This is a genomic window from Massilia agrisoli, from assembly GCF_020831365.1.
Classification (GTDB): Bacteria; Pseudomonadota; Gammaproteobacteria; order Burkholderiales; family Burkholderiaceae_D; genus Telluria_A; species Telluria_A agrisoli.
On the sequence record NZ_JAJHPV010000020.1, the window covers coordinates 339,939 to 396,710 of the forward strand.

General features: G+C 65.2%; 50 protein-coding genes (2 of these 50 running past the window's edge). 19 read left to right on the forward strand and 31 right to left on the reverse strand.

Annotated elements, in window-relative coordinates; genetic code table 11:
• The 3 genes in view from otnI to LMJ30_RS18200 are tightly spaced (at most 25 nt apart) and all read right to left on the reverse strand, a layout consistent with a single transcriptional unit that may run on beyond the window.
• Positions 1-367, reverse strand: partial view of a 2-oxo-tetronate isomerase gene (otnI, locus tag LMJ30_RS18190; RefSeq protein ID WP_229433834.1) — the 5' end (the start) only. It extends 428 nt beyond the left edge of the window; only the first 367 of its 795 coding nucleotides appear in the window; it begins with the start codon at positions 365-367; the stop codon falls past the left edge of the window.
• Positions 368-392: 25 nt separating this feature from the next.
• Positions 393-1,661, reverse strand: a complete 1,269-nt coding sequence (locus tag LMJ30_RS18195) for an MFS transporter (protein WP_229433835.1) — start codon at positions 1,659-1,661, stop codon at positions 393-395.
• An 11-nt stretch (positions 1,662-1,672) separates the two neighbouring features.
• Complete coding sequence (locus tag LMJ30_RS18200) at positions 1,673-2,128, reverse strand: MarR family winged helix-turn-helix transcriptional regulator (protein ID WP_229433836.1); 456 nt, start codon at positions 2,126-2,128, stop codon at positions 1,673-1,675.
• 216 nt (positions 2,129-2,344) lie between these two features.
• Between LMJ30_RS18200 and LMJ30_RS18205 the strand changes: the two genes are divergently transcribed.
• Positions 2,345-2,773, forward strand: a complete 429-nt coding sequence (locus LMJ30_RS18205; RefSeq protein ID WP_229433837.1) for a hypothetical protein — start codon at positions 2,345-2,347, stop codon at positions 2,771-2,773.
• Positions 2,774-2,848: 75 nt separating this feature from the next.
• Here LMJ30_RS18205 and LMJ30_RS18210 read toward each other — a convergent pair whose 3' ends face one another.
• Positions 2,849-4,237: a DEAD/DEAH box helicase gene (locus tag LMJ30_RS18210; RefSeq protein ID WP_229433838.1), complete on the reverse strand. Its 1,389-nt coding sequence runs from the start codon at positions 4,235-4,237 to the stop codon at positions 2,849-2,851.
• Positions 4,238-4,481: 244 nt separating this feature from the next.
• Positions 4,482-5,261 carry an inositol monophosphatase family protein gene (locus LMJ30_RS18215; RefSeq protein WP_229434033.1) on the reverse strand — a complete coding sequence of 260 codons (780 nt, stop codon included), beginning with the start codon at positions 5,259-5,261 and terminating at the stop codon, positions 4,482-4,484.
• Between the two features lie 182 nt (positions 5,262-5,443).
• Here LMJ30_RS18215 and LMJ30_RS18220 point away from each other — a divergent pair, with 182 nt between their 5' ends.
• From LMJ30_RS18220 to LMJ30_RS18245, 6 genes are all read left to right on the forward strand, one after another.
• Positions 5,444-6,202: an RNA methyltransferase gene (locus LMJ30_RS18220; protein ID WP_229433839.1), complete on the forward strand. Its 759-nt coding sequence runs from the start codon at positions 5,444-5,446 to the stop codon at positions 6,200-6,202.
• Complete coding sequence (locus LMJ30_RS18225; protein WP_229433840.1) at positions 6,202-7,143, forward strand: alpha/beta fold hydrolase; 942 nt, start codon at positions 6,202-6,204, stop codon at positions 7,141-7,143. The genes LMJ30_RS18220 and LMJ30_RS18225 overlap by 1 nt, the downstream gene beginning before the upstream one ends.
• A gap of 194 nt (positions 7,144-7,337) precedes the next feature.
• The gene (locus tag LMJ30_RS18230; protein WP_229433841.1) at positions 7,338-10,973 is read left to right on the forward strand and encodes an EAL domain-containing protein; all 3,636 of its coding nucleotides are present in this window, start codon (positions 7,338-7,340) and stop codon (positions 10,971-10,973) included.
• A 73-nt stretch (positions 10,974-11,046) separates the two neighbouring features.
• The gene (locus LMJ30_RS18235) at positions 11,047-13,155 is read left to right on the forward strand and encodes an NHL repeat-containing protein (protein ID WP_229433842.1); all 2,109 of its coding nucleotides are present in this window, start codon (positions 11,047-11,049) and stop codon (positions 13,153-13,155) included.
• 80 nt (positions 13,156-13,235) lie between these two features.
• On the forward strand, positions 13,236-13,901 hold the full coding sequence (locus tag LMJ30_RS18240) for a TetR/AcrR family transcriptional regulator (RefSeq protein ID WP_229433843.1): 666 nt from the start codon (positions 13,236-13,238) through the stop codon (positions 13,899-13,901).
• A 13-nt stretch (positions 13,902-13,914) separates the two neighbouring features.
• Positions 13,915-14,454: an LOG family protein gene (locus LMJ30_RS18245; RefSeq protein ID WP_229433844.1), complete on the forward strand. Its 540-nt coding sequence runs from the start codon at positions 13,915-13,917 to the stop codon at positions 14,452-14,454.
• Between the two features lie 8 nt (positions 14,455-14,462).
• On the opposite strand, the gene LMJ30_RS18250 is transcribed toward LMJ30_RS18245, so the two are convergent.
• The 8 genes from LMJ30_RS18250 to LMJ30_RS18285 form a co-directional block, all read right to left on the reverse strand.
• Positions 14,463-15,566 (reverse strand): diguanylate cyclase, encoded by a 1,104-nt coding sequence (locus LMJ30_RS18250; protein ID WP_229433845.1) that lies wholly within the window; start codon positions 15,564-15,566, stop codon positions 14,463-14,465.
• On the reverse strand, positions 15,566-18,277 hold the full coding sequence (locus LMJ30_RS18255; protein WP_307729362.1) for a bifunctional diguanylate cyclase/phosphodiesterase: 2,712 nt from the start codon (positions 18,275-18,277) through the stop codon (positions 15,566-15,568). Before LMJ30_RS18255 ends, LMJ30_RS18250 begins: the two co-directional genes overlap by 1 nt.
• 6 nt (positions 18,278-18,283) lie before the next feature.
• Positions 18,284-18,718 (reverse strand): phosphate ABC transporter substrate-binding protein, encoded by a 435-nt coding sequence (locus LMJ30_RS18260; RefSeq protein WP_229433846.1) that lies wholly within the window; start codon positions 18,716-18,718, stop codon positions 18,284-18,286.
• Positions 18,719-18,728: 10 nt separating this feature from the next.
• Entirely contained in the window at positions 18,729-19,994 is a 1,266-nt protein-coding gene (locus LMJ30_RS18265; protein WP_229433847.1) for a porin, read from the reverse strand.
• 272 nt (positions 19,995-20,266) lie between these two features.
• Entirely contained in the window at positions 20,267-20,761 is a 495-nt protein-coding gene (locus tag LMJ30_RS18270; protein ID WP_229433848.1) for a YgjP-like metallopeptidase domain-containing protein, read from the reverse strand.
• Positions 20,762-20,950: 189 nt separating this feature from the next.
• Entirely contained in the window at positions 20,951-21,325 is a 375-nt protein-coding gene (locus tag LMJ30_RS18275; RefSeq protein WP_229433849.1) for a KGG domain-containing protein, read from the reverse strand.
• Positions 21,326-21,463: 138 nt separating this feature from the next.
• Entirely contained in the window at positions 21,464-22,015 is a 552-nt protein-coding gene (locus tag LMJ30_RS18280) for a hemerythrin domain-containing protein (protein WP_229433850.1), read from the reverse strand.
• Between the two features lie 35 nt (positions 22,016-22,050).
• Entirely contained in the window at positions 22,051-22,485 is a 435-nt protein-coding gene (locus tag LMJ30_RS18285; RefSeq protein ID WP_229433851.1) for a phasin family protein, read from the reverse strand.
• A gap of 204 nt (positions 22,486-22,689) precedes the next feature.
• Here LMJ30_RS18285 and purU point away from each other — a divergent pair, with 204 nt between their 5' ends.
• The 3 genes from purU (at position 22,690) to LMJ30_RS18300 (ending at position 24,644) form a co-directional block, all read left to right on the forward strand.
• Positions 22,690-23,553: a formyltetrahydrofolate deformylase gene (gene purU / locus LMJ30_RS18290; protein WP_229434036.1), complete on the forward strand. Its 864-nt coding sequence runs from the start codon at positions 22,690-22,692 to the stop codon at positions 23,551-23,553.
• 22 nt (positions 23,554-23,575) lie between these two features.
• Complete coding sequence (locus LMJ30_RS18295) at positions 23,576-24,118, forward strand: YaeQ family protein (RefSeq protein ID WP_229433852.1); 543 nt, start codon at positions 23,576-23,578, stop codon at positions 24,116-24,118.
• A 61-nt stretch (positions 24,119-24,179) separates the two neighbouring features.
• A complete protein-coding gene (locus tag LMJ30_RS18300) occupies positions 24,180-24,644 on the forward strand; it encodes a copper chaperone PCu(A)C (protein WP_229433853.1) in 465 nt (154 codons plus the stop codon).
• A 9-nt stretch (positions 24,645-24,653) separates the two neighbouring features.
• Here the strand turns inward: LMJ30_RS18300 and LMJ30_RS18305 are convergent, their stop codons facing one another.
• The gene (locus LMJ30_RS18305) at positions 24,654-25,433 is read right to left on the reverse strand and encodes a head GIN domain-containing protein (RefSeq protein ID WP_229433854.1); all 780 of its coding nucleotides are present in this window, start codon (positions 25,431-25,433) and stop codon (positions 24,654-24,656) included.
• A gap of 213 nt (positions 25,434-25,646) precedes the next feature.
• Between LMJ30_RS18305 and LMJ30_RS18310 the strand changes: the two genes are divergently transcribed.
• Complete coding sequence (locus LMJ30_RS18310; protein ID WP_229433855.1) at positions 25,647-26,285, forward strand: class I SAM-dependent rRNA methyltransferase; 639 nt, start codon at positions 25,647-25,649, stop codon at positions 26,283-26,285.
• On the opposite strand, the gene LMJ30_RS18315 is transcribed toward LMJ30_RS18310, so the two are convergent.
• On the reverse strand, positions 26,282-26,974 hold the full coding sequence (locus tag LMJ30_RS18315) for a hypothetical protein (protein ID WP_229433856.1): 693 nt from the start codon (positions 26,972-26,974) through the stop codon (positions 26,282-26,284). The genes LMJ30_RS18310 and LMJ30_RS18315 overlap by 4 nt on opposite strands.
• A 175-nt stretch (positions 26,975-27,149) precedes the next feature.
• Between LMJ30_RS18315 and LMJ30_RS18320 the strand changes: the two genes are divergently transcribed.
• Positions 27,150-28,304 (forward strand): type IV pilus twitching motility protein PilT, encoded by a 1,155-nt coding sequence (locus tag LMJ30_RS18320; protein WP_229433857.1) that lies wholly within the window; start codon positions 27,150-27,152, stop codon positions 28,302-28,304.
• 85 nt (positions 28,305-28,389) lie between these two features.
• Here the strand turns inward: LMJ30_RS18320 and LMJ30_RS18325 are convergent, their stop codons facing one another.
• From LMJ30_RS18325 to LMJ30_RS18340, 4 genes are read right to left on the reverse strand one after another with little or no spacing between them, the layout of a single operon-like run.
• Positions 28,390-29,661 carry a c-type cytochrome gene (locus LMJ30_RS18325; RefSeq protein WP_229433858.1) on the reverse strand — a complete coding sequence of 424 codons (1,272 nt, stop codon included), beginning with the start codon at positions 29,659-29,661 and terminating at the stop codon, positions 28,390-28,392.
• Complete coding sequence (locus LMJ30_RS18330; RefSeq protein WP_229433859.1) at positions 29,658-30,341, reverse strand: c-type cytochrome; 684 nt, start codon at positions 30,339-30,341, stop codon at positions 29,658-29,660. The genes LMJ30_RS18325 and LMJ30_RS18330 overlap by 4 nt, the downstream gene beginning before the upstream one ends.
• Before the next feature lie 3 nt (positions 30,342-30,344).
• Positions 30,345-30,920 carry a 3'-5' exonuclease gene (locus tag LMJ30_RS18335; protein WP_229433860.1) on the reverse strand — a complete coding sequence of 192 codons (576 nt, stop codon included), beginning with the start codon at positions 30,918-30,920 and terminating at the stop codon, positions 30,345-30,347.
• Positions 30,921-30,928: 8 nt separating this feature from the next.
• Positions 30,929-31,423 carry a ProQ/FINO family protein gene (locus LMJ30_RS18340; protein WP_229433861.1) on the reverse strand — a complete coding sequence of 165 codons (495 nt, stop codon included), beginning with the start codon at positions 31,421-31,423 and terminating at the stop codon, positions 30,929-30,931.
• Between the two features lie 562 nt (positions 31,424-31,985).
• On the opposite strand from LMJ30_RS18340, the gene rpoD reads away from it, so the two are divergent.
• Positions 31,986-34,487 carry an RNA polymerase sigma factor RpoD gene (gene rpoD, locus LMJ30_RS18345; RefSeq protein WP_229433862.1) on the forward strand — a complete coding sequence of 834 codons (2,502 nt, stop codon included), beginning with the start codon at positions 31,986-31,988 and terminating at the stop codon, positions 34,485-34,487.
• A gap of 110 nt (positions 34,488-34,597) precedes the next feature.
• Here the strand turns inward: rpoD and LMJ30_RS18350 are convergent, their stop codons facing one another.
• Positions 34,598-35,893: a PAS domain-containing sensor histidine kinase gene (locus LMJ30_RS18350; protein WP_229433863.1), complete on the reverse strand. Its 1,296-nt coding sequence runs from the start codon at positions 35,891-35,893 to the stop codon at positions 34,598-34,600.
• A 326-nt stretch (positions 35,894-36,219) separates the two neighbouring features.
• Between LMJ30_RS18350 and LMJ30_RS18355 the strand changes: the two genes are divergently transcribed.
• On the forward strand, positions 36,220-38,178 hold the full coding sequence (locus tag LMJ30_RS18355; protein WP_229434038.1) for a methyl-accepting chemotaxis protein: 1,959 nt from the start codon (positions 36,220-36,222) through the stop codon (positions 38,176-38,178).
• Positions 38,179-38,338: 160 nt separating this feature from the next.
• Here the strand turns inward: LMJ30_RS18355 and ppc are convergent, their stop codons facing one another.
• Complete coding sequence (gene ppc, locus LMJ30_RS18360) at positions 38,339-41,155, reverse strand: phosphoenolpyruvate carboxylase (RefSeq protein WP_229433864.1); 2,817 nt, start codon at positions 41,153-41,155, stop codon at positions 38,339-38,341.
• A 156-nt stretch (positions 41,156-41,311) separates the two neighbouring features.
• Between ppc and hemC the strand changes: the two genes are divergently transcribed.
• The 5 genes from hemC (at position 41,312) to ppa (ending at position 46,023) form a co-directional block, all read left to right on the forward strand.
• Positions 41,312-42,277 carry a hydroxymethylbilane synthase gene (hemC, locus tag LMJ30_RS18365; RefSeq protein WP_267869724.1) on the forward strand — a complete coding sequence of 322 codons (966 nt, stop codon included), beginning with the start codon at positions 41,312-41,314 and terminating at the stop codon, positions 42,275-42,277.
• A complete protein-coding gene (locus tag LMJ30_RS18370) occupies positions 42,270-43,040 on the forward strand; it encodes a uroporphyrinogen-III synthase (RefSeq protein WP_229433865.1) in 771 nt (256 codons plus the stop codon). Before hemC ends, LMJ30_RS18370 begins: the two co-directional genes overlap by 8 nt.
• On the forward strand, positions 43,037-44,185 hold the full coding sequence (locus LMJ30_RS18375; protein ID WP_229433866.1) for a uroporphyrinogen-III C-methyltransferase: 1,149 nt from the start codon (positions 43,037-43,039) through the stop codon (positions 44,183-44,185). The genes LMJ30_RS18370 and LMJ30_RS18375 overlap by 4 nt, the downstream gene beginning before the upstream one ends.
• 3 nt (positions 44,186-44,188) lie before the next feature.
• Positions 44,189-45,385 (forward strand): heme biosynthesis protein HemY, encoded by a 1,197-nt coding sequence (locus LMJ30_RS18380; protein ID WP_267869709.1) that lies wholly within the window; start codon positions 44,189-44,191, stop codon positions 45,383-45,385.
• Between the two features lie 98 nt (positions 45,386-45,483).
• Positions 45,484-46,023, forward strand: a complete 540-nt coding sequence (gene ppa, locus LMJ30_RS18385) for an inorganic diphosphatase (protein ID WP_229433867.1) — start codon at positions 45,484-45,486, stop codon at positions 46,021-46,023.
• A 224-nt stretch (positions 46,024-46,247) separates the two neighbouring features.
• On the opposite strand, the gene LMJ30_RS18390 is transcribed toward ppa, so the two are convergent.
• From LMJ30_RS18390 to LMJ30_RS18435, 10 genes are all read right to left on the reverse strand, one after another.
• The gene (locus tag LMJ30_RS18390) at positions 46,248-47,681 is read right to left on the reverse strand and encodes a PA domain-containing protein (RefSeq protein ID WP_229433868.1); all 1,434 of its coding nucleotides are present in this window, start codon (positions 47,679-47,681) and stop codon (positions 46,248-46,250) included.
• Positions 47,668-48,075, reverse strand: coding sequence for a post-PEP-CTERM-1 domain-containing protein (locus tag LMJ30_RS18395; protein ID WP_229433869.1), 408 nt, complete (start codon positions 48,073-48,075; stop codon positions 47,668-47,670). The genes LMJ30_RS18390 and LMJ30_RS18395 overlap by 14 nt, the downstream gene beginning before the upstream one ends.
• Before the next feature lie 22 nt (positions 48,076-48,097).
• Positions 48,098-48,754 carry a choice-of-anchor J family PEP-CTERM protein gene (locus LMJ30_RS18400; RefSeq protein ID WP_229433870.1) on the reverse strand — a complete coding sequence of 219 codons (657 nt, stop codon included), beginning with the start codon at positions 48,752-48,754 and terminating at the stop codon, positions 48,098-48,100.
• Between the two features lie 313 nt (positions 48,755-49,067).
• Positions 49,068-50,126: a branched-chain amino acid ABC transporter permease gene (locus tag LMJ30_RS18405; RefSeq protein WP_229433871.1), complete on the reverse strand. Its 1,059-nt coding sequence runs from the start codon at positions 50,124-50,126 to the stop codon at positions 49,068-49,070.
• A 9-nt stretch (positions 50,127-50,135) separates the two neighbouring features.
• Positions 50,136-51,122 (reverse strand): branched-chain amino acid ABC transporter permease, encoded by a 987-nt coding sequence (locus LMJ30_RS18410; protein WP_229434048.1) that lies wholly within the window; start codon positions 51,120-51,122, stop codon positions 50,136-50,138.
• Positions 51,123-51,169: 47 nt separating this feature from the next.
• On the reverse strand, positions 51,170-51,910 hold the full coding sequence (locus tag LMJ30_RS18415) for an ABC transporter ATP-binding protein (RefSeq protein ID WP_229433872.1): 741 nt from the start codon (positions 51,908-51,910) through the stop codon (positions 51,170-51,172).
• Positions 51,903-52,664, reverse strand: coding sequence for an ABC transporter ATP-binding protein (locus LMJ30_RS18420; RefSeq protein ID WP_229433873.1), 762 nt, complete (start codon positions 52,662-52,664; stop codon positions 51,903-51,905). Before LMJ30_RS18420 ends, LMJ30_RS18415 begins: the two co-directional genes overlap by 8 nt.
• Position 52,665: 1 nt before the next feature.
• Positions 52,666-53,859 (reverse strand): substrate-binding domain-containing protein, encoded by a 1,194-nt coding sequence (locus LMJ30_RS18425; protein WP_229433875.1) that lies wholly within the window; start codon positions 53,857-53,859, stop codon positions 52,666-52,668.
• 26 nt (positions 53,860-53,885) lie between these two features.
• Positions 53,886-54,758 carry an alpha/beta fold hydrolase gene (locus LMJ30_RS18430; RefSeq protein ID WP_229433877.1) on the reverse strand — a complete coding sequence of 291 codons (873 nt, stop codon included), beginning with the start codon at positions 54,756-54,758 and terminating at the stop codon, positions 53,886-53,888.
• A gap of 122 nt (positions 54,759-54,880) precedes the next feature.
• A protein-coding gene (locus LMJ30_RS18435) for a TonB-dependent receptor (protein ID WP_229433879.1) crosses the window boundary here: on the reverse strand, positions 54,881-56,772 show its 3' portion. Its footprint extends 409 nt past the window's final position; only the last 1,892 of its 2,301 coding nucleotides appear in the window; its start codon lies off the right edge, out of view — the gene reads right to left on this strand; the stop codon is at positions 54,881-54,883.

Below are 56,772 nucleotides of genomic sequence, written 5' to 3' on the forward strand. Positions count from 1 at the left end.
GGAAGGTTTCGCGCGCTTGCTCGCGGCTGACCCCGGGAGGCACGATGCCGGCCATGCAGTGCAGCTGGCGCACCCCCAGCGCCACCGCGTATTCCAGCGCGAGGTCGACGCTTTCCTGGAATTCGGCCACCCGGTCCGGGTCGCACGCCATGCCGCGGTCGCCCGCTTCCAGGTCGCCCGGCGGCATGTTGTGCATCACCAGGTGCAGGCGCGCGCGCTCGAGCCGCTCAGTGAGCTGGGCTGGAATGTAGGCGTATGGGAACTGGAATTCAACGGCATCGAAGCCGCTTTCCCGCGCCGCCGCAAAGCGGTCGAGGAAAGCGACTTCGTTGAACATGGTGCTGAGGTTGGCGGCGAATTTTGGCATGCATCGATGATACATCTGCTCAGGCTTATGCGGTGCTTGCCGGGTCGGCAATACGCGAAATATTTGTACAGGCAAATGCCAGCAGCGAGTACGCGACCAGGAACAGGCCTGCCCCCAGGAACAGCTGGCCCAGCGACAGGTACTGCAGCAGGAAGCCCGTCATGGCGGCCGACATCGGCGCCAGGCCCATGAAGATGAACATGAAGATGCTCATCGCGCGGCCCAGCATGGCGCGCGGCACGCGCTGCTGGATCCAGCTGAACACCGCCACCTGCATGCAGCCCCCGATCAGGCCCAGCAGCACCAGCACGGCTGCGGCCTGCCAGCTCGCGTCCACCAGGCCCATCGGCAACAGCAGCAGGCCGGAGACGCCGTCGGCCAGCAAGATGGTGGTGCCGAAGGTGCCGACCCTCACCTTGCCCAGCCAGCCGGTCAGCGCCATGCCGAGCAAGGTCCCCGCGCCATGCACCCCCATCAGCAGGCCGAGCGCGGAGGCGCCGTGCAAGCGCTCGTCCGCCATCACCGGCAGCGCGACCTGCATCAGGCCGCCCACGACGAAGGCGCAGATCGCCCAGTACAGCATGCAGCGGCGCAAGGTGGTATCGCGCCACACCATCGCGAGCCCGTCGCCGATGGCGCGCAATACCGGCGCGGCGATCGCGCGTGGCGGCGCGTGGTGCGCCTGTACCTTCGACAAGGTCCATGCGGTGAACAAGAAGGTAAACGCGTCGAATCCGAACGCGATCGCCATGCCCTTGCTGTTGTCTCCCGCACCGCTGCCGTCGCCGAAAAGCGCGAACACCAGCGCCGCCAGCAGCGGACCGGACAGCATCGTGACCTGGCGCACGCCCATCAGCATGCCGTTCGCCCGCGGCACCAGTCCGGGCGCAACCACGTGCGGCAGCAGCGAGGTGCCGGACGGGATGCTGAACGCGGACGCCAGCCCAAGCCCCAGCGCCAGCGCGCACACGGCCGGCAGCGACGGCTGGCCTGACAGCACCAGTGCGGTCAGCGCCGCCAGCAGCACGGCGTTGGCGTACTTGCTCAGCATGAGCACCGATTTGGGCGAGTAGCGGTCGACCAGCGCGCCGCCTACCAGCATGAACAGCGCACGCGGCACGCTCATCAGCGCGATGACAAGGCCGAGGGTGAGCGCGTCGCCGGTCATCGTCAGCACCAGCCAGGGCAGGGCGACCATGGTGAACTGGTCGCCCAGCGCCGAAATCAGCGAGCCGCCCATCATCCAGCGGAAATTCGGTTCGCGCAGCAGGGTCGAGCGGTCGGATTGGGTCATGGTTTCTTTCGTTAAACGGTGGAGGCCGGCGTGCCGGCGAGGCCGCCGAGCGATCGGGCCATCGCGGCGACCTGTTCAGGCGGCAGCGTGCGCAATACTTCCCGGCTGACCAGGTTGACGGTGACCCCTGCGTTAGCGACCAACTCTTGCCCGGTCGGCGTGATCACCGCAAACCCAACGCGGGCGTCGCGTGGATCGGCCTCGCGCGCTACCAGGCCGATTTTTTCCAGCGGCAGGAGGCTGCGGGTGACGCCCGATGGCGTCAGGCCCAGTTTTTCCGCCAGGTCGACACGGCGCAGGCGGGCGCCGGGCGCCATGCGCAGGTGATTGAGCAGCTGGTAGTCGTTGAAGCTGATGCCGTGATGGCTGCCGAGCGCCGAATCGAAGCGCCGCTGCAACAGAGCGTGCACGCGCGCGATGATCAGGCAAAGCTCGCTGGCGCTGCTGGGATCTTGTGGAACGATCATGAGGCTTCCTTTTATAGTAAACAGGTACTTGATCACTCAACTATATCCCAACGATTGGAAATCGCAAGCGCGATCTCGGCAAATTCTTCTGAATGTTGAAACCGCGTCGCCTAAATCCTACATTCTCATAGCGCGTACACCTACTGCCTGATCCTGCCCAGCGTCCTAGCATGGGATATCGGACCTCTGGTCCGCATTGGATTGAAGGAGAAAACGATGGCGAAATCCAAAACCGGGAATCAGGGCCAACAGCAACAGGGAAGCCGGCAACCGGACCAGGCCCGGCAGCAGGGTAGCCAGCAATCGGACCAGGCACAGCAGGGAAACCAGCAATCTGACCAGGCCCTTACAGGCAACCAGCAGCAGGGCCAGGGCGGCATGGGCGGTAACGACCGTGGCAGCAGGCAGGGCGGCGACGAACCGGCCTATGAGGACGTTGATCTCGGCTATGACCCGCAAGCTGGCAATTTGGGCTCGCAGGAAACGGCTGAAGTCCAGCAAAGCGCCCAGCGCGAAGGAATGGGAAGCCACCGCCACAGCAATCGCGGCAATGAGCAGGCGCTCGACGCCACGGCCGATGTCGACGATCTTGGCAACCACGTCAAGGGCGCGGCCAATTCACGCGCTGACAAAAAAGGCAGCTGACCGCTACCGGTAAAACGAAAAAGCCACCTGGGACCGAAGTCCGAGGTGGCTTTTGTGCGTGTCGTCCGCCCGCGATTAGCGGCCGCGACCGCCGCCGCCGCCCGAGCGGGCCGGGGCCGATGAACGTCCGCCGCCGCCGCTGCGTGCACCGCCACCGCCGCCTGCGCTGCGTGGCTTGGCCGAACCGCGTCCGCCACCGCCGACACGGATCACCTGGCCACCGCCGCCACCACCACCGCCTGGACGGCCACCGCGGCCGCCATGGCCGGGCGCACCGCTGCGCAGCTGGATCGGCTGGGCGCGCGCGGTCGGATCAGGCTCGAAGCCCGGGATCACCTGGCGCGGCAGGGTTTGCTTGATCAGCTTTTCGATGTCTTTGAGCATGTCATGCTCGTCCACGCAGACCAGCGATACCGCTTCGCCGGTGGCGCCGGCACGGCCGGTACGGCCGATCCGGTGGACGTAATCTTCCGGAATGTTCGGCAGGTCGTAGTTGACCACGTGCGGCAGCTGGTCGATGTCGATGCCGCGCGCGGCGATGTCGGTGGCCACCAGCACCTGCAGGGTGCCGTCCTTGAACTCGGACAGCGCGCGGGTGCGCGCGGTCTGGCTCTTGTTGCCGTGGATCGCCAGCGCGCCGATGCCGTCCGCGCCCAGCTGGTCGACCAGCTTGTTGGCGCCGTGCTTGGTGCGCGTGAAGACCAGTACCTGGCTCCACTTGTTCGACTTGATCAGGTGCGCCAGCATCGGGTGCTTCTTGTCGCGGTCGACCGGGTGGATCTTCTGGGCGATGACTTCGACGGTCGAATTGCGGCGCGCCACTTCGATCATGGCAGGCTTGTTCAGCAGGCCATCGGCCAGTGCCTTGATCTCTTCCGAGAAGGTGGCCGAGAACAGCAGGTTCTGGCGCTTCGGCGGCAATGCCGCCAGCACTTTCTTGATGTCGCGGATGAAGCCCATGTCCAGCATGCGGTCGGCTTCGTCCAGGATCAGGATCTCGATCTTCGACAGGTCGACGGTGCGCTGTTCCATGTGGTCGAGCAGGCGGCCAGGGGTGGCGACCAGGATGTCGACGCCTTGCTTGAGCTGCTTGATCTGCGGGTTGATGCCGACGCCGCCGAAGATCACGGCCGAGTTCAGGTTGGTGTACTTGCCGTAGATGCGCACGCTTTCCTCGACCTGGGCCGCCAGTTCGCGGGTCGGGGCCAGGATCAGCGCGCGTACCGAACGCTGGCTGCTCTTGTTGGTCAGCGCGGCGCCGATCTTGTCGGTCGACAGGCGGTGCACGATCGGCAGGGTGAAGCCGGCGGTCTTGCCGGTGCCGGTCTGGGCGCCGGCCAGCAGGTCGCCGCCGTTCATGACGGCAGGGATCGCCTGGGTCTGGATCGGGGTTGGCTGGGTATAGCCTGCTTCTGTGACTGCACGAACGATGGCGTCGGACAGCCCGAGAGTGGTAAATGACATTGTGAACTTTATTGGTAAGATCGGCCCGTCGCCATCGTGATGGCGCCAGTCGCAGGCAATCGATTGAAAAATCAGAGGCGGCAGGGAGACTGGAAGCGGTGCCGCTTAATGTTGCAGTATAAACACAGCTATTCCGATTGGAAAGAAAAAAGTTTCGCTGTGGAAATTACCGCTGGGAGTAGAAGGGACGGGACGTCCCTTCGTCAGGTCAGGCCGTATTTTACGCCAGTCAGCAAAAGCTTGCTTAAGCGAATGGAGAAAGCAGGGTGACCATCTGGCCGAACACTTTCGGGCTGGCCGCGATGATGTCGCCTTTATGCAGGTAGTCGGACTCGCCGTTGAATTCGCCGACGATGCCGCCCGCTTCGGTGACCAAAAGTGCGCCCGCCGCGATGTCCCAAGGCTTCAGGCCTTTTTCAAAGAAGCCATCGCTGCGGCCGGCCGCCACGTTGGCCAGCTCGAGGGCTGCGGCGCCGGCGCTGCGGATGCCGTGGCAACGCTCGGCCATGACGCCGTACATCTTCAGGTAGTCGGCCAGCGCGCGCGGACCGGCGCCGTGGCCAGCCGACAACAGGGCATTGCCGACGCGGTCGTGCTTGGTCACGCGGATGCGTTTTTCGTTCAGGAAGGCGCCGGCGCCCTTGGTGGCGGTAAACAGGTCGTTGCGCACAGGGTCGTAGACGACGGCCTGGGTGGTCACGCCGCGCTGTTGCAGCGCGATCGAGATGCAGTAGTTCGGGTAGCCGTGCATGAAGTTGATGGTGCCATCGAGCGGGTCGATGATCCACGAATATTCACTCTCGTCGTTCAGGTTGGCCGATGCACCCGATTCCTCGGCCAGGATGGCGTGGCCGGGGTAGGCCTTGAGCAGGGTCTCGATGATGGCCTGTTCCGCTGCCTGGTCAATATCGGTCACGAAATCGTTGTGTTGTTTTTCGGTGACAGTGACACGTTCGACGTCGAAGGACGCGCGGTTGATCACGGTGGCGGCGCGGCGGGCGGCCTTGATCGCCGTATTGAGCATTGGGTGCATGTTGGCTTTCTGTTTAATAGAACGCTAACGCGCACGGCGCCCCGTCAGGGCGCTGTGTGCGCTAGTGAAACAAGAATGAATTAAAGAGCGGTGCGGCGGCGAACTGGTTAAAATCGCGGGCTTGGAAGCCCTGGCTTTTTGACACTCGACGCTGCGCGATGGCGCTATTTTAAATGATCATGCCCGAAACAAGCACATCTCTTTTCAATCGCCTGCGCTTTGTGCTGGTCGAAACCAGCCGCGCCGGCAACATCGGCTCGGTGGCGAGGGCCATGAAAACCATGGGCTTTTCCGAATTGGTCCTGGTAAATCCGCGCTTCCCGGGCATGCTGGACGACCCCGAAGCGGTGGCGTTCGCCAGCGGCGCGCTCGATGTGCTGTCCGGCGCGCGCACCGTCGGCAGCATGGCCGAGGCGCTGGAAGGCTGCCAGTTCGCCGCCGCGGTGTCGGCCCGGTTGCGTGAATTCTCGCCGCCCGTGTGGACCCCGCGCGCCTTTGCCGGCCACGTGGCCGGGCAGCAGGGCCTGAACGCGGCCCTGGTCTTCGGCAACGAACGCTTCGGCCTGCCCAACCAGATCGTCGAGCAGTGCAATGTGCTGATCAATATCCCCGCCAACCCGGCCTATTCGTCGCTCAACCTGGCGCAGGCGGCGCAGGTGCTGGCCTACGAATGCCGGATGGCTACCGAAACCGGCGAAGCGCCGCCCACGCCGGTCGGTTTCCACGGCATTGCTGCCAGCGTGACCCAGATCGAGGGCATGTACGAGCACCTCGAGCAGGCGCTGGTGGCGGTCGGCTTCCTCGATGCGGACAATCCGAAAAAGCTGATGCCGCGCCTGAAGCGGCTGTTTTCGCGCACCCAGCTGGAGGCCGAGGAAGTCAACATCCTGCGCGGCATTGCGCGCCAGATCCTCAAGGACCGGGCCGGCTGATGAGCGCGCGCCTGCTGCTGCAACTGCTGTTGTTCGTGCAAGCTGCAGCGGCCGGCGCGATTGCGTATGCCCTGGCGCGCTATGCCGGCGCCGACCCCATGCTCGCGCTGGCGGGCGGGCTGGCCACCGTGGTGCTGGTGCGCGCCCTGATCTCGGTGAACAACTTTTTGATGAGCAGCCGCGCGGCCAGCCCGACCCCGGACGAATTCCGGCTCGGCCGCGCCGCCCGCCTGCGCCTGTTTGGCGAAGAATTCCGCGCCTCGATGCTGCAATCGTCCTGGCTGATGCCGCGGGCGCGGCCCTCGCAGCGCATCTTTCCCGGTTCGACGGTGCCGCCTGTGCTGTTATTGCACGGCTATGGCTGCAACAGCGGCTACTGGAAACACCTGTTGCCGCTGCTTGACGCCGCCCGCATCAGCCATGCCTGCCCCGACCTCGAACCGCTGGGCGGCGACATCGACGGCTATGTGCCTGCGGTCGCGCGCGCCGTCGATGCGCTGTGCGCGGCCAGCGGCGCGCCGCGCGTGACCATCCTCGGCCACAGCATGGGCGGGCTGGTCGCGCGCGCCTACGTCCGCAAGCACGGGGCCGCGCGGGTGGCGCGCATCATCACGCTGGGCACGCCCCATCACGGCACCAGCCTGGCCAACCTGGGGCTGGGCGCCAACGCGCGCCAGATGCGCCGCGCGCGCCGCGGCGACACGCCGGAAAGCGACTGGCTGCGCGCGCTGGCAGGGGGGGAGGACATGGCCACCCGCGCCCTGGTCACCTCTATCTATAGCCACCACGACAATATCGTTGCGCCCCAGACCTCCAGCCACCTGGCGGGAGCGCGCAACATCGCCTTCGGCGGCGTGGGCCACGTTGCACTCGGCTCCAATCCGCACATCCTTTCATGCATCATGCATGAACTTGCACGGGACACCGAATCTCACGAATAAGCGTGGCATGCGTGCTACATTCGTTACAGACCTTGTCGAGGAAACTGTGACAGAACGCAATTGCTTACTCTGCTGAAAATGTGTCACGATGTAACACATGGGAGGGAGCGTGTTCCTCCTGTCTGGCGGCCTGAAGCATGTCGACGCGGCAGCGCCAGAACCACCTGGCCGGGTTAACTATCGGGAGTGCATTAGTGCCAGCACGCATCCTCATTATCGAAGACAACCCCACCAACATGGAGTTGATGGTCTATCTGCTCAATGCATTTGGCTTTACTCCGTTAACGGCAAGCGACGGTATCGCCGGCATCGAGGCCGCGCGCGAGACCGATCCCGACCTCATCATTTGCGACGTGCACCTGCCCCGGCTCGACGGCTACGGCGTGGTGAAACAGCTCAAGCAAGACCCGAACCTGCGCCACATCCCCGTGCTCGCCGTCACCGCGCTGGCGATGGTCGGCGACCGCGAGCGCCTGCTCGAAGCAGGCTTCGACGGCTACATCGCCAAACCGATCGAACCGGACACCTTTGTCGTCCAGCTCGAAGAATTCCTCGACCCGCAGCGCGAACCGCCCGCCGCATCGGCCCCTGCCGGCCAGGCCACCATCCTGATCGTCGACGACCATGTGCTGAACCGCGAATTCCTGCGCACCTTGCTCGGCTATGGCGGCCACAAGCTGGTGGAGGCGGCCAGCGGTGCCGACGCGCTGAAAGTGGTCAGGGAGCAGCGCCCCGACCTGATCGTCTCGGATGTCCTGATGCCTGGCATGGATGGCTACGAGCTGGTCAGGCGGCTGCGCAGCGATCCGCAGACCGCAGGCCTGCCGGTGATCTTTTATACGGCGCTGTACCGCGAACGCGAGGCCGGCAAGCTTGCCGCCGAATGCGGCGTGCGCTGGGTGCTGCCAAAGCCATCGTCGCCGGATGTGATCCTGCGCACCGTGCATGAAGCGCTCGGCATGGGCTTACCGGCCAGCGTCGATGCCGAGGACGAGGAGATGGGCGCCGGCCGGCCCCAGTTCACGGTCGGCGACCAAGTCGCCGATTTCCTCGACGAAGTCGATGCCGGCCACGGCGTGCAGCACGCGCGCGCCGCCGACGCCGCAGCGCCTGACGCGGCGTCGGAGCGGCAGCAGATGACGCAGCGCCTGTCCACCTCCTTGTCCAGCCTGCAGGCGGTCAGCCTGCGCCTGACCGCACTGATCGAACTTGGCATCGAGCTTGGCGCCGAGCGCGACCCGGCTGCGCTGATCGAAAACGGCTGCCGCGTCGCGCACGGCATCTGCGCGTCGAAATATACCTGTATCGGCATGCTGGAAGAGGGCATGGGAACGCTCCAGTACTTTGCCTCCTGCGGCGACGGCGGCGGCGCCCAGGTTGTGCGAAGCGCGCCGCGGGCCGGGGTCCTCGGCAAACTGCTTGGACAGCACGCGCCAGTGCGCGTCAGCGGCATTGGCGGCGACCCCAGCGTGCTGGGGCTGCCGAACGGGCATCCCCCGGTCCATTCCTTCCTCGGCGTGCCGATCGCCTCGCGCGAGCGGGTGCATGGCTGGCTCTACCTGGTCGACAAGGCCGAAACGACCGAGTTTTCCGAGGTCGACGAGCGCGTTGCGGTGACAGTCAGCGCGCAGATCGCCGCGGCCTACGAAAACCTGGCGCTGTACGAGGAAATCAAGCGCCACCATGCCCAGCTGACTGCCGACATGGAAGTGCGCATCCGCCTCGATGAAGACCTGCGCCGCTTCCGTACCGCGATGGATGCAACCGGCGACGCGATTTTCCTGGTGGACCGCGCCGACACCCGGTTCGTCGACGTCAACGACACCGCCTGCCGCATGCTCGGCTACGAGCGCGAGGAATTCCTCGGCAAGGGCGAAGCCGGCGACCACGCCGGCCTGCGTGCGCGGCTCCACGACCTGCTGGTGCAGCTGCAGGGCAGCGGCCTGGCCGAGGCGATGGCGGAACTGCTGCTTGAACGCCGCGATGGCTCGACGGTCGCGGTCGAAGTGCAGCGCCGCACCTTGCGCTCGGGCGCCAGTTCGATCCTGGTGGCGGTCGCGCGCGACATCACCGAACGCAAGAACGCCCAGGAAAAGCTGTTGCACATGGCCCACTTCGACACGCTGACCGGCCTGCCGAACCGCAAAACCTTCTACGACAAGCTGGCCGGCGCGCTCCAGTACGCCGAAGAGCACCGCCTCGCCGTCGGCGTGCTGTTCCTCGATGTGGACCGCTTCAAGACCGTCAACGACACGCTGGGCCACCCGATCGGCGACGAGCTGCTGCGCCAGTTCTCCAACCGCCTGGTCAACAGCGTGCGTCCGCGCGACACGGTTGGCCGCTTCGGCGGTGACGAGTTTGCCGCCATCATCGCGCTTCCCGACGGCCCGCAGGCGGCCTTGCCGGTGATCGAGAAAATCCGCGAGGCGATGCGCAAGCCTTTCGACCTGCACGGCCACGAGGTGACCACCACGGCCAGCATTGGCATCACGATCTACCCCGACGATGGCGAGGACGCGCAAACCCTGATCAAGTACGCGGACACCGCGATGTACCGCGCCAAGGAGGCCGGGCGCGACGCTTTCCGCTTCTTTACCGCGGAGATGAACGCGCAGTCGCTGGCCCGCCTCGACCTCGAAAACGCGCTGCGCCGTGCGATCGACCATGATGAATTCGTGCTGTACTACCAGCCCAAGGTGCACATCGCATCGCGCCGCATCAGCGGCGCCGAAGCCCTGATCCGCTGGAACCGCCCCGGCCACGGCATGGTGTCGCCCGCGCTGTTCGTGCCGATCCTCGAAGAGACCGGCCTGATCGTGCGGGTCGGCACCTGGGTGCTGAACGAGGCCTGCCGCCAGATCAGCGAGTGGGGCAAGTCAAAGGTCGGGCCGGTGCGCCTGTCGGTCAACGTCTCGGGCATCCAGTTTTTTGCCGGCGGCCTTGAGGAGGACGTGCTCGACGCGATCCGCCGGCACGACATCTCGCCTGGCCTGCTGGAGCTGGAACTGACCGAAAGCTCGCTGATGTCGAACGCCGAGGACACCATCGCCGTGCTGCGCAACCTGAAGGCGCTCGGCATCGAGATTTCGATCGACGACTTCGGCACCGGCTATTCCAGCCTGGCCTACCTGAAGCGCTTCCCGATCGACAAACTGAAAATCGACATTGCGTTCGTGCGCGAGGTGACGTCCAACCCGGACGACGCGGCGATCGTCCTGGCGATCATCAATATGGCCCACAGCATGAAGCTCGACGTGGTGGCCGAGGGCGTCGAGACCGAGGCCCAGCTGTCCTACCTGCGCCGCCACGGCTGCGACGAAATGCAGGGCTACTACTTCAGCCGCCCGGTACCGGCCGCCGAATTCGAACGCATGATCGTCGAAGGGAAGGGCTTGAGCGCGCCGGTCGACGAACCGGATGAATTCCAGCAGACCCTCCTGATCGTCGACGACGACGCCTTCATGCTCGACGTGCTGTCGGACTTCCTGGCCCAGGATGGCTACCGCATCCTCACCGCGCAAAGCGCCGCCGAAGGCTTCGACATCCTGGCGCGCCATAACGTGCAGGTCATCCTGTGCGACCAGTGCATGCCGGTGATGAGCGGGACCGAGTTCATGGAGCGGGTCAAGCACCTGTGCCCGACCACCTTCCGCATCATGCTGTCGGCCTACGCCGACCTGACCCCGATCATGGAGGCGATCAACCACGGCGCCATCGACCGCTTCTACACCAAGCCATGGGAAGGCGCCGTCCTGCGCGATAACATCCGCGAGGGATTCCGTGCACAGGCGCTGCTGCATGGCGGGGCGCGCAAGGAGCAGGTCCACTGACGCCGGTTTGCCTGCGGCGGCCCGGTACGGTAGGCTATGCGTTTGCCGCTACTGGCCCGACCAAGGATTCCGTTTGACCCCCAAGCACCGCACCCGCATCATCCTCGCAGCGCTCGCCGCGGCCTTCGCCGCCGCCGCGCTTTTCTGGCCGCGAGGCCCCGGCTCGCATATCGGCGCAAAGATCGGCGCCATCGTCCAGGCCCGCACCGAACTTGGCTGGCCGGTTTATGTCACCACCATCGCGGGCGGGCCCGCGGCCGGTTTTGCCGACCCGTACGGCCTTGCCATCGACCGCGCGGGCAACCTGTTTGCCAGCGACGGCGGCGACAATAACCGCATCGTCAAGATTGCGCCCGATGGCGGCATCACCACCGTAGCGGGACAGCGCGAAGGCTTTGCCGACGGCGCCGGCACGGCGGCGGCCTTCCACACGCCTTCCGCGGTGGCCATCGACGCGTCGGGCAACCTGTATGTCGCCGATACCGGCAACCACGCCATCCGCAAGGTGACGCCTGGCGGGGCAGTGTCTACGCTGGCCGGCAACGGCCAGCCTGGCTACAGCGATGGCCAAGGCAGCGCGGCGCGCTTTAACGGCCCGGTCGGGGTGGCAGTGGACAAGGATGGCAATGTGTTTGTCGCCGATACCTACAACGACCGCATCCGGCGCATTACGCCTGGCGGCATTGTCACCACCGTCGCCGGCGACGGCGTGCCCGGCGACCAGGATGGACAGGCGCTGGCGGCGCGCTTCGACACCCCGGCCGCGCTGGTGGTGGATTCCACTGGCAGCATCCTGGTGGCGGACACCCACAACGGCGCCATCCGCAAGGTGTCGCGCGATGGCATGGTATCGACCCTGGCGCGCGTGCCGGCGGATGTGGAACAGCCGCTGATGCGGCGTCCGGCCAGCCTGGCGCTGACCCACGATGGCTTCCTGTACGTGGGCGACCTGGCGCGCGGCCGCATCCTGCAGGTGTCGCCCGAGGGCCAGCTGCGCGGCCTGACCGGCATCGGCATCGACTTCCATCCTGGCGACGAACGCTCGGCGCGCTTCGGGCGGCCGGCCGGCATCGCGCTCGGGCCGGACGGCTCGCTGTACGTGGCCGACGCGCTCAGGCGCGCGGTGCGCAAAGTGGCAAGGCGCGAGGGCGCGGCAGCCCCGCCGCTCGAGGACCATGCGCAAGCGGCCGCGGCGCCGCCCCAGGCGCCGTTCCCGTGGCCGGTGCGTCCGCAGCAAAACTGGCACGAGGTGGTCGGCGTGGTGGGCGAAGTGCGCGGCAGCTACGAGGGCGAAAGCCGCCACCACTTCCATAATGGCCTGGACATACAGGCGGCGATGGGCGAGCCGGTGCTGGCCGTCGCAAACGAAAAGGTCAGCAGCCCCCTGGCCAACTGGGGCCATGGCGGGGTGGGCGAGGGCATCGCGGTCGATAACTTCAGCTACATCCACATGCGGGTAGGGCGCGGCGCGCGCGACGAGCTGCTCGACCCGGACCGTTTTGCCGCGCTACGCGACGATGCCGGCAAGGTGCAGCGGGTGCGCGTGCGGCGCGGCGCCCGTTTCGCGGTCGGCGATGCGATCGGCAGCGTCAACCGCATGTACCACGTCCACCTGGTGCACCGGCCGCTGGGCGTCGAGCGCAATGCGCTGGCGCTGCCGTTCCCCGGCCTGTCGGACGGCGTGGCGCCGCGCATCAACAGCATTGCGCTGGTCGACCGCGACGGCAAACCGCTGGCGGCCAGGCGCGGCAAACGGCTGGCCGTGCCGGCCGCCGCGGGGCCGCTGGCGATCGTGGTCGACGCCTTCGACCAGGGCGACGGCAATGCCGCGCGCCGCAGGCTGGGGCTGTACAAGCTGGGCTACCAGCTGCTTGGCGCGGACGGCGTGCCGCTGCCCGGCTTTGAAGAGGCGCTGGTGAACATCGAGTTCAACCGCCTGCCACCGGATGAGGAAAGCGTGAAGGTGGCCTACGCCGACGGCAGCGGCATCACGGTCTATGGCAGCAAGGCCACGAGGTTCCTGTACCAGGTGACCAACACGGTGCGCGACGGCGTGGCGCGCCCGGGCAGCTGGAATCCAGCCGGCCTGGCGCCGGGCGACTACACCATCCGCATCCTGGCCGCCGACTATGCCGGCAATGTGGCGCTGGGGGGACGCGACCTGGCCATTACGGTGCAATGACAATAGCGGCGGGGCCCGGTATTAGGGCCGGGCCGCCATTCAGTGGTATCCTTGGAGCAGAAAAACACTGTCTCCCAGCCATGCTCCCGAAAGCTCCACGCCGTACCCGCGAACGCATCCTTGAATTGTCCCTGGGGCTGTTTAACGAGTTCGGTGAACCTAACATCACGACCACCGTGATCGCGGAGGAGATGAACATCTCGCCGGGGAACCTGTACTACCATTTCCGCAACAAGGACGACATCGTCAATTCGATCTTCGTGCAGTTCGAAGCCGAAATTGAACGCATCCTGACCGTACCTGACGGGCGCCGCTCGAACATCGACGACGTCTGGCTGTACCTGCACCTGATGTTCGAGCTGATCTGGCGCTACCGCTTCTTCTACCGCGACCTGAACGACCTGTTGTCGCGCAACCGCAAGCTGGAGCTGCACTTCAAGCTGATCCTCGCCCACAAGATCAAGGTCGCCACCCAGCTGTGCGAAGACCTGCGCAGCGAGCAGTCGCTGGAAGCGTCCGACGCCGAGATCAATGCGATGGCCACCAACATGGTGGTCGTGGCGACCTACTGGCTGTCGTACGAATATGTGCGCAACCCGCGCAAATACACCGAACAGCAGGCCATGGCGGACGCGCTGGCGCGCGGCTGCTACCAGGTGCTGTCGCAGCTCGCGCCGTACCTGCGCGGCGAGACCCGCGTCCTGTTCAACAAGCTGTCCGAAGACTATCTCAAGAAACTCAAGTAAGAGCAGGTAAACAATGAAGTCGATTGCCGTCTACTGCGGCGCCTTGCACGGCGCTTCCCCTGTGTTTGACGAGGCCGCGCGCGCCATGGCGCGTGCGCTGGTCGAACACAACATCGCCCTGGTCTACGGCGGCGGCAACGTCGGCCTGATGGGGGTGATCGCCGACGAGGTGCTGCGCCTCGGTGGCGAAGTGTCGGGCGTGATCCCGCGCCAGCTGGTCGAGCGCGAACTGGCGCACGCCGGGCTGACCCGCCTGTTCGTGGTCAAGGACATGCACGAGCGTAAAGCGATGATGTCGGAGCTGTCGGACGGCTTCATCGCGCTGCCGGGCGGGATGGGAACGTTGGAAGAATTATTCGAAATGCTGACCTGGTCGCAGCTCGGCATCCATGCCAAGCCGGTCGGCGCGCTGAACGTGAACGGGTTTTACGACGGCCTGGTGAACTTTATCGCGCACCAGCACGAACAGGGCTTCGTACGCCCGCAGCACGCCGGCCTGCTGCTGGTCGAACAACAACCCGACGCCCTGATCGCACGCCTGCGCGGCGCCTGACGCGGGGATCAGCCGAGGCTGATCCGGTTGCGGCCTGTGGACTTGGCGTTGTACAGCGCCTTGTCGGCGCGGTTGATGGTATCGGCGAATGGTTCGCGGTCGTGGCGCTGCGCCAGCCCGGCAGAGAAGGTAATGCGCATGCCGCCGCTGATTTCCGCGACCGGCGCCGCGGCCACCCGTTCGGCCATGCGCTCCACCACCAGGATCGCCTGTGTCATCGTGGTTGCCGGTAGCAGCAGCAGGAATTCCTCGCCGCCCCAGCGCGCCAGCACATCCTGCGCGCGCAGTTCGGAGCGCGCCGCAGCCGAAAACGCGCGCAGCACGGCGTCGCCGGCGGCATGGCCGTAGCGGTCATTGACGCTCTTGAAGAAATCGAGGTCGATTAGCGCGAGGCAGGTCGGCTGCCCGGCGGGGTCGATGCGCCTCTCCTGCGCCACCAGCACTTCGTTCATGTGGCGCCGGTTGGCCAGCGAGGTCAGTTCGTCGACCGTGGCCAGCTTGCGGATGGTGGCCATCGCCGCCAGCAGGTCTTCCTTCTGCTGCTTCAGGCGCAGCCGCAGCTTGCTCATCTCGCCGGTAAGGAGCGTCACCGAGATCAGCGCGCAGGCAGCGGAGGCGAAGTGCACGCCTTCGACGTAGGCGGGGTAGGTCGCCGGGTAGGTGGCGACCAGCCACACCATGGTCGCCCCGAGTATTCCCAGCGTGTACGCACACAGCAGCATCGTATGCCGTGGCCGCAGCGAGAAGGTGCAGAACACCAGCACGACCAGCAAGAATATCAGGTACACGCCACGCAGCGGACCGGTGACCACGTAGGCCCCAATGTTGCAGGCGATCGCAAACAGGGCCTGCCAGGCTGCCAGTGTCGACGGCGCGATGCCCATCACGATGCTGGCGCGTACCAGCACCGCAAACACCGCCACGCCGGTCGCCCCAATGCCGATCAGCAGCACGGCGCTGTCGTGGTCCGCGGCGCCGGCGCGCACCTGGAGTATCAGAAGGGCTGCGCCGATAAAATAAAGCAGGCAGGTCGCGGCCCAGTAGCCAAGCATGCGCGCGAGGCGCGGGTCGGACCCGAGCAGCAGGCGGCGCAGGCGGTTCGGCAGCGCCATCAGCAAGCCCCTGCCAGTGCTTCGGCCGCCTGGCGGCGCAGCAGCGCTTCCACCTCGGCGGGCGGCAGCGGACGGCTGAACAGGTAGCCCTGCATCTCGTCGCAATCGTTATCGAGCAGGAAGCGGCGCTGCTGCTCGGTCTCGACGCCTTCGGCCAGCACCCGCAGGTTGAGGCGGTGGCCCAGCGAGATGACGGCCAGCGCGATGGCCTGGTCGCCGGCGTTGTCGGCCAGGTCGCTGACGAAGGACTTGTCGATCTTCAGGGTACTGATCGGGAATGACTTGAGCGCCGACAGGCTGGAGTAGCCGGTGCCGAAGTCGTCGATCGACAGGTTGACGCCCATCGCCTTCAGCTCGCCCATCTTGCCGACCGACTGCGCCAGGTCGCGCATGATCAGGCCTTCGGTCACTTCGATCTCCAGCGCGCGGGCGGGCAGGCCGCTGTCGTGCAGCGCATGGGCGATCCGTTCGACCAGGCGCTTTTCCTCGAACTGGCGCGGCGACACGTTGACCGACATGGTCACGCGCGGCAGGCCGGCGTCGCACCAGGCCCTGGCCTGGCGGCACGCGGTCTGCAGCACCCAGTCGCCGATCGGGATGATCAGTCCGCTTTCCTCTGCCAGCGCGATGAAGCGCGCGGGCGACACCATGCCGTGCTCCGGATGCTGCCAGCGGATCAGCGCCTCGACGCCGAAAATGCGGCCGCTGCGCAGGTCGACCTTGGGCTGGTACAACAGGCTGAACTGGCGGCATTCGAGCGCGTTGCGCAGCCCTTCGAGCAACACCAGCTTTTCCTCGACGCTGGCGTTCATCTCGCGCGCATAGAACTGGAAGGCGTTCTTGCCCAGCTCCTTGGCGCGGTACATCGCGGCGTCGGCGTTCATCATCAGCGTGTTCGGGTCGTCGCCGTCGCGCGGGTACATCACCACGCCCATGCTGCAGCCGACCTGGACTTCCTGGCTGTCGAGGAGAATCGGCTCGTTGACCGCCTGGCGGATCTTTTCAAGTACCGGGGCGACCGCCATCGGGTCGTCCGGCTGGTCGGCCAGGATGATCACGAATTCATCGCCGCCGAAGCGGCCCAGCATGTCGTCGCGCCGCATGCAGCCGGCCATGCGCGCGCCGACCACCTTCAGCAGCTCGTCGCCCGCGTTGTGGCCAAGGCCATCGTTAACCAGTTTAAAGCCATCGAGGTCGATGAAGGCGACCGCGACGCAGCGGCCGTTGCGGCGCGCATGGCGGATGGCCTGGTCGAGGCGGTCCCGGATCAGGCTGCGGTTGGGCAGGCCGGTCAGCTCGTCGTGATGGGCCATGTGGCGGATGCGTTCTTCGGCCAGCTTGCGCTCGGTGATGTCGCGTACGATCGCCACCACGCCACCTTCGACCGGGACCACCTGGCGATGCAGCCAGCGCTGGTCGATTGCCGGGTGGTTGCTCTGCCACTCGGCCTCGTGCACGCCGCCCAGGATCGCGACCTTGACCAGGTCGTCGAAAATTCCATTGTCCCGGTAGGAAGGCATCACCACGCACAGCTGCTGGCCGTGCAGCTCCTGCTTGCTCATGCCGCTCATTTTTTCGGCGCGCGTATTGGTCGCTTCGATGACGAAGTCGACAATCGTACCCTTGTCGTCGCAGATGCTGCGCATGACAAAAAAGGCATCGACGCTGGCCTCGGAGGCGGCCGCGTAGGTTTCCTGGAAGCGCCGGATGCGGCGCCGCGTCCTGGTCATCTGCCACGACAGCACGCATACCAGCGCCACCACCAGCACCAGGGCGGCGCTGCCGCTGCCGGCCAGCCACAGGTAGTTGCGGCGCTGCTGTTCGAACGCCGCCATCTGCTCCGACTCGGCCAGGCCGACGATTGCCGTCAGCGAGAAGCCGTGCAGGCGGCGCACGCTGGTATAGCGGCGCCTGCCATCCCATTTGCTTAGCACCAGGGCGCCGGAATCGTCGCTCGCGGCCGGCGCGCCGCCGCCCCATGCGACATTGTCGCCGACGCGCAGCGCGCGGAATACCCCGTCGCTGCCGAACAGGCCGAGCGCGCCATGCTCGCCCATGCGCGAGCGCTCGTAGCCGCTGGTGAAGTAGGCCGGGTCGACTGCGACCACCACCGCGCCGGCAAAGCCGCCGGCGGCGTCGTTGAGGCGCCGCGAAAAGTGGATGTGCCAGTCGGGGTTGGCCTCGTCGGTGGTGGTCTGGCTGACGTAAGGGGTGTCGGCGCGGCTGTGTTGGTGGAAGCGGAAGAAGGGCTGGCTGGCCACGCTGGCGCCGCCCAGTGGCGGGTTGCTGGCGACAATGCGGCCGTCGCGGTCGACGACCGTCACCATGAACACCAGGCCGGAGGGCAGCAGCCCTTGCCGGTTCAGTGCCGGCAGCGCACCGGCGGCGCCGTTGAGCTCCACCGAGTACTTCAGCACCTTGAGGGTCTGGTCGATGCTGCCCAGGTTGCGCGCGACCTGGGCTTCGTAAGTGTCGATCATTTCCTGGCTTGAAGCGCGTGCCGCCAGGTGCGCCGCTTCGCGGTCGTTGGCGACCGTGCGCAGGGTCACTACCCAGATCACGACCAGCAGGATGGCGGCAAAGACCGGCAGCGAGATATGGGTTTCCAGGCCGAGGCCGAGCCAGCGGCGCAGGCCCGCTTTGTCTGCGGACGCGGACGCCATCGCGCCCATGTCGGCAAGCGTCTTGAGTCGCTCGGCCTGGCTCTGCATGCTGCGCTACCTGACCACCAGCACCGGGCGCACCGACGGGTCGAGCGCGACCCGGTCGATGTAGCCGATCAGTGCAGGGTTGTCGGCCACCTGCTTGCGCACGGCGGCGCTGGTGGCCGCTTCGCGCGGCGGCTTGCCGCGGCCGGTGAAAATCATCTTGGTCCAGTAAGCCTTCAGCAGCGCCGGCGACTTGGACGCGACCTTGGCATAGAACTCGTCGCGCAGCGGCGAGCCGATGCCCAGGTCGAGCGCGACGGCCTCGCCGCCGTCCGGGAACTTGCCGGACTGGCCGAGGAAGATATCGGCCACCTGGTCCGGGCGCAGCGACGCTACCGGGCTCCTGGCCGATACGATCACGACCATGTCGGACGCCGTCGCCGCCTGGGCGGGAAGCGCCAGCAGCGCTGCGGCGAGGAGGGTGCGCAATGTCGGGTTAAGCATCGTTCCCCCCTCAGAAGACGAAGTCGAGGACCGCGCTGGCCACGTGCACCGTCTGGTCCGACGCGTAGTCGTCCCTGACATTGACCAGCGATCCGCGCGAGCCGGCCTGCGGACGCACGCGGTCGTACTGGACCTTCAGCGCAAGGTTCGGCTGGAGGTCCCAGCGCGCGCCGGCGGTGAACGTGGACTGCACGGCGATCGTCGACAGCAGGCGGTTCAGGTAGCCGTTCAGGACGGTCGCAATGTAGGCTTGCTGTGGCGGCATGCCGCGCGGCGAGAGCCCCGGGTCGCTGGTGACGCTGTCCGGATCGACCATTGCGTACGACAGGTATGGCGTGAGGTCACCAAAGCGGTACCCGGCGCTTGCATAGGCCGTATAGGTGTCGCCAAGGTAGGACCATGACTTGATGCGGCCAAGTTCGCCGGTGACGAACCAGTTTCCCGGGTCGTAGTTCATGCCCGCGCTCATGGCATACACGCGCTGGTGGTCGATATCGAAGCGTTCGGCCAGCGCAATGCCTGGCGCGCCGAACTGGCGGTAGCCGTCGAACAGCTCGCGCGCCAGGTCGATGCTGAGGTCCGCCTTCAGCAGGCTGGCGCGCATGCTCAGGTTGCGGTAGCTGGTGGTGTGCGACAGGCCGGCTATGCCGTGCGCCGCGAGCGAGGCGTTATCCCACAGCGGTTTGCGGGTGCTGCCGAAGAAACCCTGGGTGACATTCTTGAGCGCCCCGACGTTCCAGCGGTAGCTGGCGTCGATGCCGTCGCTGTTCGACAGCGGGATCGCGTTGTACATCTCGACCGGAGGGCGCACCCAGGGATAGGCGTAGCCGATCTTGCGGTAGTCGGCGGCCAGGAAGACAGGCAGGGCGATGCGCCCGAAGCGCAGCGACAGGTCGGGCGTCACCTGGTACTTGATGTTGGCCCATTCGATGACCGGCTTGTACGCGCCATCGCTGCGCTGCTCGCTGACCGCCTGCAGCACCGCCGACCATTGCTTGTCGATGGCCAGGTCCAGCTGCAGGCCGAGGCGGCTGTCCACATGGGGGCTCCAGCGCTTGCTGCGGCCGGCGCCGGAATACTTCATGATGCTCGACGTGAAATCGGCGCTCCTGATGCTGGCGTGGGCCACGCCGAGGCTGCCAAAACCGCTGAAGCTCAGTTCCGGGCCGCTGGCACTGGCGCCTTCCGACGCAGCGGCGCCGCAGGCGAACGCCGCAAGCACGGCGGCGCAGGACAGGCGGGGGAAACGGGCGGGCGAATGGATGGGCTGCTGCATTGCTGGTGTTCTCAGTTATTGCCGCAACAATGGCGCGGCGAACGTCGCATGTCGAATCGGGTCGTTTTGGGATAGTGCCGCTGGGGCAGGGCGGGCTGGCCGCACGCGAATGCGTGGACAGCCATGACTCTATAGTGACACACGGCAATTGTCGAGCTATTCGATTTGAGTAATAACTAACTGTTAATGAAGTGTGTGAGAATGCAACATTTGGTTGGTGCTGGGGAAACACCAAGCGTGGAGCGGGAGGATTGATGCGGGCGCGACTGCTGTTACCAGAGCCGCTTGCCCGACAGTTCCAGTTCCGTCAGGTACAGGCGCAGGTCGAATTCGTACTGGTGATAGTTCGGTTCCATGTAGGTGCACAGCTTGTAGAAGGCCTTGTCGTGCTGTTTTTCCTTCACGTGCGCGAGTTCGTGCACCGCGATCATGCGCAGGAACTCCAGCGGCACATCCTTGAACATGCTCGCCACCCGGATTTCGTGCTTGGCCTTGAGCTTGCTGCCCTGCACACGCGAAATCGCGGTGTGCAGCCCCAGCGCATGCTGGATCACGTGGATCTTGCTGTCGAACGCGACCTTGTTGATCGGCTCGGCGTTGCGCAAAAACTCCGTCTTCAGGTCCTGGATGTAGTCGTACAGCGCGCGGTCCGTGCGGATGTCGTGGGCGGCCGGGTAGCGCTTGCGAAGGACGTCGGCGAGTTTGTTCTGTCTGACCTGGGCGCGCGTCTGGTCGGAGTACGCGCTGAGATATTTCAGGGCTTGCATGCGCGCAATGTATCACATTGGCGCGCAAGCGGCTGGGATGGGGGCGCCGTCGGGCGTCGTGCGGCTGAAAACGGGGTTTGCCAGCAACGCCAGGGCAAAAAAACCGGGCGGGGAGTGCGTCCGCCCGGTGGAACACAAGAGCGTTATTATCGATTCGATGGCGCCAAGCGAGGCGCGGTTGCAGGAAGCTTATTCTTTCTCCTTGCCTCCTTGCCGGTTGCCTTTGTGCTCAGCGGTGCCGCGCTCTGCCGCGCCGCGTTCCGCCTGCGCTGCGCGGCTCGCCGACTGCCGGCTTTCTCCGCCTTTGCGGCCGATGTCGGCCATGTGTTCACGGTTGCGGCTGACCACCTCTCCGCCTTTTTGTCCCGCACGGCGTGCCTCTTCCGAATCGAATTCGTGCGCCGTTCCTTTTTGGTGAGCAGCCTGGCCGCCTTTGCTGGCGATTTCGCGCTGCTGGTTTTCATCCATTGCGGCGAAGCCGCGCTTGGCCGGACCCTGGCCGCTGCCGCTGCCGCTCTTTTGCTGCGAGCCGGCGCTCTTGCCGCCTTCCTTAGTTGTCGCCATGTCGATCTCCTTGTGGTGCATCGTCAGTTGCTGGAACTGGATGCGGCGGGAACGCCTGCCAGCCGCTATCCGAGCATCGAACGCCGTAATTGCTGCGCTCGTGGGGTTAGAGGGAAGGCCCTCTCTTTAGTTCCAGCCTCAGTTCGGTGGCCGTGGCGGACGGCGCGCGCTGTCGCGCGGTTCGATCGCGTCGAGCGAGGTGGCCGGCGAAGACAGGTCCTCGTCCAGTTCTTCCTTGCGCGCCGCCAGCTGCTCGCCCAGCTCGTCGAGGTCGAGCCCGGCGCGGCGGGCGGCGTCGAACATATCGTTTTCCTCCTTGTCGATGTGGTGGGCGATTTCTTCGCCCAGCACGGTGACGGTGGCGTCATAGTGGTCGTCGCCCGGGTACATCACCTCGAGCTGGCTGATCAGTTCGCGCGCGCCGGCATGTTCGACATCGGCCTCGTCCATCATGTCGTCGTCGTCGATCACCGAGCGCAGCACCGGATAGAAGATCTCGTCCTCGATCATCGTGTGCACCGTCAGCTCGTAGCAGATTTCGTCGACCAGTTCACCCTTGCGCTCGTCCTCGTCGTCGCTGCCGCGCAGGTCTTCGAACTCGCGGAACAGGCTCTTGACCTTGTCGTGGTCGGCCTTGAGCAGGTCAAGCGCATCCGGCGCCGCCGCCGGTTTCTTGTGTGATTTGTCCATGTTGCACTCCGTATCGATAGTAAGAAGGCCGGGGCTTAATGCGGGGTGCCTGACGGGCGCTGCACGCTGGCGAAGGCGGAGGCGCCGGCCTCCAGCGAGCGGCGCGCCATGTCGTCGGCAATGGCGGCGGCGCTGCGCCCGGCTTCGGGGATGTGGGTTTCGGCCGCCTGGGTCAGGCCCGCCTGGGCGCCGGCCACCAGCGACATCAGCTGCTGCTGGTAGGCGCGCAGGTGGCGCGCCACCGGCTCGATCCGCCTGAGCGCCAGCGTGCCGGCCTGGTACGGGTCCGCGCACGACAGCATCTGGCGGGAGGTCGTGAGCGACTCTTCCATCAGCTGCTGGCCCAGCCGGAGATTGAGCTCGCTCAGCTGGCGGGCGGAATCGAGGCCGCGGTGCGCCAGTTCGGTGAAAAAGTTGACCTGGGTGTCGACATGGGATCGCAAAGCGGGGTTGTTTGCAAGTGCTTGCATAGGATTACCTCGGCATAGGACGATGAAGGATGCCGCTGTGGCAGCGGCGAGCGTGCTCGGGCGAGCATCCGGATAGACGCTGGTTGATCGCTCAAGTTCCGCCGGATGGTGCAGTGCACGTATTCCATCAAGCCGCGTGCACGGGAGCAACGCCCCGTGCGACAATAGGTGGTTCTCGAGCTCATCTTTGACACCATGGCCCCCATGCAACCGGAATACATCCTGACCCTGTCCTGCCTCGACCAGCGCGGCATCGTGCACCGTGTCTCGGGCTTTTTGGCCGAACACGGCTGCAACATCATCGATTCGGCCCAGTTCGGCGACCCCGAATCGCGCCTGTTCTTCATGCGCGTGCACTTCGCGCTGGAAGACGCGGGCATCAGCGACAGCGCCCTGCGCGCCGGTTTTGCCGCCTTGTGCGATGCAATGCAGATGACCGGCCAGCTGCACGACGCCCGGGTCAAGCCGCGCGTGATGCTGATGGTGTCGAAGATCGGCCACTGCCTGAACGACCTGCTGTTCCGCTACAAGAGCGGGCTGCTGCCGGTCGAGATTCCGGCGATCGTGTCGAACCACATGGATTTCTACCAGCTGGCGGCCAGCTACAATATCCCGTTCCACCACCTGCCGCTGGCCGCCGGCGCCAGCGAGGAGGCCAAGCTGGCGCAGGAAGCGCGCATCCTCGACCTGATCGGCACCCACCAGGTCGACCTGGTGGTGCTGGCGCGCTACATGCAGATCCTGTCGCCAGGCCTGTGCGCCGCGCTCAAGGGCAGGGCGATCAATATCCACCACTCGTTCCTGCCGAGTTTCAAGGGCGCGCGCCCGTACGCCCAGGCGCACCTGCGCGGCGTGAAGCTGATCGGCGCGACCGCCCACTTCGTCACCGGCGACCTGGACGAAGGCCCGATCATCGAACAGGATGTGGAGCGGGTCGACCACGCAATGAGCGCCGAGACCCTGGCGGCGATCGGGCGCGACGTCGAATGCGTGGTGCTGGCGCGGGCCGTCAAATGGTTCGTCGAGCACCGCGTCCTGCAAAACGGCGACAAGACTGTCGTCTTCTAACAACTTAGGCAAGCAAGCATCAATGGCACTCAAAGCGACAATCTACAAGGCGGACGTCCAGATCGCGGACATGGACCGGCACTATTACCAGGACCATGGCCTGACCCTGGCACGGCATCCGTCCGAGACCGACGAGCGGATGATGATCCGGCTGCTGGCGTTTGCCATCCACGCCGGCGAAGCGCTGAGCTTCACCAAGGGATTGTTCGATACCGATGAACCGGACCTGTGGCAGAAAGACCTGACCGGCGCGATCCAGCTGTGGATCGAAGTCGGCCAGCCGGACGAGAAACGCATCATGAAAGCGTGCGGACGCTCCGAGCAGGTGATCGTGTACAGCTACAGCGCCACCAGCCATATCTGGTACAAGCAGATCGCCAACAAGCTGGAACGGGCGCGCAACCTCACCATCATCAACATCCCGGCCGAAGCCAGCGCCCAGCTGGAAAAGCTCGCCAACCGCAACATGCAGCTGCAGTGCACGATCCAGGACAGCCAGATCTACCTGACCGATGGCAGCAACACCGTGCTGGTCGAGCGCGAAACCTTCCGCGGCGGCCGCTGAGCGCTGGCGCCCGCGTTGCGGCTATAATCTGGCCCACGCCCGCTTTATGACGAGATTCGCCATGAAAAAACACCTGATCGCGCTTACCGCCATCCTTGCCCTGTCGGCCCAGGCCCTGGCCCAGGTCAGCGTCACCGCGCCCTGGATCCGCGCCACCGTGCCGCAGCAGGAGAGCACCGGGGTGTTCATGCACCTGGAGTCGGCCAGCGATGCGCGCCTGGTCGGCGTCAGCACGCCGGCGGCGACCAGGTCGGAGTTCCACCAGATGGATATGCGCGGCCAGACGATGAAAATGGCGCAGGTCGACAGCATTGAACTGGCGGCCGGCAAGGGCGTCAACCTGGCGTCGGGCGGCTATCACATCATGCTGATTGGCCTGAAACGCCAGCTCAAGGCGGGCGAGGTGGTACCGCTGACCATCGTCGTCGAAGGCAAGGACAAGAAGCGCGAGCGCGTGACGCTCAAGGTGCCGGTCAAGCCGCTGACCTTCGCGGGCCCCGGCGCGGGCCCGTCGCGCCACCACTAGACTGCGGGCTCAGCGCGCCGCAACGCGCGTCACGTCCCCTGAGCCAACCACCGAGCGGCTGATCTTCGGGTCGCCATGGTAATGGACGTCGCCGGAGCCGGCGATGGTGGCGCTGAGCGTGTCGCGCGCCCACACCACTGCGGTGCCGGAACCGGCCACGCTGACACTGGCTTCGGATGCAGGCATCTTGCCCAGGTCGACGTCGCCGGAGCCGCCGATCGACACCGAGACGGTTTTCGCGCTGCCGCCGCCGGTCTTGAAGTTGCCGCTGCCACCCACCGTGACCGCCACGGCGTCGCCATCGATGCTCTTGACGTCGATCGAGCCGGAACCGCCCAGGTCGAACTGCATGCGCCCGCCGCGCAGCGCGTCCGAGCGGATCGCCCCGGATCCGCCCAGCGCTATGCGGTCCACTTCGCGGGCGTGGACGATGATTTTCATCGTGCTCGCCTGCAGGTGCATGTTTTTCTTCACCGGCCGGATCTTCAGGGTGCCGTCGTCGATCGTGGTGTCGATCAGCGGCAGCAGGTTGTCGTCGGTTTCGATGGTGATGCCTTCGCTGCTGCCGATGCGCAGTTCAAGCTGGGCCGGGACACTGAGCGACAGGCCGGTAAAGTGGGCGATGGCGCGCGACTGCTTCTTGACGGCGCCGCTGCCGCGTACTTTTTCGCCGCCGATCCAGTCCAGCGGGGAGGCCGACACCATCGCCACCGGGGCGGCCAGCGCGAAGGCGGCAATCGCCAATACAAGGTTTCGCAGGCCAAGTGTTGTTTTGGACGTATTTTTCATGTTGTCTCCTCGGTCGTAAGTGTAAGAATAGGTAGTTTCAAGCATGGTATGGCAGCGCCGGGACGGCGGCCATGCGTTTGCGACAGGCTGCAGCCAGCGGCTGCCAGGATGCATGGCGGCGCGATATTCCGCCTGCCGGCGGCCCGGCGCGGTATCATGCCGACCCCCGCCCCGGGCGCGGCGCGGCAACCCTTCATCTTTTCTGGACTTAACATGCTGATCATTACTATCAAACAGGGCAAGGAAAAAAGCATCCTTGCCGGTGAACCCTGGATCTACGCCTCCGCGATCGAGCGGGTCGAGGGACGCAACAGCGAAAAGATGAAGCCGGGCGCCACCGCCATCGTGCAGTCTTCCGCGCGCACCTTCCTGGCGCGCGCGGCCTACAACTCGCGCTCGCAGATCCGCGCGCGCGTCTGGACCCTCGACGAAGCCCAGCCGATCGACCACGCGCTGATCAAGCGCCGGGTCAAGCTGGCGCTGGAAAAGAGCGCCCCGGCGGCGGCCAGGGCCAAGCCGGGCCAGGTGGTGCGGCGCGTGAATGCCGAAGCGGACGGGCTGCCAGGCCTGCTGGTCGATGGCTACGGCGGCAAGGACGGCTACCTGATCTGCGAATTCCAGGCCGGCGGCGTGGACGCCTGGAAGGTGCCCATCGTGCAGGCCCTGATGCTTGAAACCGGCTGCGGCAATGTGTGGGAGCGCGCCGACGACCTGGTGCGCAAGGGCGAGGGGCTGCCGGTCACCAGTGGCGCGCTGGCCGGCGACGCGCCGCCCGACGAAGTCATCATCAACGAGGGCGGGGTGCAGTTTTCGCTGGACCTGAAGACCGGCCACAAGAGCCGGTTCCGCTAATAGCGCCCGGTCAGGTTGCTGGCCAGCTCGCCCTGGCAGGCACCGTACAGTCGGAACGTTTCTTCCGGCGTATCCAGCGCCGCCTGCGCCACTTCGAGCCCCGCGATCTGCTTCCTGATGAAGGGACGCAGCCACTGGTCGACTTCCGCCTGCAGCGCGGCGCGGCCGGCGCCGTGCGTCGCGTACAGCGGGCGGTCGCCAAAACGCGCGGCCAGGCCGGCGCGCACGCGTGCCTCGACTTGCGGGAACTGCTCGCGGTACAGGTGCACGTGGCGCATTTCGTGTTCGAGGATCGCCCGGTAGCTGCACGACGTGGGCGCGAACTCGCGCGCCACATACACCGACATCCGCGGCACCAGCAGTTCGACCGAGATGCGCGGCGACACACATTCGCGGCCGGTCGCCTTGTCCGCGAGCGTCGGTCCGTCGAACAGCACGCTGGTGTGGGTTTCCAGCGCCGTCATCCCGATCATGAAATCACCGGCGGAGTTATGGACGCTTTTGTTGTTCAGTACCCGGCTTGACACCGTATTGTCGACCTGGTGACCCGCTTCGCTCAGGCTGACGTCGAAGCGCGGCTTCATCTCGCGCTCACAGCGTTGCTCGAACGCCGGCTCCGAGGCGGTGGTCGCAATTGCCATGCCCGGCAACGCGGCCAGGGCCAGTGTGATGAGCGAGCGCATTTTCACGATGTCGTCCTCCTTCGTGTACTTATCCTGCACCTTCGCGGCGTGCTTGCCAAGCGATTTCCGGCCGCCAGGCTGCTTGGGGCAGATAAATTTATCTTTCGGATTTGCAATTTCTCGGCGGTACTAGTCTTATAATTACCGTCACTTCCGTTCTACGTATTCCCGAGATCACCACATGGAAAACCACGAGTCGTCGCAAATCCGCACCTTGTCGTATGTGGAGAATGAAGACCATCCGGTGTTCGGCACCCTGGTCGAACAAATCCTGCACCTGCTCAATTCGCGCCTGGTGTTCTCCGACATCATCATTCACCAGAATAGCCCGCTGCTGTTGCGCCAGCCGAAGGGCCTGGTCGCGGTGACCGACTCGCCGATCACCAAGGAAGAGCTGGAAGAGTTCTTCGAAGTGATCGAGCCTGACTGGGAAGCGCGCATCACCGACCGCGCCTTCGACCGCTCGATCGACCTGCACACCGCGCGCATCCGCGCCAACTGCTTCACTTTCCAGGGCAAGAAGCGGCTCGGCTGCGTGATCCGGCGCTTCCCGAAAGAGCCGCTGGCGCTGGGCAGCCTGGGCCTGCGCACCGCCGAGCAGGACTTTGCCCACCTCACATCCGGCCTGGTGCTGATCATCGGCGACACCTGCCAGGGCAAGTCGACCACGATCGCCTCGATGGTCGACGAAATCAACAAGACGCGCTCGGGCCATATCATCACCATCGAAGACCCGGTCGAGACCCTGATCCCCCAGCGCAAATGCATCATCACCCAGCGCGAAGTGGGGCAGGACGGCGACGTCGAGAGCTACTACCTCGGCGCGCTGGACGCGCTGCGCGAGCGGCCGGATGTCATCGTGATCGGCGAAATTCGCGATGCCGAGACGGCGCAGGAGGCGCTGGCGCTGGCTGAATCGGGCCCGCTGGTGCTGGCGTCGCTGCACGCGCGCTCGACCGAGCTGGGACTGCAGAAAATGAACCGCCTGCTGGGCAATTCGGAAGCGCAGTCGCAGGCGCTGGCCAATGCGCTGCGCGGCGTGCTGTGCCAGGCGCTGCTGCCGTCGGTCGACGGCGACCGCTACTACCTGGCGACCGAGTGCCTGACCTCGAATCCGGAAGTGGTGCGGATGGTGGAGTCGGCCCGCTTTGCCGACGTGCGTACGCTGATGGACGGCGGAACCGGCAAGTTCAATGCCGGCTGTCACTCGATGAATTCGGCGCTGGTGTACCTGCTGCGCGAAAAGAAGATCAGCATGGAAGATGCGCGCAACGCCACCACCGACCGGATCGGGTTTGCCGACGCCTGTTACGCGGCGATGCTGAACGTGGCGTAAATGTCCTCGGCGGATGACGCTTCGCTCTTCCGCCCTACGCACCTGGCTCGACGTAGGGCGGAAGAACGAAGCGTCATCCGCCGATTTAATCCAGCGGCACTGCGCGGTAGCGATTGACCTCGCCGCTTGAGACGGGCGCCGCCCGGTTTCCCCAGCTGCTGCGCAGGTAAGTGAGCAGCGACGCCGCCTCCGCATCATTGAGCACGTGGCTAAACGGCGGCATGCCGTACGGCCGCGGATTGCCCTGCGTCCCTGGCGCAAAGCCGCCGTTCATCACACTGCGGATCGCATTTACCGGCGAATCCATGGTCACCGCGCGGTTGCCCGCCAGCGGAGGATAGTGGGGCGGCAGGCCTTTGCCATCGCCGCCATGGCAGTCGATGCAGTGGGTCTCGTACAGGCGCTTGCCCTGCGCGACAAGCTGCTCATTTTCGGGGCCGGCGACGATTTCTGGCTTGTCCACCGGTGTATGCGGTAGCGACTTCAGGTACACGGCCATCGCGCCCAGGTCCGGCTCCGTCAGGTGCTGCAGGCTTTGCTGCACCACTTCCGCCATCGGCCCGACCACGGTCGCGCGCGGCGATACGCCGGTCCGCAACAGCTGGACGATTTCGGCCGCCTCCCATTTGCCCAGTCCTGCTTCCGCGTCGGAGGTCAGCGAGGGCGCATACCATCCGATCACCGGGATCAGGCCGCCTGCCAGGCCACTGCCCGGCGCTCCCAGCGTATTGCGGCTGCTATGGCAAGCCGCGCAGTGCCCGAGGCCCTCGACCAGGTAGGCGCCGCGGTTCCACTCGGCGCTGCGCGAGGCGTTCGGTTCGAACACCGCAGGCTTGAAGTACAGCAGCCGCCAGCCTGCCAGTGCCAGCTGCTGGTTGTACGGGAAGCGCAGCTGGTGTGGTTCGCTGGCGCGCTTCTGCGCCGGAATCGTTCGCATGAAGGCATACAGCGCGTCCGAGTCGCTGCGCGTGACCTGCGTGTAGTTCGTGTACGGGAAGGCAGGGTAGAGCAGGCGGCCATCGCGCGACTTGCCGTTGTGGAGTGCATTCCAGAAGTCGTCCGCACTCCAGTTGCCGATGCCGGTCTCATTGTCGGGTGTGATGTTGGGCGCGACCATGCGCCCGAACGGCGTATCGATTGCGCGCCCGCCGGCGTAGTCGGCGCCGCCGCGGGCAGTGTGGCAGGCCATGCAGTCCCCGGCCCGCGCCAGGTAAGCGCCGCGAGCGATGTTGGCGGGCGTTGCGGCCCATGCTTGCGGGGAGCTGGCGGGCACGAACTGTTCGCGCGGCCAGGCAATGGCGATGGCCGCAATCGCAAGGGCGGCAAGGGCAGCGGCGCCGAGGGCGATCTTGTTCATGGCGCGCTACCGCAGGCGATCGGCAGCGGCCGTGCGATGGCGGTGTCTGGACGCGCTGACGGCGACACCGGCTGCGCCGCCAGCCAGCCTGACACGGCCGACACATCGGCCAGGCTCAGGCGGTTGGCGATGTCTGCCATGCAGTCGGGCGCGTGGGCGCGGCGGACCTTGTTCTTCCACGCGCCGAATTGCGCGTTGACGTAGTCGCGCGGCAGCCCGACCAGGCCCGGGATCGATGGCGTGACCCCGCTCAGCGCCTTGCCGTGGCAGGCGATGCAGGCCGGGACGCCGATGGCGCGGTCGCCCTGCATCGCCAGCACGCGCCCGCGTTCCATCACGGCCGCGGGCAGCGCTGGCTGTGGCGTGGCAAGTGGCGGCAGGTGCTGCCGCGAGAAGTGCTCTGCGATTTCGCGCAGGTAGGCGTCGGGCAGGTGGTTGACCATGTAGGTCATCATCGGGAACTGGCGCGCACCGGTCTTGAAGTTGACCAGCTGGTTGTACAGGTAGCCGGCCGGCTTGCCCGAAATGCGCGGGAAGAAAGCGTCGTTACGGTCGGGGCGCGCGTGGCAGCTGGTGCAGGCCAGCACCCGTTGTTCCATCGTGTCCGGCAGGGTGGCCGGGCGGGCGGCCGCAGCCGGCCCGGCGGCGCATGCCAGCAGCAGCAGGGCCGGGGCGCGCATGGCTTAACTGTCCTGGCGCCAGCGGCGGTAGACGCGCAGCGCCACATGGGCGTCGTCGGCCGCGTACAGGATCTGCTTTTCGGTCAGGCGCGGCGTGGCCCAGTTGGTGGTGGTGATTTTCTTCGACTTTTGCAGGCGCTGGCCGAAAAAGCGCGCCACCGCCGTCTTGGCGCCCAGCGTGTTGCGCTCGCCGCGGCGCAGGGCCGTGGACAGGTCGAGTACATTGTTGGCGTCGATGCCGAGCTTGCTGCGCAGGCGGCGCACGTCGTCGGTCAGGCCGAAGCCCACTTTCAGGATCGTGGGCGATTCGAGTACCGCGCGCAGCACTTCGACCAGGGGCGAGGCGCCGATCTGGAACAGGTAGGCCGCGTCGTCGGTAGCCAGTTGCACCAGGTGCGGGCCGGTCGAGACCTCGCCTTTGGCGAAGGTCGGCTTGGATTCGGTGTCGAAGCCCAGCACGTCCGATGCCAGCAGCGCCGCCAGTGCTTCGGCGGCGTCGCGCTCGGACCTGACCATGCGCACCTCGTGCAGCTTGATGCCGTCGTACGGCGGAAGCAGCTCTTCCGGATCAGGCGTCATCAGGCCTGTTAACCGTTGCGGGAGAACTTGGAGGCGAGCTGTTGCAGCTTCTCCTGGCGCAGGCGGTTGGCTTCTTCGGCCTGGGCTGCGTCGCGCTCGGCCTTCTTGCGCTCGGCTTCCTTCTTGAAGCGCTGCTGCAGCACTTCCTTGGCGTGGGCCCGGTGGGTGTCGGTGACTTCGTCGCCGGCATTGCCGTCAAGGTCGAAACGCTGGGTGGCTTTTTCCATGACGCGCAGGTAGCGCAGCGATCCGGTGTGGATGCCGAGCGCGGCGCGCATGGTCTTGCGGTCCACCTCGGGCATGCGCGCGAGGATCTGCTTGTCGATGCCGATGGCCAGCGGCAGGCAGTTGCGGAACGCGGGGAACTGTTGCTGGAGCTGCTTGAGCAGGCTGCGGGCGCTTTGCGGCGCTGCCGCCTGGGCTGGTGCTGGTGCAGGTACGGCGTCGGGCGCGGCAGCGTCCGCTGGCTCAGCTGCAAGGGGTGTTGGATTCATTGACTTCATTGTAAGAGCTGGAACCGGAAGGATAGCACGCGCACATTCGGAAGTGATGGGCCAAATTGGCAACATGTGTTCTGAACACAGTTGACAGTTCGGCAAACTCCCTCTACGAACGCGGGCGCGGCGGGACGAAATCGTGTATGATCCGCCTCTTGCCTTGCGCACGGCTTGACACTGCGCAGGGTTCACCGGAAGGTGAAACGGGGCTGCGTGTGCAGCTATGCGAAAAGCTTATATCCGGTATTTGGTTATTCAATTATCGTGATATGTTGCTATGCCGCATAATAGCACCTGTCTCCTCTATTCTTCCCTGAAAAATAGATTCAAGCCCGTTTTTGCCAGCGGGCTTTTTTTCGTTTTGTAATGCACAGCGCCATTTTGATCACTGCACAATCGACTTACGCCTTTCCATCGGACACGCGAACGCGAACGGTGGTGCTTGCATTCCAGCCGTATTGCCCTTAGCTAGGGCCATCCCAATTCACGCTCCATCGGGTCCGCCTTGCGGGCCCAGGTGGATTATTGACTTCGCAGGCATGCAGCACGCCTCGACTGGAGAGTTTTAATGAAAAACACCGCCAAGACACTGACACTGACCGCCGCCAAGGCCCCGCGCAAAGCGACCGCGCAGCTGGCCGTCCCGAAGACCGCGACCTCCTACTTCCTCGAAACGGAAGCGGCGGCGCCGGTCACGGTGGTGAAGAAGGGCTCGCGCCTGGCGGCGGTGAGTGCGGGCGAGGGCGGTGAAGGGACGGCGGTCGAAGCGGGCGCGGTGCCGGTGGTGGTGCGCAAGCGTTCGCGCCTGGCTGCGGCCGAACCGGTTGTTGAAGTCGCCGCGCCAGCGCCGGCGCAGGCCGAGCCGGCCGCCGCGCCAGCGGCTGCCCCTGCGGCGGCGCGTGCACCGAAGGTGCGCGTGGCGGTGAAGAAGGCGGACGAACCCGTGGTCAGCCATACCACCGCATCGGTGGTCAGCGATGCGGCCACCCTGGCCGCGATCGATACCTCGGGCTACCTGCTGCCATCGGTGAAGGTGCCGGGCCGCCGCGGCCGCAAGCCGAGCGAATTCATGCCGGAGCACGACGAAGTGGCGGCACTGAACGCGGTTGAGCGCGCCGAACTGAAGGCGGTGTCGAAGGCGAAGGAGCGCAAGGCCAAGAACGGCCTGTCGAACATCCTGGGCGGCGATGAGAAGACTTCCGAGGCTGACCTCGAGCGCCGCCGCCAGCAGATCAAGAACCTGATCAACATGGGCAAGGACCGCGGCTTCCTGACCTACGCCGAGATCAACGACCAGCTGCCTGAAAATATCATCGATCCGGAAGCGATCGAAGGCATCATCGCGACCTTCAACGACATGGGCATCGCCGTCTACGAGCGCGCCCCGGACGCCGAGATGATGCTGCTGACCGACACGGTCGCCACCGCCACCAGCGACGACGAAGTCGAAGCCGCAGCCGCCACCGCGCTGTCGACCGTCGATTCCGACTTCGGCCGCACCACCGACCCGGTGCGCATGTACATGCGTGAAATGGGCGCGGTCGCGCTGCTGACGCGTGAAGGCGAGATCGAAATCGCCAAGCGTATCGAAGGCGGCCTGAAAGACATGGTGCAGGCGATTTCGGCCTGCCCGACCACGATCGCCGAAATCATCGCGCTGTCGCACAAGATCGCCAAGGACGAGATCAAGGTCGATGAAGTAGTCGACGGCTTCGTCGACCTGAACGAAACGTCCGCGCCGGTTGCCCCGGTGGCGCACGCCGCCGCGTCCGACGATGAAGAAGACGAAGAAGAGCATGAAGAAGAAGACGGCGACGCCAATGGCGGCGCGGCCGGCTTCTCGACCGAACAGCTGGCGCAGCTGAAGAAGGCGGCGCTGGAAAAGTTCAGCCTGATCGAAGACCAGTTCGACAAGATGGCCAAGGCCTTCGAGAAGGACGGCTATGGCAGCAAGAATTACGTCAAGGCGCAGGAAATCATCTCGAACGAGCTGCTTGGCATCCGCTTCACCGCCAAGATCGTCGAGAAGCTGTGCGACACGCTGCGCGGCCAGATGGACGAAGTACGCCAGATCGAGAAAGCCGTGCTGGCGATTTGCGTGGACCGTTGCGGCATGCCGCGCGCGCACTTCATCAAGGTCTTCCCGGGTAACGAGACCGACCTGGAATGGGTCGACCGCGAAGTCGACTGCGCCTATCCGTACAGCGCGGTGCTGAGCCGTAACGTCCCGGCGATCAAGGAACTCCAGCAGCGCATGATCGACCTGCAGGCGCGCGTGGCGCTGCCGCTGGCGGACCTGCGCAAGATTAACAAGCAGATGGCTGCCGGCGAAAAGCGCGCGCGCCACGCCAAGCGTGAAATGACGGTGGCCAACCTGCGCCTGGTGATCTCGATCGCGAAGAAGTACATCAACCGCGGCCTGCAGTTCCTCGACCTGATCCAGGAAGGTAACATCGGCCTGCTGAAGGCGGTCGACAAGTTCGAATACCGCCGCGGCTACAAGTTCTCGACCTACGCGACGTGGTGGATCCGCCAGGCGATCACGCGTTCGATCGCGGACATGGCGCGCACGATCCGCGTACCGGTGCACATGATCGAGACCATCAACAAGATGAACCGCATCTCGCGCCAGATCATGCAGGAAACCGGCAGCGAGCCGGACCTGGCGACGCTGGCCCTGAAGATGGAAATGCCGGAGAATAAAGTCCGCGAGATCATGAAGATCGCGAAGGAGCCGATTTCGATGGAGACCCCGATGGGCGAGGACGGCGATTCGCAGCTGGGCGACTTCATCGAAGATAACACCACCCTGGCCCCGCTGGACGCGGCGCTGCACGCGTCGATGCGCAACGTGATCAAGGAAGTGCTGGACTCGCTGACCCCGCGCGAAGCGAAGGTGCTGCGCATGCGCTACGGCGTCGAGATGTCGAACGACCACACGCTGGAAGAAGTGGGCAAGCAGTTCGACGTGACGCGCGAGCGTATCCGCCAGATCGAAGCGAAGGCCATGAGCAAGCTGCGCCAGCCATCGCGTTCGGACAAGCTGAAGAGCTTCTTGCACAACCACTAAAACGCCAGCGTCTCCCCACTAAGCCGGCGGATGACGCTTCGCTGTTCCGCCCTACCAGCCGCAATGGCCGTAGGGCGGAAGAGCGAAGCGTCATCCGCCGGTTGCTTGTTCTAAGCCGCCGTCTCCCCCGTCTCATTCGGAATCAGGATCGACAGCCGCGTCCCGCCTGCCTCCACGCATTCGATCCCCAGGTCGCCCCCGAACACGTCGACCCGTTCGCGGATCGCGCGCATGCGCTGCGCCGCCTCATCGCCGCAGCCGATGCCGCCGCCGTCATCGGCGATCGTAATCGACAGCTGTTCGTGCCCCCCGGCCAGCGTGACGTCCACCCGGCTTGCCTGCGCGTGGCTCAGCACGTGCACCAGCGCCTCCTGCACGATCCGGAAAATGACCGAGGTGCGGCGCGTGTCCGTCATCGGCGCATGCGCGCCGGCCACCTTTAGCGTACAGCGTATGCCGCTGCGCTTTTCGAACTGCTCGACCAGCCACTCCAGCGCTACCGGCAACCCCAGCTCCAGGGTGCTCGGATGCAGGTCGTTCATGATCATGCGCACGGAACGGATGGTGGCGTCGATGGTGTCGAGCACGTGGCCGACGCGGCGTTTGAGCCGCGGATGCCGGTCGCTGGCGCGCGCATGCAGCATCTCGACGTCGATCTTCAGCGCGAGCAGGTTTTGTCCCAGTTCGTCATGGATGCCTTGGGCGATGCGCCTGCGGTCTTCTTCCTTCAGCATTTCCAGTTCCGCAGTCAGCGCGCGCAACTGCAGGAAGGAGCGCTGCAGCGCATCTTCGGCCTGCTTGCGCTGGGTGATGTCGACGTACACGCAGATCAGGCTGTGCGGTGCGCCTTGTACGTCGAATACGGGTCGTTTGTAGGCCTCGACCTCGACCACGCGTCCGTTCGCGTCGTTGCGTACCTGCGATTCGCTGACCACCACCTTACGCGCGGCAAACACCGCGCGGTCCTCGTCCAGTACTTCCAGCATCCGGGCGGGCGGGATCCACTGGTGGCCGGCGGTGCCGCCAGCGCGCGCGAAAGGCACGCCCCATTTTTCTTCGGCGGCGTGGTTCATCAGCACGATGCGCGATTGGGCGTCTTTGACGATGACCGGCATCGGCAACGTGGAAAGGATGTCGTGGGTGCGCTTTTCGCTGGCTTCGAGCGCGCTCTCGGCGGCCTTGCGCACGCCGATCTCGGCGCGCAGTCGCTGGTTAGCCCGTTCCAGTTGCGCGCTACGTGCCCTGATCCGCACGCGCAGGCGGTCGTTGTGGATCATCAGTGCGCCCACACCGGTCCCCAGTACGCCCGACAGTACTGGCGAAACCTGTCCGGAAAAACCCGCCGCCAGCGCGGCAATCGCGGCGCCAAATACCATGACGCCGGCAACCCTGGCCGCCCATCTCATCTCGACAGTTCCCATTTGCGCCGCAGTCCATGGAGAGAAAAACTGGTCAATTCTATATGTATCACGAGGAAATAATACTAATAGTTCCATCAGGTTTAAATGATAAGGTTCATTATCGATTGCCTAATTTTTAGGCATCCGCACAACAGTTCGCTGACGAAAGACCGTATGCGGAGTGAATAATCTTGACGCCAGCCTCGTGGCGTTTGAACATGCCATACGGCAATGAAATTCTCCGCCGATCAATTTTCCTCAGTTATTAATACCGCAAGGGTCCCCAAGTGCCAGTCCGCTTTTTACGCAACGCGTCGATCAAGACCAAATTGATGGTCAGCATGGCAGCATGCATGCTGCTGTTCGTTATTATTTCTGCCGTGTTGAGCGTCACCCTGACCGCTACCGGGCTACGCGAGCGCGCGGTCCAGCAGGAATTGCCGGCCGTAATCGGCGAAATCCGCAACGATGTGCGCCGCGAAATCGCCGTGCCGCTGGCCATGTCGCTTGCACTGGCCAATAACACGCTGCTGTACCAGTGGGAAGCGGACGGACTGGGCGACGAAGGCATGCCGGCATGGCAGGGCTATTCGCAGCAGCTGAAGAAGACCAGTCATGCCAGCCTGGTGTTCTGGGCCTCCGACAGCACGGGTAAGTTCCTGACCGAAAAGGGCTTCGACCGCATGCTCGACAAGTCGACGGCGCAGGATGACTGGCTGCCGAAGTTCCTCGCTGGCGGCAAGCCGTTCGAGCTGAACCTCGACCATGATGTGACCATGAACAAAACCATGCTGTTCATTAATGCGCGTGTCGAGGCGGGCGGCGGCAAGCTGGCCGTGGCCGGCATGGGCCTGTCGGTCGAGCAGATGGCCAATACGGTGCGCAACTATAAGGTTGGCAAATCGGGTTATGTCTACATGGTGCGCGCCGACGGCAACGTCGTCATTCACCGCGACCCCAAGGTCGCCGATGGCAAGCACCTGCTGAAGGATATGCCGGGCTTTTCGCCCGAACTGTCGGGCAAACTGCTCAATAACGCGCAGTTCACCCACGTCACCGTCGACGGCGATGTCGGCAAGCGCATTGTCGCCTCGTCGTTCGTGCCTGAACTGAACCTCTACCTGATCGCTGACGTGCCGGAATCGGAAATCCTGGGCGGCCTGGCGCGCTCGGCCACCATTGCCGCCCTGGTTGCGGGCCTGGTCGGCGGCGGCATTGGCATGTTCATCATTTTCCTCGTCAGCCGCGCCATCACCGCGCCGGTAGCACGCGCTGCCGCCATGCTGAACGAAATTGCCGACGGCAATGGCGACCTGACCCGCCGCATGGCGGTGGAATCGCGTGATGAAGTCGGCGCGCTGGCCGAAGGGTTCAACCGCTTCGTGTCGTCGCTGAACCGCACGATGACCAGCGTACGCACCAGCACCAACGCGATTGCCGACGCCTCCAGCGAAATCGCCGCGGGCAACATGAACCTGTCGGCGCGCACCGAATCGCAGGCGTCGAGCCTGGAGGAGACGGCCGCCACGATGGAAGAGCTGACCTCGACCGTCAAGCAGAACGCGGAAAACGCGCGCCAGGCCAACCAGCTGGTGATGGCCGCCAGCGGCCAGGCGGAAAAAGGCGGCGCGGTGGTAGGCGAGGTGGTGCAGACCATGGGTTCCATCACCGACAGTTCGCGCCGCATCGCCGATATCATCAGCGTCATCGACGGCATCGCATTCCAGACCAACATCCTGGCCTTGAATGCGGCAGTGGAAGCGGCGCGCGCTGGCGAGCAGGGCCGCGGTTTTGCGGTTGTCGCCACCGAAGTGCGCAACCTGGCGCAGCGCTCGGCCGCTGCGGCAAAGGAAATCAAGGAACTGATCACCGACTCGGTCGGCAAGGTCGAAGCGGGCAGCCGCCTGGTCGACACGGCCGGCGCGACGATGCACGAGATCGTCACATCGGTGAAGCAGGTCGCCGACCTGATGGGCGAAATTGCATCGGCCAGCAATGAACAGAGCCACGGTATCAGCCAGGTCAACCAGTCGATTGTCGAAATGGACAACGTGACCCAGCAGAATGCGGCGCTGGTCGAGGAAGCGGCGGCGGCAGCCGGCGCGCTGCAGCAGGAGTCGGCGCGCCTGGCCGAGGTGGTGGCGATCTTCACGCTGGAAGAAACCCAGGCGGCGGTTCGCGCCCCGGCTGTCGCGGCTGCGCCCGCGCGCCCGGCGATCGCCAGCCCTGCCGTCCAGCGCAAGGCCAAACCTGCGCCGCGCGTGGAGACGGAGAACTGGGAAGAGTTCTGATCCGTCTCACGTGAACGAAAAATGGCCGGTGATGAACCGGCCATTTTTTTCGAACACCGCCGTCGTTCCCGCGCAGGCGGGAACCCATACTCCAGGCGATCATGGATTCCCGCCTGCGCGGGAACGACGATGGCCGGTGCCGCAGCGACTGGCTCTTCCTTTAGCCCGTATTGCGCAAGCCTGCCGCGACGCCGTTGATCGACAGGTGGATGCCGCGGTGGACGCGCGGGTCGGCGCGCTCCGGGTCGCCTGCCGCCGAACGGTGGCGGTGGATCAGCTCTACCTGCAGGTGGTTCAGCGGGTCAAGGTAAGCGAAGCGGTTCTGGATCGAACGCGCCAGCAGCGGGTTTTTGGCCAGCCGTTCGCCGGCGCCGGTGATCGCTTCAAGACAGCGCAAGGTGCCCGCATGCTCGGCCGAGATGCGCCGGAAGATGCGTTCGCGCAGTTCGGCGTCGGCGACCAGTTCGGCGTAGCGCGAGGCGATCGCCAGGTCGGTCTTGGCCAGCACCATGTCCATGTTCGACAGCAGCGTGGCAAAGAACGGCCACTCCTGGTACATGGCGCGCAGCGTTGCCAGGCGGTCCTCCTGCTTGCCGTCGGCCAGCCATTCGCTGATGGCCGAACCGAAGCCGTACCAGCCCGGCAGCAGCAGGCGGCACTGGCCCCACGAGAAGCCCCAGGGAATCGCGCGCAGGTCTTCGATGCGGCGGGTCGACTTGCGCGAGGCAGGGCGCGAACCGAGGTTCAGCTCCGCGATTTCGGCAATCGGCGTGGCCGAGAAGAAGTAGTCGGTGAAGCCCGGGGTTTCGTACACCAGGTTGCGGTAAGCCTTGTAGGCGCGCGCGGACAGCTCTGCCATCACCGCTTCGAATCCTGCCAGGCGCTCGGCGTGCGAGCCTTCCTCGGCGTGCGGCATCAGGCTCGCTTCCAGGGTCGCGGCGACCAGCAGTTCGAGGTTGCGGCGGCCGATGTCGGCATTGGAGAACTTGGAGGCGATGATCTCGCCCTGTTCGGTCAGGCGGATCTGGCCATTGACCGTGCCCGGCGGCTGCGCCAGGATCGCGTCGTAGCTTGGGCCGCCGCCCCGTCCTACCGTGCCGCCGCGGCCGTGGAACAGGCGCAGCTTGACATTGGCGTCGGCGAACACGCGCACCAGCTGGACTTCGGCTTTGTACAGTTCCCAGTTCGACGTCAGGAAGCCGCCGTCCTTGTTGGAGTCGGAGTAGCCGAGCATGACTTCCTGCAGGCGGCCCTGGTGGTCGATCAACTGGTGTACGAACGGCAGCGCCATCCACTCGCGCATGATGTCGGGCGCGCGCTGCAGGTCGGGGATGGTTTCGAACAGCGGGATCACCATCACGTCGAGCTGGCCCGCCTTGGGGCGCAGCAGGCCGGTTTCCTTTTGCAGCAGCAGCACCTCCAGCAGGTCGGACACGGTTTCCGTGTGCGAGATGATGTAGTTGCGGATCGCGCGCACGCCATAGCGGCTGCGGATCTCCTTGGCAGCGCGCAGGATCGCCAGTTCGGAGTTGGTCTCGTCGGTGTAGTCGGTGTACGGCGAGGTCAAAAGCCGCGGCTGTTCGAGTTCTGCCAGCAGCAGCCGCACCTTCTGTTCTTCGCTGAGAGCCGCGTAGTCGCCTTCGACGCCCGCGCTGGCGAACAGCTCGGCCAGCACCCGCTCATGCACGTCGGAAGTCTGGCGCATGTCGAGCGAGGCGAGGTGGAAGCCGAAGATGGCGGCGGCGCGCTGCAGCCGTGCCAGGCGCGGCGCGATCAGCAGTTCGCCGTGGTTGGCGCGCAGCGAATCGGCAAGCACGCCGAGGTTGGCGCCGAATTCGGCGGCGTCGGCATACGGTGCGGCGTGGCCCACTTCCTTGCGCAGCACGTGGGCGGCGCCCAGTTCGCGCGCGGTGGCGGCCAGGCGCGCGTACATGCCGATCAGGGCGCGGCGATACGGCTCGTCGCCGCGGTGGGGCGATGCGTCGGTCGATGCATCGGCCAGCGCCTGCAGTTCCGGCGACACCTTGACCATCAGCGTCGACACCGACAGCTCGGCGCCCAAGGTGTGCACTTCATCGAGGTAGAAGTCGAGGATCGTGGTGGCGTGGCGCACCAGCGCGTGGCGCATGGTGCCGGCGTTGACATTCGGGTTGCCGTCGCGGTCGCCGCCGATCCAGCTGCCCATCTGGACATACGAGGCGTCCGGGCGCACGCAGTCATTGTCGGGCTGGTCGTACTGGGCCGCGATTTCCTCGGCGATGTCGTCGTACAGGCCCGGCAGCTCGCGCAGGAAGGTGATGCGGTAGTACGACAGCGCATTGTCGATCTCGTCGGCCACCGTCAGCTTCGAGTAGCGCAGCATGCGGGTCTGCCACAAGGTGGCGACGCGCGAGGTCAGCAGCTTGAGGTTGGCGGCGCGTTCGCGCGGCGTCAGCGGCAGGTCGCGTTCGGCCAGCAGGTGCGCGATGTCGTGCTCGACGTCGAGGATGCTCTTGCGCTGCACCTCGGTCGGGTGCGCCGTCAGTACCGGCGCGATCAGCGCGTCGCGGAAGAAGTTTTGCACCGTATCGCCCGACACGCCGGCTTCCTTGAGGCGCGACAGCGCAAAGCTGACGCTGCCGCGCTGCGGCTTGGAGCCGGCCAGCAGGTGGGCGCGGCGGCGGCGGATGTGGTGCTGGTCTTCTGCGATGTTGGCCAGGTGCGAGAAGTACGAGAACGCGCGCACCACCGAAATGGTCTGGTCGCGTGTCAGCTTGTGGAGCAGGGCGTTCAGCTCTTCGCCGGCCACGGGGTCGGCTTCGCGGCGGAAGCGCACGGCGGTCTGGCGGATGGTTTCGACGATGTCGAAGACGTCCTCGCCTTCCTGGTCGCGCAGCACGTCGCCGAGCAGGCGGCCGAGCAGGCGGATATCTTCTTTCAATGGCGCGTCTTTGTCAGCGCCGGGTTCGTTTTCTTGGGCAGATGCTAGGTTTACCATGTTGGACCACAGAATGAAATGTTGGTGCAAAGGCTTATGGCCACGGTCTGCAAAGGAGGCGCGTGATAAAATTTGTGATCTTATGCAAGCGCCGGTAACTGGCATTCGCCGGTTAGGGCAACGACAGTGAAAGAAATCGTTTTGAGAGCAACTGAATTGACGCCACAGCAGCCTTCCAGGTTAATCATCGCTTCGCGCGAGAGCCGCCTTGCCATGTGGCAGGCTGAGCACGTGCGCGCGCAGTTGTCACTATTATATCCGCAGTGCAGCATCGAGATACTGGGAATGACCACGCGTGGTGACCAGATCCTCGACCGCGCCCTGTCCAAGGTGGGCGGAAAGGGCCTGTTTGTCAAGGAGCTGGAGGTGGCGATGGCCGAAGGCCGCGCCGACCTGGCCGTGCATTCGCTGAAAGACGTGCCGATGGACCTGCCGGACGGCTTCGAGCTGGCCGCCGTGCTCGAACGCGAAGATCCGCGCGACGCCTTTGTGTCGAACGACTACGCCAGCCTCGACGAACTGCCGCCGGGCGCGGTGGTGGGCACCAGCAGCCTGCGGCGCCAGTCGCTGATCGCGGCGCGCTACCCGCACCTGGTCATCAAGCCGCTGCGCGGCAACCTCGACACCCGCCTGGGCAAGCTCGATCGCGGCGATTATGCGGCGATCATCCTGGCCGCGGCCGGCCTCAAGCGCCTCGGCCTGCCGGAGCGCATCCGCACCACGCTGACACCTGAAGAAAGCCTGCCGGCCGCCGGGCAGGGCGCGATGGCGATCGAGATCGTCTCGGGCCGCACCGACATCGACTTGCGCGCAGTGCTCGCGCCGCTCAACCACGCCGCCACCGAGCAGGCCGTGCGCGCCGAGCGCAAGGTATCGAAAGTCTTCGGCGGCAGCTGCCAGATCCCGCTGGCCGCGTTTGCCACCGTGGTCGGCGACAGCATGCACCTGACCGCGATGGTCGCGACGCCGGACGGCAAGCGCACCGCGCGCGCTGAACTGAGCGGCGCGGCGCATGCGCCGGAAGCGCTCGGCCAGCAGGTCTCGGACCTGCTGGGGCAGCAGGATGCCCACGCGATCCTGGCCGCGTGCAAGGTGCAGGCCGACGCAGCGCCGGATGTCTGATACGGTCGTTATCACCCGTCCGCTGGCGCAGTGCGAAGACCTGGCGCGCGCCGTCCAAGCGCTGGGCCGCAAGCCCGTGCTGCTGCCGCTGCTGGAAATTTCGGCGCTGGACGACACCGCCGCGCTGAAGGCCGAGCTGGCATCGCTGGACGCGTATGCGATGGTGGCGTTCGTGTCGCCCAATGCCGTCGATGCGGCGTTTGCCCATATCGACCGCTGGCCCGGCGGCGTCACCATTGCGGTGGTGGGCGAGGGCAGCCGCGCCGCGCTGGCGCGCCACGGCGTGACCGACGCCAATGCCACCATCGTCAGCCCGCGCGACCCATCGCGCAGCGACTCCGAACACCTGCTGCAAACGCTCGACCTGGCTGCCCTCGCGGGCAAGCGGGTGCTGATCGTGCGCGGCCAGAGCGGGCGCGAACTGATGGCAGATGGCTTGCGCGCCGCCGGCGCCATCGTCTCGACGGTGGCGGCTTACCGCCGCAGCGTGCCGCCGCTGACGCCGCAAATGGCGGCCACGCTGACCGGCTTGCTTGCAACGCCCAACGACTGGATAATCACGAGCTCTGAAGCACTGCGCGGCCTGATGGCCCTGCTGCAAGAGCTGGAACCCGAAGCGGCTGTGGCAAAAATGCAACAGCAGCACTTGATCGTGCCGCACGCGCGCATCGCCGAAACGGCGAACACTCTTGGACTAACCCGACTGACGCTCACCGGTTCGGGCGACGAACGTCTGCTTGCCGCGTTACAATCTCAAAGATGAACGATTTGCCTACATTACCTGACCAGAACGCCGCGCCTGGCGCGTCGCCATCCCCTGCCGTCTCGCAAGAGATGCGCAGCAGCCGCCCGGCCGACGAGAGCGTGCGCGATTTCGTGCAGCGTCCGCTGACGATCGTGGTGATCCTGCTGGCGCTGCTGCTCGCCGCGCAAGCCTGGTCGAGCCGCAACGCCATTTACAAGCTGCGCCAGGAGATGGCCAAGAGCCTGCAGCGCAATGAACTGACCACCACCGAGACCAGCGCGCTGGCACGCGGCGTGCAGGACCAGCTGCGCGACCTGCAGGCCAAGGTCGGGGTGCTGGAAAACCGCCAGGTCGAGGCGCAGAGCCAGCAGCTGGCGCTGGAACAGCTTTACCAGGACCTGTCGAAGAGCCGCGACGAGTGGGCGCTGTCCGAAGTCGAGCAGGTGCTGTCGACCGCCAGCCAGCAGCTGCAACTGGCCGGCAATGTGCAAGGCGCCTTGATCGCGCTGGCCAACGCCGACCGTTCGCTGTCGCGCTCGGACAAGCCGCAATTCATCACGATCCGCCGCGCGATCGCGCGCGACACCGAAAAACTGCGCGCGCTGCCAAGCCTGGACCTGGCCGGCGTCGCACTGCGCCTCGATAACGTGATCGCACAGGTCGACACGCTGCCGATGCTGGCCGACGAAAAGCCGGTGCTGCCGTCGCGCCCGGATCAGCCGCAGCGCGCGCTTGGCGCCAAAGGCGCCAAGGGTGTGGCTGCGCCTGAGCAGCCGATGGGCCTGGCCGAACGCGCCCAGCAAACCTGGCGCAACTGGAGCAACGAGATGTGGACCGAGGTGCGCCAGCTGATCCGGGTGCGCAGCGTCGAAGAACCGGCCGCGCTGATGGTGTCGCCGTCGCAGGCCTATTTCCTGCGCGAGAACCTCAAGCTGCGCCTGCTGAATGCACGCCTGGCGCTGTTGTCGCGTAATGAAGCGGCCTTCCGCGCAGACCTCGACGCGGCGCAGGAAGCGCTGCTGAAGTATTTCGACACCCGCGCGCGTTCGACCCAGACCGCCCAAGCGCAGCTGCGCCAGGTCCAGGCCAACAACCTGGCGATCGAAATGCCGACCCTGTCCGACAGCCTGAACGCTGTGCGCAACTACAAAGCGAAGCCATAAGCCATGCGACTTCTTCTCTGGTTAGTCGCATTGATGGCCGCGGCCATCGGCATCGCCGTCACGGCGCGCTTCAATCCCGGCAATGTGGTGTTCTTCTACCCGCCGCACCGGATCGACGTGTCGCTCAACTTCTTCGTGGTGCTGGTCGGCCTGCTGTTCGCCTTCCTGTACTTCGCCGTGCGCGCCTTCCGCGCCACCGTGTCGATGCCGGCCAAGGTGGCGGCCTATCGCCAGCGCAAGCGCGAACGTGACGGCAACAAGGGCCTGCGCGATGCGCTCAAGGCGCTGTTCGAGGGCCGCTTCGGGCACGCCGAAAAGGCTGCCGCACGCGCGGCCGAACTGCCGGAAAACGCCGGACTGGCCGCGCTGATCGGCGCGCGCGCTGCGCACCGCATGCGCCAGGCGGCGCGCCGCGACGCCTGGCTTGCCGGTATCGCGCACGACAACAACCTCAAAACCGCGCGCCTGATGACGGTTACCGAGCTGTTGGTCGACGACCACCAGCCCGAAGCTGCGCTCGACGCGGTGGCGGAACTGAACGCCAGCGGCACGCGCCACATCCACGCGCTCAAGTGGGCGATGAAGGCAAACCAGCAGGCCCGCAACTGGCCTGAGGTGCTGCGCCTGGTACGCTCGCTCGACAAGCACAAGGCGCTGCATCCGGCGCTGTCGTCGCGCCTGCGCGAGCTGGCCTATGACGCGCTGCTGACGGACGGCTCGCATGACGCTGAATCGATCAAGCGGGTGTGGGCGACCGTGCCGGCGGCCGAGCGGGTCAAGCCATACATCGCTGCGCACGCGGCGCAAGCGTTGAACGCGCGCGGCCTGCACGACGAAGCACGCATCACCGCCGAAGAATCGCTGAAGGTAGAGTGGGACGACCGCGTGGTGCGCGCCTACCGCGAAGCGGCCGGCGCGCCAGGCTCGCCAACCCTGCTGGCGCAGATCGAGCACTGCGAAGAATGGATCCGCCAGCGCCCGAACGACGCCGAACTGGCGCTGACCCTCGGCGCGCTGTGCCTGAAGCAGAAGCTGTGGGGCAAAGCCCAGCGCTACCTGGAACAGGCGCTGTCCGACGCGTCCGAGGGCCGCATGGTGCGTGAAGCCCACCTGAAGCTGGCGCAGATGCACGAGGCGCTGGGCCAGGAAGCCGAAGCGGCCGCGCACTACCGGCAGTGCGCCCTGGCGTCGATTCTCTGATCAAAAAAATCCCGGAGGCCATTGCTGCGTTGCACAAGAATCAAGCAATGTTCGTTATAATGGCGTCCTCGTTTACTGTATGCACTTAAGGAAATTCCATGAGTTTGAATAAAGTCTCCGCTGGCCGCGACGTGCCGAACGATTTCAACGTGATCATCGAAATCCCGATGAATGCCGATCCGATCAAGTACGAAGTGGACAAGGAGAGCGGCGCGATTTTCGTTGACCGCTTCATGGGCACCGCGATGCACTATCCGTGCAACTACGGCTACGTGCCGAACACCATCTCCGACGACGGCGACCCATGCGACGTGCTGGTGATCACCCCGTTCCCGCTGATTCCAGGCGTTGTGGTCCGCTGCCGTGCGATCGGCGTGCTGAAGATGACTGACGAAGCGGGTGGCGACGCCAAGATCCTGGCCGTACCGGTCGACAAGATCCTGCCGATTTACAGCCACTGGCAAAAGCCGGAAGACCTGCAAGATTTGCGTCTGCAGCAGATCCAGCACTTCTTCGAGCACTACAAGGACCTCGAGCCAGGCAAGTGGGTCAAGATCGAAGGCTGGGCTGGCCCGGATGAGGCGAAGGCCGAGATCCTGGGTGGTGTCGAGAAGTACAAGGCTGAGAGCGGTAAGTAAACCGCGCACAGCTGCGAATTTGTAGGGCGGAAAAGCGATAGCGTCATCCGCCGGGTTTTGCGTCAACCCGACGCTTGATTCGGCGGATGACGCTTCGCTCTTCCGCCCTACACGTTTGTGAGGTGCCAGCACGGCGGATGCGGCCGTTGGCCTTATCCGCGGTACGTGGTCCATCGCCGGACGTAGGGCGGATAAGCGAAGCGCATCCGCCGAATTGTCGGCCGCTACCAGCCTATATCCTGCATCAGCGCCTGCGTCAGGTCCCTTGGCGCCTTCACTTCATGCAGCAGGTCGGCATTGATCGACGGCTCCATCAGCTGGTTGGTCTTGGCGTCGGTCGTAAAGTGCGATACCGACGAGCCCGGATCAAACTCCGCCGGCACAAACATCCGTATCCGCCTGGCGCTGTCGGTGCCAGCGAGCCGCTGGGGATCGATCGTCAGGTTGGCCACAACGCCCGACCTGTTGCGCGAACGCTTGGCCAGCACCGCCTTCAGCGCCGCCCCCGCAGTCTGGCTGATCCGAACCGCCGGAATCGTGATCGCCGGATCGCCGCCGCCCAGGCCTGTTACCGGTCCGGGCGCGTTGTCAGCCACCACCATCCCCCTGGCCCCGGCATCTTGCACATGCTTTGCCTTCACCACAAACGAGCATTCGCCCCGGTCAACCAGCGCGATGTTGCCTTTGACCGCAGCTGCATTTGCCTCCGATAGCGGCGCGCAGGCCAGGCCGGTGCCGTTGGCCTGGTCCACGACCGGCATGACATCGCCCTTGACCCCGGCAGCGTCCAGCGGCGGCCCGAACGAGGCGTCGCCTACGTCATACGCGCCCCTGGCGCTACCCGCGCGCCTGCCGGTGACCGTCATCGTCGATTGCGGCGACAATACGGTTGGCACCTGGCCGGTCACGAACTCGCCATTCCACGACAGCCCCGTTTCGCTCAGGGCGGAGACGCGCCGCTCGTCGTTGCTCATGTTGACCCACAGCTTGTTGGTGCGGTTGTCGATCAGGTGGTGGTCCCACACCGACGGGCGCTTTTCATAGGGCTCGCCAGTCTGTTCATCGGTGAATCCCTGGAAGCCGAGGCCGTGCGCCATTTCGTGCAGCAGCACCGTTACCAGGTTGATCTTGTCGCCGTGCTTGTTGTCGAGGCCAAGGTAGAACCCCGATCCCGGCATACAGTCCGGGAACAGCCCGAGGCGGGAGTTGAAGCGGGCGCGGATATGCGGCTCACCTCCGGGCGCCTGGTCGGCGCCCGCCAGCTTGCTGGCCAGCGCGCTCGGATACCAGGTGTTGGGCCGCGGCGCGTTGGGAAAGTCGCTGAAGATGTCGTTGGCGCCGGCCGATCCAAGCACCGCGGTGTCGGCAGTGCAGGGCAGCGGGACAAAGCTGGCGCCCACCCGCACGGGGATATTGCTCGACAGCGTAGCGCCCCAGATGCCGGCGGCGTGCTGGAAGGCGATCAGCCGTTGCTGGCCGAGCGTGGTGCCGGTGTTGCCGCCGACCGGCTGCGCCGGCGTGGGGTCGTTGAATCCTTCGTTCGGGGCATTGTTGTTGACGATGGTAACAACGACTGCGCCTTGCGCACTTGCCCACATGGAGCACGCAAGCGCCAGCGCCGCGGCGCGGCGGAGCAGGGCAGGTCTATTCGCGTTCATGGCCGTGCTCCTTGATGGCAACGCCCGGGGCGGGCTGCTCGACGGCGGCGCGGGCGGCGTGCTCGCCGCCGGTGCAGCCAATCACCTGCCTGCCCCCGGCATCGCGGGAGAGGACCGAATACACCATGCCGCGCTCGCCGAGGTGCAGGTGGCGGGTGCCGTCAGGGCGTTGAACCGAGGGTGCAATGGCCGGTGCCGGCGCCATCGCTTTCTGCTGCGCGCGCAGGGCGCGCAGTTCGGCTGGAGTGGGTGCGCGCAGCTGGCCGCTTTCGCGGTCGCGTACCACAACCATGCCTTCCTGCCCGGCCGCGCCGGCGGAAGGCGGCAGCGAAAACGCTGCGAGCGCCAGCATCGCCGCCAGGGTTACCCCTGGCGAGCTTCTCTCGTTCATCATGTTTCGATCCTCCAGGTTGCTGCTACGCCTGTCGTCGGCGCAGCATGGTGAATGCGAACAAGCCGGCGCCCAGCATCAGGTAAGCCGACGGTTCGGGAACGGAAAGTACGCTGACTGTATCGATACCGACGTAATTCGAGATCTCCGCGTCGCCGGTGTAGCGGAAGGCAAAGCGGCCTTCGCCCACGTAGGGCAGCGACAGGTTGAATTCCTGCCACGACCCGGGGTAGGGCGTTGCGCCGCCGATGGTGGCGAGCAGGGTGTCGAAACCGGCCGGGTCGCTGCCGCTGCCTTCGCTGAAGCGCACCTCCAGCGTGTCGTTGTAGCCAACAACCGGGGCCGAGCGGGTAAAGAAGGTGAGGGTGGTGGGGCCGATCAGGTCGAGCGTCGGCGTGATCAGCCAGTTGTTGATGCTGCCTTCGCCGCCGGCGGCGCTGAAATAGTTGGCGGCAATGTAGGCGGTCGGCGCGCCCTGGTGGGCCGGGAAGACTTCAGCCGTGCCCTGGAACCAGGGCTCGCCTGGCGGCACGCTGTTATTCATCAGCGACCAGCCGGTAAGCATCTCGACGTCGTCGAAATCTTCGGACAGCACTTCAACCGCCTGTGCGTGCGAGGTCGCAGGCACAATGGCGGCGAGGGCAAGCGTTGCCGCCGCCGCGAGGGTTTTGTACGTTTTCATGGGTGTATTCCTTTTTTATTTGCCAGGTTATGGGTCACCCTCGCGCTGGCATACGTCGAGGCCATTGCCGAGTCCATCATATGTTCAGAAACCCGCTGAACTTTTGCGCTCGCACTAACTTGGGACCTGAACTATTTTGAACAAAACTTGACGGGTTCGATTGCGCAACCGTTGCGTCGGATGCGCCCGGCGGGCTTATCCGGTCCGGTAGGGCGGATAAGCGCGAAGCGCGCATCCGCATGTACAGTGTCGGCAGAGAAAAAAAGAGGGCGCCGTTAGGGCGCCCTCAATGACCACGGTTGGGGAAATAAAGTCAGCGCGCGGGGCGCAGCTTTCCGACGATGCCGGTAGGGAAGAAGTAGATCGAGAGGATGAACAGCACGCCCAGCCACAGCATCCAGCGGTCCGGGTGCAGCGCCTCGCCAAGCACCGGGATGCCAGCCAGCGTCGCCTGGCCATCGTCCATCAGCGATTTCAGGTAGTTCTGGGCGATGATGAAGAGCGCCGCGCCGATCACCGCGCCGTACATCGTGCCCATGCCGCCGATGACGACGATCAGCAGGATATCGGTCATCACCTCGAATCCCAGCATCGTCTTCGGACCGACGTAGCGCAGCCACAGCGCCATCAGCGCGCCGGCCAATGCCGCGACCAGCGCGGCCAGGCAGTTGGCCCAGATGCGGTAGACCACCGTGCGGTAGCCCAGCGCCTCGGCGCGGAATTCATTTTCGCGGATCGCCTGCAGCACGCGGCCGAACGGCGAGTTCACGAGGCGCAGCAGGAAAAGGAACAGCAGCAGGCAGCCAATGAAGACGATGTAGTAGGTGATTACCTTGCCGTCGACCGAACGGCCGAATACTTCGTTTTCCAGCAGCGAGAAGCTGGGGCTGAGAAGGTCTGGAACGCTGAAGGTCTTGCCGTCTTCGCCGCCGGTGAAGTCCGACAGTTGCGATGCGAGCACCGCGAACGACGAGGCCACCGCCAGCGTGATCATGGCGTAGAAGATGGCGCGCACGCGCAGCGCGAACAGTCCGACCACCAGCGCCAGGACCACCGTCAACAGCATCGCCAGCAGCACGCCGACGAAGATGGCGCCCCAGGTTGGCTCGGCGTCGGCAAGTGCGAGGCCGACGCCGTAGGCGCCGATCCCGAAGAACATCGTGTGGGCGAACGACACGATGCCGGTGTACCCAAGCAGCAGGTCATACGACGCCACCAGCACAATGTAGACGCAGATGGTGGCGGCGGTGTTAAGCGGGCGCGCGCCGGTGGTGATGAACGGCGCCAGAGCAAGGCCGACGAGCACCACCAGCAGGGCGGCCGACAGCGCGCGGCTGCGCGGCAGGTCGCCGGAGAGGATTTGATTGAGCATGTGCGTTCCTTAGCGGCCGTTGGAGTACATCCCGGCCGGCCGCCACAGCAAAATGGCGATCATCAGGATAATGTTGGAGACCAGCGCCACCTTCGGCGCAAGGAAGCCGGCGTAGTTCGCCACCAGCGCCATCAGCAGCGCGCCGATGAAGCAGCCGGCCACCGATCCGAGGCCGCCGATGATGATGACGATGAAGATCATCACCATGATCTCCGCGCCCATCGACGCCGACAGCGTTTCCTTGTACAGGCCCCACATCACGCCGCCCAGGCCAGCCAGTGCGGAACCAGCCGCAAACACCGCCACGAACAGGCGGCGGATACGGTAGCCCATCGCTTCGACCATCTCGCCGTTTTCGACGCCGGCGCGGATCAGCAGGCCGATCTTCGTGCGGTTCAGGATCAGCAGCATCGCCACGAACACCACCAGGCCGACGACCACCGCCACCAGACGATACTTCTCGATGGCCGAGTCGCCCAGCAGGATCGCGCCGCGCAGGCTTGCTGGCAGCGGCAGCGGGATCTGCTCCGCGCCCCAGATGACGTTGATGACCTGTTCGGCCACGATCATGCCGCCCATGGTGATCAGGATCTGCTTCAGGTGCTGGCCGTAGACCGGCTTGATGATGATGCGTTCGAACGCGACGCCGATCAGCGCGGTCGACGCCATCGCCACTGTCACGGCCAGCGCCAGTACGCCGAGGTTCTGCAGCAGCGAGTCGGCCTGCAGCGCGCCGCTCATCGGGATCAGCACCGTGGTCGCTGCGAACGCGCCGACCGCGACGAAGGCGCCGTGGCCGAAGTTAAGCACGTCCATCAGGCCGAACACCAGGGTCAGGCCACTGGCCATGATAAAGATCATCATGCCCATCGCCAGGCCGGCAATGGTCAGGGTGACCCAGGTAGGGAAGTCGCCGACCAGCGGCAGCATGGCCAGCATCAGCGCCGGCACCAGCAGCGCGGGCGCATAATCGCGCTTTGCGGCCGGGATGACCATATCGGCGGTCGCGGGTGGGGAAATTGGGACAGTCACGGTGTTGATTCCTATTGATGGGAGTCGAGCGAGAGGCCGAGCAGGCGCTGTTGCAGGTCGCGGTCATCGACCAGGTCCTGCATCGGGCCGGCGTGCACGACGCGGCCATCGTCCATGACGGACACGGTGTCGCCCAGCTTCTTGACGAAATTGAAGTTCTGCTCGACCAGCAAGATGGTGGTGTCGGTGTCCTTCAGTTCGCGGAAGGCGTCGATCAGGTTATTGATGATGGCCGGCGCCAGCCCCTTGGTCGGTTCGTCCACCAGCAGCAGCTTGCGCGGCTCGACAATCGCGCGGGCGATCGCCACCATCTGCTTCTGGCCGCCCGAAAGCAGGCCGGCGGGGTAGTTCCAGAATTTTTTCAGGGCCGGGAAGAAGCCGAAGATCCATTCGAGGCGCTGGGTGTCGAGCGGGCCGTTGCGCGCGGCGAGGTAGAGGTTCTCACGCACGGTCAGCGCGGAGAACACGGCCATCGATTCCGGCACGTAGGCAATCGACGCCATGGCGATGTCCGGCGTCTGCAGCGCGGTGATGTCGCGCCCATCGAACCCGATGCTGCCGGCGCTGGCGTGCCACATGCCCATGATGGTGCGCAAGGTGGTGGTCTTGCCGGCGCCATTGCGCCCCAGGAGGACCGACAGGCCGCCGCGCGGCACCACCAGGTCGACGCCTTGCAGGATGTGGTACTGGCCGATGTGGGTGTGCACGCCGGAGAGCTGCAGCAGTGGTTCGGCGTCGCTCGGCTTATGCATGTTCGGGTGCTCCAAGGTAGGCTTCCTGCACGATCGGCGAGGCCATCACTTCGACCGGATTGCCGTCCGCGACCAAGGTGCCGTTGTGTAAAACGATGATGCGGTCGGCCAGCGAACGCACCACATCCATCTTGTGCTCCACCAGCAGCACGGTCTTGCTGCGCTCGGCCTTGACCTGGTGGATCAGGTCCAGCACGACCGGCACTTCGTCGACGCTCATGCCGGCGGTCGGTTCGTCGAACATCATCACTTCGGGTTCGAGCGCGAGCAGGATCGCCACTTCAAGCTTGCGCTTGTCGCCGTGGGACAGGGCCGCCACGCGGGTTTCGCGGCGGTCGGCCAGCGCAACCCGTTCGAGGTAATGCTCGGCGCGCGAAATCAGTTCGGTGTGCGAGAACCACACCGAGAACATGTTCATGCCGATGCGCGCCCGGCTTTGCACCGCGAGGCGCACGTTCTCGATCACCGACAGGTTGGGGAACAGGTTGGTCAGCTGGAAGGCGCGGCCGATGCCCATCGTGGTGCGCTTCGCCGCGCCATAGCGCGTGATGTCGACGCCGTCGAGGTGCACGCTGCCGGAGCTGGCAGGCAGCTGGCCCGAGACCAGGTTGAAGTAAGTGGTCTTGCCGGCCCCGTTGGGGCCGACGATCACGGTCAGCGTGCCGGGATAGAAATCGGCGCTGACCTGGTTCACCGCGACATGGCCGCCGAAGCGGATGGTCAGGTCGCGGGTAGACAGCGAAGGCGTGGTCATATTAACGCTTGTTCCTTACCGGTACAGGCAGTTCGGATGCCGGGATCTCGCGCACCAGTTCCAGCAGGTCCCATTCGTCTTTCTGCGTCTTCTTGATGCGGAAGTGGTACATCGACTGCATCGCCTGGTGGTCCTGCTTGCGGAAGCTCATCTTGCCTTTCGGGGTCTCGAAGTCCATGCCTTCCATCGCCGCGATCAGCTTTTCGGTGTCGCCCGAGCCGGCCTTTTTAAGCGCGGTGACGACCGCGCTGGCGGCCGCAAAACCGCCGGCGGTGAACATGTCAGGCGGCGCCTTGAAACGCTTTTTGTGCTCCGCGACGAACCAGTCGTTCATTTTGTTCTTCGGGAAGTCATAGTAGTAGTAGATGGTGCCTTCGGTGCCGGCGTAGTTACGCCAGGTCTTCATCACCGGCAGGATGTTCCCGCCCGGCGCCAGCGCGATGCCGTAACGGCCGGGCTGCATGTCGGCGATCTTGTTCATCGGGCTAGGGCCAGCCCAGACGATGCCGAGCACGCGCGGCTGCGGCTTGTCCTTAAGCGCCGCGAAGATGCGCTGGGCCGACGCGGTGAAGTCGGTGGCGGTCTGCGGTGCGTATTCCTCATGGACGACCTTGGCCTTGCTGCCGGTCGCCGCCAGCGCTTCCTTGCCGGCCTTGATCGCATCCTTGCCGAACGCGTAGTCCTGTGCGAGGAAGGCGACGCTGCCGCCTTTGAGCGTCGCCGCGGCCGACAGCGCATCCTGCATCGAGTTGCGCGCGGTGCGGAAGATGTAGCGGTTCCATTTGTCGCCAGTGATGGCGTCGGCTACGGCCGGCTCGATGATCAGCACTTTCTTGTATTCCGCCGCGACTGGCAGCATCGCGATGGCGGAACCCGACGAGGTGGTGCCGACCGCGATGTCGACCTTGTCGTCGCCATAGGCTTCCGCCAGCAGGGTACGGCCCAGGTCAGGCTTGCTCTGGTCATCCTTGACGATGACCTTCAGCTTGCGGCCGTTGATTTCCATTTTGCCGCCGGTGAGGTATTCGAGGCCCATCATGAAACCGGTCTCGGTCTCTTTCGCGTAAGCCTCGAGCACGCCGGTCTTGCCAGCGATGAGGGCGACCTTGAGGTCCGGCGCGGCCATTGCGCCCAGCGGCAGGGTGGCGGTGAAAGCGGCCAGCACGGCGGCCGAAACGATAGTCCTCTTGTTCATGCTTGTCTCCTAGATTTTGGTACTGCTTAATCGACTTGCGACAAAAACGTCCGGATCGCGTCAAGCGCCGGCGGCTCGGTCAGCATCGGCGCGTGGCCGACGTTGGGCACTTCGGCGTACAGCATCTTCGGCGCGGCTTTTTTCATGTAGCTGGCCTGTTCCGCTTCTACCAGGTCTGACAGGGCACCGCGCACCAGCAGTGTCGGACGCTTGCGCGCCAGGTGGCGGAAGGCGTATTTCGACATCAGCGATTGCGACTTCAGCTTGCCGGAACTGATGGGCTGTGCGATGTTCGGATCGTACCTCATGACCAGTTCGCCCTGTGGATTTTCTGCAAAGGCGCGCTGCGCCCATTTGCCCCATTCCTCCATGGTGTTTTCGGGGAAGGCGGACTCGTTGATGTTCTTGACATATTCGGTGGCCTCGACCCATGACGCGGGCTGCGTCGCCTTGCCCGCGTAGCCGGCGATGCGCGCCAGGCCTTTCTCGGACAAGATGGGGCCGACGTCGTTGAGGATGGCGGCGCTGATCAGGCGCGACTTGCGCAAACCGAGGGTCATCGTGATGATCCCGCCCATCGAGGTGCCGATAAAGACGGCGCGCTCTATGCCAAGGTCGTGGGCCAGCTTGATGATGTCGTCGGCGTAAACGATTGGCTGGTAGTGGGCCGGGTTCGGGTCGCGTGCCGACTTGCCGCGGCCGCGCACATCGACGGCGATCACGCGCCGTCCCAGGCTGGCGATCATGGGCGCCAGTTCGTCGAAGTCGCCGGAGTTACGCGTCAGCCCGTGGATGCAGATCACCGGCAGCCGCGCGGGGCCGCTGTGCGATGCATAGTCCCGCGCATACAGGGCCAGGCCATCGGTGCTGGTGTAGCGGATTTCAGAAAATGTGGACACGCTGCAGATCCTGGGCAAGGTGGTTGTATTTATATGATTTCGCCGATCGTAGGGCCGCAGGGGGCCATGGCTGGCCATGAAGGCCAGCCACGGTGCTGCGTTTCGAGCGGGTTACGGGTGAATCAGAAGCGGTATTCGAGCGTTGCCGATACCGTGCGCGGATTACCGTAGAACGCGGTCAGGACACCTTCGTTACCCAGGGTAGGGAACAGGTAGCCGCCGGTTTTGTACTCCTTGTCGCCAAGGTTCTTGCCATGCAGGCCGGCGCGGATCTTGCCGTTCGCGCTGGTCCAGACGACGCTGGCATCCCACAAGGTGTACGCATCCTGGTCCAGCAGCGAGGTGGTCTCGAACTGGTTGGTGTCGTCTTTGTACGAGGCGTTGCCCGACAGGGTCAGGCGGCCGGTGCGGCCCATGATCGGCATCGGGATATCGTACGCGGCGCGCAGGTTGGCCGAGTTCTTCGGCGTGTTCTGGAACACGCGGTTGGCCGACTGGTCGACACCGGCAACGATGAAGCGGGTGTACTCCGCGTCGATCCAGCTGTACATGCCCGACAGGGTGAAGTTATCGGTGACGCGGGCATTCGCTTCCAGCTCGAAGCCCTTGATCTTGGCCTTGCCGGCGTTGGTGGTCACGCCGGCGAAGCTGTCGTCGCGGCCGTCGCCGTTGGTGTCCACCGCAACCGAGCCAGGGATCTGGACATCTTTGTAGTCGCTGTTGAAGACGGCGATGTTGGTCAGGAAACGGTCGTTGTTGAAGGACGATTTCAGGCCGAGTTCAAAGGTGTCGATGGTTTCAGGAGCGTAGCCTGCACGGGCTTGCGCCGGGCTCAGCTTGGTGCCGAACACGTTCATGCGCGGGTCGAAACCGCCGCCCTTGAATCCGCGCGCAAACGAGCCGTACACGTTGTGGGCGTCGTTCATCTTGTAAGCGACACCGACTTTTGGCGTGAACTTCTTGTCTTCGCGTTCCAGCTCGCCATTGGTGAAGTTGGTATCGGTGCGGAAGAACACGGCCGCCGGATTGCCAAGCTCCGGCGAACCGCCGGTGCCCAGGTAGATCTGGCGCAGGATGCTCGCCTCGCGCTTGTCGACGGTGTAGCGGCCGCCCGCCGACACGCTCCATGCGTCGTTGATCTTGTAGTTGGCGTCCGCGAACACGGCCCATGCCTTGGTGTCGATGTCACCCTTGGTAAAGGTCGAGCTGGCAAACGGCGCGGCCAGGATGGTATCGAAGATGTTGAATGCGTTGGCGTCGATGTAGTACACGCCGGCCACGCCCTGCAGCTTGTCGCCGGTGTAGGTGACCTGGAACTCCTGGCTGAACTGCTTGTTCTTGTACAGCGCAGGGACGTGGAAGTCGGTGGCCGCGAGCGAGTCGAAGTCGATCGGGGCGTACGACTTGTCGCGGCGCGACGCGGTGACGGACTTGAAGGTCAGGACGTCGGAGATGTCCCATTCGATCAGGGCCGAAACGCCGTGGGCGCTGACTTCCTGGTCATGGCCCAGGGCCTGGGTCAGGTTGGCGCGGGTGTCGAATACATTGCTCAGGATAGGCGCGCCGCTGGTGCGGCCCACGATCAGGCGGTGGCCGTTGCGCGGGTTCGAGTCGTCCTGGGTTGCGTCGGCGGCGATGCGGATGAACAGGTCGGTGGTCGGCGTAAATTCGGCCGAAATCCGCGCTGCCGTCAGGTCCTTGTCGTAGTTGCCTTGGCCGGTGGTCAGGTTGGTGCCGAAGCCGTCGCGGGTGAACTTGGCGATCGACGCGCCAACGCGCGCGGTCTCGGACAATGGCGTGCTGGCGGTGAGGATGCCGTCAAGCTGGCCGTGGTTGCCGGCGGTCGCCTTGACGCGAACGTCGGTGGTTGGCGCCAGTTTGCGGGTGACGTATTTGACTGCGCCGCCGATGGTGTTACGGCCGTACAGCGTGCCCTGTGGGCCGCGCAGCACTTCGATGCGCTCGACGTCATAGATCTCGGCCACGGCGCCTTGCGGGCGGGCCAGGTAGATAT

Excerpts from the sequence above, each read along its gene's own strand:
- LMJ30_RS18195 (WP_229433835.1), bottom strand. The coding sequence starts at position 1,661 with ATGACCCAATCCGACCGCTCGACCCTGCTGCGCGAACCGAATTTCCGC.
- LMJ30_RS18200 (WP_229433836.1), bottom strand. The coding sequence starts at position 2,128 with ATGATCGTTCCACAAGATCCCAGCAGCGCCAGCGAGCTTTGCCTGATC.
- LMJ30_RS18205 (WP_229433837.1), top strand. The coding sequence starts at position 2,345 with ATGGCGAAATCCAAAACCGGGAATCAGGGCCAACAGCAACAGGGAAGC.
- LMJ30_RS18210 (WP_229433838.1), bottom strand. The coding sequence starts at position 4,237 with ATGTCATTTACCACTCTCGGGCTGTCCGACGCCATCGTTCGTGCAGTC.
- LMJ30_RS18215 (WP_229434033.1), bottom strand. The coding sequence starts at position 5,261 with ATGCTCAATACGGCGATCAAGGCCGCCCGCCGCGCCGCCACCGTGATC.
- LMJ30_RS18220 (WP_229433839.1), top strand. The coding sequence starts at position 5,444 with ATGATCATGCCCGAAACAAGCACATCTCTTTTCAATCGCCTGCGCTTT.
- LMJ30_RS18225 (WP_229433840.1), top strand. The coding sequence starts at position 6,202 with ATGAGCGCGCGCCTGCTGCTGCAACTGCTGTTGTTCGTGCAAGCTGCA.
- LMJ30_RS18240 (WP_229433843.1), top strand. The coding sequence starts at position 13,236 with ATGCTCCCGAAAGCTCCACGCCGTACCCGCGAACGCATCCTTGAATTG.
- LMJ30_RS18245 (WP_229433844.1), top strand. The coding sequence starts at position 13,915 with ATGAAGTCGATTGCCGTCTACTGCGGCGCCTTGCACGGCGCTTCCCCT.
- LMJ30_RS18250 (WP_229433845.1), bottom strand. The coding sequence starts at position 15,566 with ATGGCGCTGCCGAACCGCCTGCGCCGCCTGCTGCTCGGGTCCGACCCG.
- LMJ30_RS18255 (WP_307729362.1), bottom strand. The coding sequence starts at position 18,277 with ATGCAGAGCCAGGCCGAGCGACTCAAGACGCTTGCCGACATGGGCGCG.
- LMJ30_RS18260 (WP_229433846.1), bottom strand. The coding sequence starts at position 18,718 with ATGCTTAACCCGACATTGCGCACCCTCCTCGCCGCAGCGCTGCTGGCG.
- LMJ30_RS18265 (WP_229433847.1), bottom strand. The coding sequence starts at position 19,994 with ATGCAGCAGCCCATCCATTCGCCCGCCCGTTTCCCCCGCCTGTCCTGC.
- LMJ30_RS18270 (WP_229433848.1), bottom strand. The coding sequence starts at position 20,761 with ATGCAAGCCCTGAAATATCTCAGCGCGTACTCCGACCAGACGCGCGCC.
- LMJ30_RS18275 (WP_229433849.1), bottom strand. The coding sequence starts at position 21,325 with ATGGCGACAACTAAGGAAGGCGGCAAGAGCGCCGGCTCGCAGCAAAAG.
- LMJ30_RS18280 (WP_229433850.1), bottom strand. The coding sequence starts at position 22,015 with ATGGACAAATCACACAAGAAACCGGCGGCGGCGCCGGATGCGCTTGAC.
- LMJ30_RS18285 (WP_229433851.1), bottom strand. The coding sequence starts at position 22,485 with ATGCAAGCACTTGCAAACAACCCCGCTTTGCGATCCCATGTCGACACC.
- purU (WP_229434036.1), top strand. The coding sequence starts at position 22,690 with ATGCAACCGGAATACATCCTGACCCTGTCCTGCCTCGACCAGCGCGGC.
- LMJ30_RS18295 (WP_229433852.1), top strand. The coding sequence starts at position 23,576 with ATGGCACTCAAAGCGACAATCTACAAGGCGGACGTCCAGATCGCGGAC.
- LMJ30_RS18300 (WP_229433853.1), top strand. The coding sequence starts at position 24,180 with ATGAAAAAACACCTGATCGCGCTTACCGCCATCCTTGCCCTGTCGGCC.
- LMJ30_RS18305 (WP_229433854.1), bottom strand. The coding sequence starts at position 25,433 with ATGAAAAATACGTCCAAAACAACACTTGGCCTGCGAAACCTTGTATTG.
- LMJ30_RS18310 (WP_229433855.1), top strand. The coding sequence starts at position 25,647 with ATGCTGATCATTACTATCAAACAGGGCAAGGAAAAAAGCATCCTTGCC.
- LMJ30_RS18320 (WP_229433857.1), top strand. The coding sequence starts at position 27,150 with ATGGAAAACCACGAGTCGTCGCAAATCCGCACCTTGTCGTATGTGGAG.
- LMJ30_RS18325 (WP_229433858.1), bottom strand. The coding sequence starts at position 29,661 with ATGAACAAGATCGCCCTCGGCGCCGCTGCCCTTGCCGCCCTTGCGATT.
- LMJ30_RS18330 (WP_229433859.1), bottom strand. The coding sequence starts at position 30,341 with ATGCGCGCCCCGGCCCTGCTGCTGCTGGCATGCGCCGCCGGGCCGGCT.
- LMJ30_RS18335 (WP_229433860.1), bottom strand. The coding sequence starts at position 30,920 with ATGACGCCTGATCCGGAAGAGCTGCTTCCGCCGTACGACGGCATCAAG.
- LMJ30_RS18340 (WP_229433861.1), bottom strand. The coding sequence starts at position 31,423 with ATGAAGTCAATGAATCCAACACCCCTTGCAGCTGAGCCAGCGGACGCT.
- rpoD (WP_229433862.1), top strand. The coding sequence starts at position 31,986 with ATGAAAAACACCGCCAAGACACTGACACTGACCGCCGCCAAGGCCCCG.
- LMJ30_RS18350 (WP_229433863.1), bottom strand. The coding sequence starts at position 35,893 with ATGAGATGGGCGGCCAGGGTTGCCGGCGTCATGGTATTTGGCGCCGCG.
- LMJ30_RS18355 (WP_229434038.1), top strand. The coding sequence starts at position 36,220 with ATGGTCAGCATGGCAGCATGCATGCTGCTGTTCGTTATTATTTCTGCC.
- ppc (WP_229433864.1), bottom strand. The coding sequence starts at position 41,155 with ATGGTAAACCTAGCATCTGCCCAAGAAAACGAACCCGGCGCTGACAAA.
- LMJ30_RS18370 (WP_229433865.1), top strand. The coding sequence starts at position 42,270 with ATGTCTGATACGGTCGTTATCACCCGTCCGCTGGCGCAGTGCGAAGAC.
- LMJ30_RS18375 (WP_229433866.1), top strand. The coding sequence starts at position 43,037 with ATGAACGATTTGCCTACATTACCTGACCAGAACGCCGCGCCTGGCGCG.
- LMJ30_RS18380 (WP_267869709.1), top strand. The coding sequence starts at position 44,189 with ATGCGACTTCTTCTCTGGTTAGTCGCATTGATGGCCGCGGCCATCGGC.
- ppa (WP_229433867.1), top strand. The coding sequence starts at position 45,484 with ATGAGTTTGAATAAAGTCTCCGCTGGCCGCGACGTGCCGAACGATTTC.
- LMJ30_RS18390 (WP_229433868.1), bottom strand. The coding sequence starts at position 47,681 with ATGAACGCGAATAGACCTGCCCTGCTCCGCCGCGCCGCGGCGCTGGCG.
- LMJ30_RS18395 (WP_229433869.1), bottom strand. The coding sequence starts at position 48,075 with ATGATGAACGAGAGAAGCTCGCCAGGGGTAACCCTGGCGGCGATGCTG.
- LMJ30_RS18400 (WP_229433870.1), bottom strand. The coding sequence starts at position 48,754 with ATGAAAACGTACAAAACCCTCGCGGCGGCGGCAACGCTTGCCCTCGCC.
- LMJ30_RS18405 (WP_229433871.1), bottom strand. The coding sequence starts at position 50,126 with ATGCTCAATCAAATCCTCTCCGGCGACCTGCCGCGCAGCCGCGCGCTG.
- LMJ30_RS18410 (WP_229434048.1), bottom strand. The coding sequence starts at position 51,122 with ATGGTCATCCCGGCCGCAAAGCGCGATTATGCGCCCGCGCTGCTGGTG.
- LMJ30_RS18415 (WP_229433872.1), bottom strand. The coding sequence starts at position 51,910 with ATGCATAAGCCGAGCGACGCCGAACCACTGCTGCAGCTCTCCGGCGTG.
- LMJ30_RS18420 (WP_229433873.1), bottom strand. The coding sequence starts at position 52,664 with ATGACCACGCCTTCGCTGTCTACCCGCGACCTGACCATCCGCTTCGGC.
- LMJ30_RS18425 (WP_229433875.1), bottom strand. The coding sequence starts at position 53,859 with ATGAACAAGAGGACTATCGTTTCGGCCGCCGTGCTGGCCGCTTTCACC.